Genomic DNA, 57,671 nt, shown 5'->3' with positions numbered 1-57,671 from the left:
ATTTGTATTGGCCGAGAATCTCGCGCATCTCTCTGGTGTAGGCGACTGCGCTGCGGTTGCACCGGATCGGCACGGGTCCGCGGCTACGGCTGCAATCGGGACAGCCCACATGGCGCCCGCAGGTCTGGCAACGGGGACGGCGAATCCATGGAATCCGACTATAGCAACTCAGGCAAATTCCTGGCATATCCGGGGAGGAACGCGCTTGTCGGCCACAGAAAAGACATTGCGGCAGCGCAGGAGCGACCAGCGAACGGGCTTGTTTCACCCATGACATCAGGGGATTCATCATCATCCTCCTTCAAAAGGGAGTGTACTATTAAGATTTAAAATATCCCTGCCTGCGGGCCATGGCATTCATCCTGCGGATCTGGGAGATGGCGGCGCGCTGCGACCGGCTCCACTCTGCCGAGGCGAAGATGACGTTGCCTGCTGGATCGTCTTTGGAACGCCCCGCGCGGCCCGCCATCTGCACCAAAGCCGCTTCATCAAACAGCCCGCTGTCCGCATCCAGAATAAACACATCACTGTGCGGCACTGTAACTCCGCGCTCCAGAATGGTAGTCGTAACCAGCAGGGAAATGGTACCCTCGCGGAATTCCAGCACCTTCCCGGCCCTGGCAGGATCTTTGGATGAGGTGCCCTCTATAGTAAGGTTGGGGTACATCCGCCGCAGAAGCAGCAGCAGTCCATCAATATGGGCGATCCGCGAGACAAAAAGGAAAATCTGCGCCTTGCGGTCAATGGAATGCTGTAAGGCCTGGAGCAGACGTTTAGGGAGCCTACCCTGCTTCAGGCAACGATTGAGCGGCTGCATCTGTACATGACGCGGGACCGGCAAGGGGTAGCCGTGAAAGCGGACAGGCACTCTCGCATGAGGCAGTCTGCCGAAGCGGGCGAGGCGTTGCAGCTCTACAGGTGGCGTTGCCGAGAGATAGATGAATGCCCCCTCGGGCTTACAGACCTGCCTGGCGGCATAAGCCAGCATGGGATCGTTATGATAGGGAAACGCATCAATCTCGTCGATAATGACCAGATCGAAGGCCTGATTGAACCGCAGCAGCTGGTGGGTGGTCGCCAGCGTGATGCGGCTCCGGCTCCAGCGGTCCTCGCTGCCTCCGTACAGCACGGCGGGGACATCCGCCGGGAACGCCTTCGCCAGGCGCGGCGCCAGCTCCAGCACGACGTCGCGCCGCGGCGTCGCAATCAGCGCCCGGCCTCCGGCAGCGAGCGCCGCCTCCAGAAGCGGGAAAGTAATCTCCGTCTTTCCCGCGCCCGTCACCGCCCAGAGCAGGAATCGCTCTGGGCCGCCTGCGGCGGAGCGCTTACGCGGCTCCGCCAGGAACCCCAGCGCAGCGGCGGCGGCTGCCGCCTGCGCTGCGCTAAGCCCCCACCGGCGTGCCGTCACGGTGGGGGCCACACCGGCCGTGCAGCGCACGGCCGGCAGCGGCGCACTGCGCAGCAGCAGCGCGCAAGCCCGGCTGCGCCCGAGTGCGAGGCAGGCCTCGCAATAGGCGCAGCCGGCAAGGCCGCACGCGGCGCAGGCCGTGCGGCCCGTGGGGACGCTGCCGCAGCGCAGGCAGCGCAGCACTTCGCGGCGGCGTAGGCCCAGCGCGGCGCCCGCAGTGCCGCAGACTGCGGCCTCCAGTCGCAGCCGCCCCTGCAGGTAGGCGAGCTGTGCCGCAGCCAGCCAATTGCCCGCCAGCTCCGGGAGCTGCTCGGCCACCAGCGCCTCGGCTTCACCCTGAAGCAAAGAACGCCCGGCGAGCGCCTCCGCCAGTCGGTCTGCACCCGCTGCAAGCTCCTCCCGCCTATCCACTCGCGCATTCGTCCGCTCATTCCCATGCCCATACATCCGCCCGCCCGTCCACTCACTCTCACGCTCATTCCTCCGCCCATTCACTCGTTCATCCGCTTTCTCGCTTATCCGCCTATCCACTCGCGCATTCGTCCGCTCATTCCCATGCTCATTCATCCACTCGCCCGTCCACTCACTCCGCCCATCCCCCCAATCAACACTCCCTTCTTCACCGCCGCCGTACCCCTTCGCCCCCACAAGCCTATACATCTCCACCTCCTCAAAAGGCCAGTCCCTGCCCCGCCCGCCTCCGGCAGCCTGCTCTGCACGAATCTCAGCCTTCAAGAGCGCTGCGGCCCCTCTGCTCCAAGCCGCTTCATCCCAATGCTGCATCTTGCCTGTGAACCGGCAGGCTGTAGCCAGCTTCACCGCCCAGCCCAGCGGCAGCGACCGGGAGAGCAGCACGATCCGGTCAGCAGGCTGTCGGTTCCAGCCCGGCACGTTTGTCTCTCTCCCAGTCCACCATAATTGATCCACAGCCATATTCAGAGAAATTCTGGCCTCCCAGTCCCCACCCTGCTCCACCACATAGACAGCCACCTTCAACCCATCCGCCTCCTGACTTTGATTCGCCTTGAACCTGCGTTTCTTTTGCAGCATATCCTTTCATTGCCGGTTACTTCCCTACCCACAACGCACCACACGACAAAAAAACACACTGCCCCATTCCTGGAGAGTGTGCTTCACCCGTGACTTGCATCTTCAATTGTCATTCGCCTTGCTTCACTCTGCTTCCCGGCAACCGCATGATCCGCAGCGGCAGCAGCGGTTCCTGAACCCGCAGATCCACTGTAACTCCCTGCCCGCGTTCATTCCCGCCCGTAAGACTGTACAGCGGGATAGCCGAAGCGCACTCACACTCAATAGAAGAGCTGTGATAGGCCATCCGTGAGGCTATCGCCAGCGTCCCGTCCTCTGAACCGTCATCCAGCACAGTCACATACAGGGGCCTGCCAATCCAGAGCGCATGAACAGCAAGGACCCGGAGATACCACTCCACCACGGCCTCATGATTACGGGTAATCAGAATATAGTGAAGCCGCTTTCCAGTCCGTGCTGCTGCCCGGGTCTCTTCCCGATGATGCAGGAGTTGAACAAGGGCTGCTGCGGATGCATAAATACACATAATCCAGATTAACTGGGCGATCATGGAGATGCACCTCCCTCTTATACCCACACTATATGCCGGGAATAAAAGGACGGTGACTGCCTATTGTGCTGGAACAAATACCTCCAACCGGAACACTCTCCGCAGGGACACAAATTACACAATCTACTTCGGGTACGTATTTAAATCAGCATTTTGCAAAATTCGAATATAGTGCGGACTGAAACAATACTATGGCTGCAGCATCCGGCTGCAAACAAGTTATGTACCGTTTTACAAGGATCATTAGGATTCTCCAAAACGCTCAGTTAAAAGTTTATGCGGGAAGCTATAATGTTACCCAGCCATATTTGATAGAATTAATTACAGCCTGCGTCCGGTCATCCACTTCCATCTTTTGAAGAATACTGCTGACATGGTTTTTGACCGTCTTCTCACTGATAAAAAGATATTCCCCGATCATCTTGTTGCTCTTGCCCTCTGCCATCAGCCGCAGAACCTCTGCTTCGCGGCGGGTCAGCGGATTGTTGTCGCCTGCGACGAACTTCACGCCCGCTTCCTTCACGGCAGTCTCGGCAATAGCCCCGGTCTCGTTAAGATAAGTCATGCGCCGCAGCTGATTAATCAGCTTGCCGGTCACCTTCGGATGAATGAAGGCATGACCCTCGCATACGGAACGGATCGCATTAATCAACGACTCGGCTTCCATATCCTTAAGCAGATATCCGTTGGCCCCCTTGCGCAGCGTCTCGAATACATAGCTTTCATCATCATGGATCGAGAGGATAATCACTTTGACATCCGGGAACATCTCCCGAAGCTTCTGCGTAGCCTCCACGCCGTTCTCAATGGGCATATTGATATCCATCAGCACGATATCAGGCTTGGTGCCGTTGCAGAATTCAAGCACCTGGATGCCGTCACCGCATTCGCCAATGACCTCGATATCATCCTCCATATTCAAAATACGTTTAAGCCCTTCACGAAACAATTGATGATCATCGGCCAAAAGAACTTTTATGGGCGATTTGCCAGAGTTTTGGTTCTCCATCACATTACTCCTTCCCCTTTTCCACATTCGTCGGAATGTGAATTACGATTGTTGTGCCCTGGTTCTCGGCTGATTGTATTTCCATTCTTCCCTCCAGCAATTCCACGCGTTCACGCATTCCCACCAGACCGAAGCTTTCCCGGTTGGCTTGTTCACTGATCTTCTTTACATTGAAGCCTAATCCATTGTCTTTCACGACGATCTTAATCAATTGGGCCTGATAAGTAATCTCCACGAGTACATAGCTGGGATAAGCATGCTTCGCCGCATTGGACAGAGCTTCCTGCACCAGCCGGTATACCGCCGCTTCCATAGCTGAGGACAAGCGGTGCTCCTTCCCCCTGGTTTCAAAAGAGGTGCGGATCTTCGTCTTCTCCTCATAATCATGCACGTACTTCCGCAGAGTCGGAATCAGCCCCAAATCATCAAGCGCCATCGGACGCAGGTTGAAAATAACCTTACGCATTTCTTCCAGGCTGTATCTTACCTGCCCCTTTAAATCTATTACTTCGGCTTGTACCAGCCCAAATTCCTGCTTTACCAGCATTCTTTCTACAATTTCCGTCCTTAGGACTAGATTCGCCAGCATTTGAGCGGGACCGTCATGAATTTCCCGGGCAATTCTCTTCCGTTCCTCTTCCTGAGCCAGGATTATTTTGAGTCCTATCATCTGCCGGTTCTTCGCGGATTCGACAATTCGCGTCACTTGGCCTAGTTCTCCGGACAGATATTCCAGGACAACGCTCATTTGCGAACCAATCGACTCGGCACGTTCAACAGAATTTTCGACACTGCGAACCCGCATTTGCAGTTCATCGCGTCTGCTCCGCAGATAGACCTCCCTCTCCCTTGTCATCATAAGCTCAAGCTGCAGCTCCGTCGCTTTCTCATAAGCTATCCGGATATCCTTCTCCGTGTAGCGGACGAAATCCCGGCTGACCTCCGTCAGCCGGATCCGGGAGCGGTGGTACTGCTGCTCCAGCTTGTCTACCTTTTGCAATGTTTCATCCGTTTCTTCCATAACCCGCTGCAGTTCTTTGTTGAGTGCAGCAAGCTCATCACGTGCAACCTGCAATATTTCAAAAATCTGATACTTGCTGCTCTCCATCACGTCGATGGTATTTTTAATAACGCGATCTATCGCATCGGCTTGAAATTCCACGGATGCTTGCCCCATTTCTATCGAATCGTATTAAAGGCTTTCCTTTATACTAACATATCACGATTCGATAGTTACGGTCTTAGTGATCTGTTCCCATTTTACAGTGAGTCCAAGCTGTTCTGTCACGAGTCTAAGCGGTACTAAAGTCCTGGCATTCAGAATGATTGGCGCTACTTCAGCACTCTGGCGTTTCCCGTTCAGGATGAATTCCTTCTTGTTCACGGTCAGATCCAGCGCTTTGGCACCGCGAAGGACCATGATTTTCTTGGTCTTCGCATCCCAGACAGCATTGCCGCCAAAAGCATCCAGGACATATTTGATCGGCACATACGTACTGCCATCCTTCACAATAGGTGCTACGTCAATCGGCTGCTTGGTGCCGTTAACTGTCATCGCCTTGCCGCCAATGCTCATCGCTGCTGTTCCTTTAGGCAGTCCTGCCTCACTGGAGAGCGACGGCATTACAAAGGACATATTATCAAAGGCAACGGTCCCCGTCTTGGCCCGCTCATCCTGGCCTTCTTCTACATTTACCACGTACAGCCTCTTAAGGGAAGCCGGGAATTTAATCCCTGAGCCGGACAGATCAATATTCAGCGTCTTCCAGCCATTCCAGTCAATAACCTTGGCCAAATCTATATATGCCGTCGCTCCGTTTGCATCCGTTACCTCGGCACGCAGCCAGTTCAGGCTCATATCCCCCATTACATCCACTGACATTGAGGTGGCTGTTGCCGGAATACTTTTGCCTGCTGTCCCATTGAACTGGGCGTACGCATACATTTTGCCGGTGCCAGCCGTCATGTCATAGCTCAGCGACAATACCTTCGAGCCTGCCCGCTCGGCGCTGCCGGGAACTACTGCTGCTGATCCTGTAACACCTGCCGCATTCGTAGTGAATGCAAACGGATAATTCGTATTCTCAAAATCCTCCCACGCCGTAGCCGCCGTTGCCGACAATACCACAGCCGTACTGAAGCCGTCATAACGGGCAATCGCATACCCGGTAGTTACGCCTGGATCAACGGCCTCAACCTTAAGCTTGCCGTCGCCAACGCTTCCTGTGAAGCCGATGAACTCCCACTTCAGTGCTCCTGCCGGAACCGCTATCGTTGCTCCGCTCTTCGATACTGCACTAACTGGAACAGATACGGAGGCTCCCGCCTGAAGTGGTGCAGAGGTCACACCTGCGACCAGGTTGGACAGATCATCTCCGCCCAGAACGGTCACCTTGGTCTCTGCGCTCGCTGTTCCGCTGGCAGCCTTCAAGTTGACCGTTCCCGGCTTGACCGCGGTTGCTTCACCTGCGTTCACAGTGACACTGCCGCCGCTTGCGCTCCAGACAGGGTTGGATGCAGCTACATCCACCGGATTGTAGTACGTATCATACCCTTTTAGAGAATAAGAGGCCTTTTGTCCGATCAATAATACCGTACTGCCGCTGATCTTGATCCCTTTCACTTCACCTTGCGGAGCAGAAGTATATACACCCACCCCGTTAACGACGCTACGCTGCTCTTTGCCGTATTCTGTATTGAAGGTAAGTGTAGTCGCGGTCTCGGCCAGCGGGCGGTCTACCATCGTTGTAGAGCCCCCTCCGTCCAGATTCATCCCCTTCCACACCCCGATACTCGTCATGAAGGATTGCAGCTCTGTCAGAGACAGTCCGGCACTGTTGCTATTCTTCTCTGCGGCAATGACATATACATATCTTCCATCCTGCGAATACCCCAGCGCTGTACGCGCACGGTACCCGCCAATGCTGTTTGTAGAACGGGAGAACGACGACGCCTTGCCGTTATTCACCAGAATGGTATGTCCCCCGATCATCATCTGCAGCGTGGAAGGATCAAGCTCCTGCTGTGTGGTTTTGGACTTGAGCATATAGGCGCTGCTTAGCTTCTGGCCTACAACCAGATGTGCTTTTACAAATTGGGCAGCCAGCCCGTGAGTCCGCAGAATATAAGCCCCCTTGGGCACCTTTACCGGCAGAGCCGAATCCAGGGAGATCTGGGTAATCACATCATTCTCTACCAGCACCTCTGTCGGTGTAGTAGAGCTGTTCTTAGGCCGCTCGAGTGCTGTCCAAGCATCCGTATAGATATAGGCTGCATTGGCATGGCTGTACGTTGAACTGCCGCCTTCAGGATTGTAGGCCCCTTTGTTCACCCCTGACAACGGAAACTGGGAGCCGTCCTCTGCCGTCAGCATCCCCTCGAACGTATATTCATCAATGACCGGTTTACGGTCTTTGGTTACCGCAAAAGCATACATCCCGTTCAACTGTGAAGGTGTAGATACCACCACGCCGCCAGATACCTGGCCGCCGATCGGCGCCCCTTCTCCGCTGGTATTGAAGTAATCGCCATTAACCCCCGCGACGGCCCCGGTTTCCTTAGCCATACCTCCGGTGCTCTGCTTCGTATTCAGACTACCGGCTTTGCCGCTCATTACATCTACAGAGACATACGGATTATTCAGATCCACACGAATGACGCTTGCCAGCCCTGTGGCAGTTTTACCGGAGCGTACCGTCTTGAATTTATATTTCATCATCATCGCACCGGAAGTAATGACCTCTTCCCCCAGCTTTGTCGCCGAGAAGGATGATGCTGCTTGTGCTACCGGCGCAGAACCGGCACCGAGCCATCCGGCACCTTCACTTCCGACAACCGGCATGATCCAGATTACACCTGCTAACGATGCTGCAATCCATTTTTTAGCAGGCGGCCATTGATTTCCCCGTGTTTGCTCTTTACCCTTTTTCCCCATGACAAGCTCTTTCATTTCAGTGTAACTCTCCCATCTATTTGTACTCTTCTGCCTTGCTATCAAGTTCCCGTTATTAGTTCCTAGTAATAGACTATACCTTTAATAGACTGAATCCGGAGCGAAAAGTTGCGAAAATTGGCGAGAACTAGCAGGTTTTACCGGCTGAGCGGAGCCATCCTGGAGCTGTAACAGCACACCAAAAAGCACCCGGCTCATTGAGCCGGATGCTTCATTAATGGATAAACATTCACTTACAAATAGCCTGCCGTCTTCAGCATCCGCTGAAGCATCACTGCCGCCTGCCCTCTGGTAGCATTGCCTTGCGGCTGGAATTGCGTGGTGCTGACTCCCTGTATAATCCCCGCTTTGACCGCTTTGGCTACAAATTCGATACTCTGACTCAGAATTTTCGACCGGTCCTTGAACGGGCTGAGCGTATCCATCACCGATGCACTCAGTGTTACGGGTTGCCCCGTATACTCCAGGGCCCTCACCATCATAATGGCCATTTGCTCACGTGTGATCTTATCCTCTGCACGGAAGGTCCCGTCTGTGTTTCCTGTGATGATACCGGCTTTGGCTGCTGCCTCTATGAAATCACTGGTTTGGGTAAAAGGACGTACATCTTTGAACTGTGAAGCTCCGCCGCGGACTGCCTGCAGACCCAGTCCCCGGCTAAGCATCACAGCGAACTCGGAACGGGTAACGGACTGGTCAGGCTTAAACGTTGTTCCATAGCTGCTATCAATGATATTTTTGGCGGCCAGTTCTGCTACTGCTGCTTTACTCCAATGGGATGCCATATCTGCAAACGTACGCAAGGATATAAATACCCCTACTGCCTGATTCCCTTTTGTACGGGCGCTAACTACGCTATTACTACCCACTGTAGCCATTTGGGCCGGTAAATGAATAGCATCATTGTAGGTTGAATCTATGCTGGCCGCCATCGTTTGCGTGAAATTCAGGACGGCAGCATTGCGAACGGTATATTCTCCTGCTACATTCAACTCTTTGGCGTTGGAATAGTTATCCTTGATAGAGCCGGTGAGACGTAAATCCATAAGACCTGTCACGTTACGCATGGCCTGGCTTTCAATTTTTTGTTTAAAGGAATAAAAGGTTCCGCCCGGGACATTCTCCATGCGGAGCACAAGTGAGGCTTTATTAATATCTGAACCCAAAGCAGCAACAAGTGCATTCATATCTATATCACTTAGCTTTACGCCAAACATACTGTCACCGAACCGAATGATCAGTTTGGCATTCTTGTTGCCTGCGGCTGCATCCGCTAGTGGTTTTAGAGGCACCGTAACATAGGCTGACTTCTCTGTAGCAGGAACCTCAAATGCCAGCTCGTTCATACCCGCAAGCTTCAGATATTGATAACTGGAGGCCACACGCTCTGCGGTCAGATCATATCTTTTAACAGCCTGTTTATAGACAGACAGATCTGAAACAGCAAGCGCAGAATCACTCTTCAGCAACGGATACTCCTTACCAAATTCACTGGCTGCCAGACTTCCCAGATAGGATGGACGGCTTCCATTCTCGGATGTGCTATTTGTCAGATTCTGAACTGTTAATGAGTTGAACGAGGGAAGTGAATTCCCATTCGTGTCTGTAATCATTCCCGCACCAGACAGGTAAGACAAGTCAACTTTTTGCCCAGCTGTCACTGCTTGTGAGAGATTAATCTTTAAAAGAGTTCCCGACAAGCTGAAATCCTGAACTCCAATGCTGCTTCCATCCGCCTTCACTCCAAACTGATTGACAAATAATTTCGATGAAGATTGCATGCTCTTATTGAAGGTAACATTAAGTTCATTCCCGTTCACCGTTGCTGCGCTAATCTCAGATACTAGCGTGGAAGAAGTAACGGATACCGGCTGAAGATCAACATAAGCTGCACGATTTCCATTTAAATCACTGAGTCCAAGAGTACCTGGAACATAAGATACCGTAACCGCTCCGCTAAGCGGCAAAGCACTTTGAAGTGTCAATGTTGCCTGCGTACCATTAACCGCAACGTTTGTAACATAGTTTGGTTTGCCTCCAACCAGCACTGAGAATTGACTATTCATCGGCAAATTGACTGTTGACAGACCTTCGTTATAATTCAGGATTATCTTATTGCCTGCTCCTGTCGCATTCTGAAACACCGGTGGCACGTTATCCCTAGTGTTGCGGATATTAAAATCATTGAAATTCGCAATATTCTGCCCGAGCGAGCTAACCAGAGGATAAGAACCGGCATAGTACGATACCCGTACCGACTCCGAATTCCCCACCTCAGAACCTACAGTTAAATATAAAGTGTTGCCGCTGGAGCTGATGGAATTGACCCCCAGCGAATAACCGTCAGTCGTAACTACGAACTGATCATACGCATGAGGAGACACCGTTTTGAGTGAGTCATTGAAGGTCAAGGTCACTGTTCTGCCTGTAATTCTGCCTTCTTTGGGCGTAGGAAGAGCCGATTCTATAGTATTCGTTATCTGCTGTCCGGAGAACGTAGCGGCAGCATTCCCGCTCGTATCCTGAATCGTCCGCACACCGCCGGTATAGCTGATTTTCACATTCTGGCCTACAGCAATACCTGTGCTAATTACTACATATACACTGTCTCCTTGAATATAGGCACTTTCAATGTTCCGGGCCTCCTCATTTACGGTTACCCCAAAGCTGGAGGCCAGCAAAGCCACAGAAGCATTAAGCGCTTCATTATACCTCAGGCGGATCGTCCGGTTGTTCTCCAGCCCTGCTCCCGTAAGCGACGGGGCTGTTTTATCTATAGCTACAGTGCGGAAGCTCCAGGATTTGGTGCCGCTTAATCCCTCATATTGCATACTGGGGTCTGCGGCATCCGTGAATGCCCCCTTGGCGACATCTATATAGTAGATCGTATCTGATTCCAATGCTGCGGCAGGTTTAATGATGAATTCCTTGGCAGAGGCACCTTGCTGTACGCTCGCCGTCACCGTTGATCCATTGCTTTTGTATAGAACAACCCCGCTTGTGACAGTGCTGTTATAGACAGCCTCCCGGTTAAAGCTGAGTACAATCGGCCTGGAGATGTCAACCGACTCGCTGCGGTCTGCTGGCGATAATGAAGCTACAGACAGACTTGTTAATGACGCTGTGGTGAACGTCCAGGAATACGGGCCTGATGCCGGAAAAACATGACCATCCTGATCATAAAAAGCCCCCTGTGGGATGGTAACTGTATATAACGTACCGCTTAGTAGCGGTGAAGCTGCGGACGCTGGCAACAATGTAATCGTGGAGCTTCCTCCACCGGTGACGTTCGTTGAGTTGACGTTCAGCCATCTCGTTCTGGAGTCAGCCTGTGTGCCTGGAGATACAGAAATAGCACCGGAGGCCGGACTCATCGGGCGGTCGAAATACAGCTTAAGCGCCCCGCTGGCCGATGCGCCAAAAGATGCGTTAGCCGGGGCTGTGGATGCTGAGATCGTGCCGTTGCCGGTCGTAGAGAAGCTCCAGCCGCTACCGCTTGAGATACCCTGATAGGTCTTATTATTCGCGTCTCTGAACGCATAAGCATCGACTAGTACATAATAATTGCCGCCTGCCGGAAGCTTATTAGCCAGCGTCAGTGTAACGGCTGTGGAGGTGTCGCTGCTCTTCAGTTCTACCTTAGGTTCTCCGTCCCTGATCACAAACTCCTGAATAACAGAGTTATCCGCGGAAGAGAGCAGCTTGACGGAGCCTCCCCCGGCTGTAAGGATACCCGACAGCTGCATACTCAATTGGGTTAACCCTCCGGCTTCTACCCTCGAATTGACTGCAGGCGACATACTGCTTGCTACAATAGCCGGATTAACCTCCGGGGCGGTTGTAAAGCTCCAGCTTGCCGCTGCCGACTCATTGCCTGCACTGTCCTTAAAAAGCCCTTTGGGCACACTTACGTTATATGTTGTATACGGCGCATACTTCAGACTCGCACCTAATTTGAGTTCATAGCTTGTTGAATTTCCGATCAATCCGGCGCTGCCAATTGCAATGTCCGTAAAGACCGTTCCTGCATTCTGGTCTGTAATCGTGATTTTTCCGGTTTGCGGGATTACCTGACGGTCAAAGCTCAGCCCCAGCGAAGCCCCGACATTTACAAAGACAGCCCCATTCGCTGGAGAAAAGGTAATTCCGAACTCCGAAGCGGCGTATACCGCTGATGTATGTATACCGATAGCCGGACTGCCCAGACCAAGCAGCAGATTGCCTGCAATGATTATCGCCGTCCCTATTGTTAATTTCTTTTTCATTCTTAATAAAACTCCTTTCAGCCCTTCCAGCACTTCTTGGATTTGTATACTGTTATATTTCGGCTAAAGGGCTTCCAAAGTTTAGAAGATTGCGTTTGAGTGAACAGGTATGGGCTGCATAACAAAAAAAGCCCACATAACAGCCTCTTCATGAGGACTGCCATACGGGCATACTTTGCTTAGATTATAATAGCTCGTTGCGCTAACATTTTCTTTTTAAACGCCCGCTTGGGCTTTCAACAAATCGGCCTTATCCACGCGTTCCCACGGAAGGTCCACATCTGTACGGCCAAAATGACCATAAGCTGCTGTTTGTCTGTAGATAGGCTTACGCAGATCCAACATGGAGATGATTCCTGCCGGACGCAGATCAAAGTTGTCGCTGATCAGTTGAACCAGCTTCTCCTCACTGATCTTACCCGTTCCATAAGTATCCACATTGATTGATACAGGGGTTGCTACGCCAATGGCATAAGCCAATTGGATCTCGCACTTATCGGCAAGGCCGGCAGCTACCAGATTCTTCGCTACATAACGTGCAGCATAGGCAGCAGAACGGTCAACCTTAGTCGGATCTTTACCAGAGAACGCACCGCCGCCATGCCGGGCATAACCGCCATATGTATCTACAATGATCTTGCGTCCAGTCAGTCCGGCATCACCTTGAGGACCACCAATGACAAAGCGTCCAGTAGGATTAATGAAATATTTAGTGGCTTCATCCAGCAGTTCGGCTGGAACAACCGGAAGAATGACATGCTCTTTGATGTCTGCCTGAATTTGCTCAAGGGTAATTTCTTCGGCATGTTGAGTAGATACTACGATCGTATCCACACGTACCGGCTTCTCATCCTGATACTCAATCGTAACTTGAGTCTTGCCATCCGGACGGAGGTATTTCAGGGTTCCATCTTTACGGACCTCAGCCAAGCGGCGCGCAATCCGATGCGATAAAGCAATGGGAAGCGGCATAAGCTCCGGCGTCTCATTGGTTGCGAAACCAAACATCAGACCTTGGTCACCGGCACCGATGTTAGCCGTCTCTTCTGCTACTAACGCAGGATCACGGTTCTCCAGAGCAGCATTCACACCTTGGGCGATGTCCGCCGATTGCTCATTCAAAGAACTAAGCACAGCGCAGGTATCGCAGTCAAAGCCAAATTTGGCACGGGTATAACCAATTTCCTTAATCGTATTACGTACAATTGCCGGAATATCCACATATTCAGACTTGGTGCTAATTTCCCCGATTACAAGCACGAGACCTGTTGCAACAGCTACCTCACAAGCTACACGGGCATTAGGATCGTTAGCAAGAAAAGCATCTAGTACCGCGTCGGATATCTGATCACAGATTTTATCGGGGTGTCCCTCCGTTACGGACTCAGAAGTAAACAGATGACGCCCTTTGATCGACATATACAACAACCTCCCATATTGTTGAATCTGACACTGTATTCAAGGGGGCTCCCTAGTAGATAACAGGCCAAATATAGTTAGTATAATATAATAGCTGATTGCCTGTTTTATTCAAAAAACGAACCTTTTCCAAAATGGAAAAGGTCTACGGCCTTCCTCAAAGGTCATATTATCTTATTTACCGGGTGCTGTCAATTGAAGACAGGTTATGTGAAAAGAGATTGCTCGGCCTGTTTGATCAACCTCTTTGTAATTTCCCCGCCTACAGATCCATTGTCTCTAGAGCTGAGATGTCCCAGATAAGGAGTTCCTCCAGGTGCTCCAGCTCCACCTATTGTTCCCAGTTCAGACGCAAACTCCGTATCCATCCCACCACCGTAAGAAGCTCCATATAATCCGAATTCAGAAGCAATCTCATATTGCATTTGTTTCAGCATTGCCCGGCTCTCTGGTACCACTGTGCGATTAGTGCGTGCCATGTTACAGCACCTCCTGTGAATTTTTTTAAGATTACAGGTAGTATTGTGTACGGATTCCAGAGGCCTGAGTCGGCTCAATGTTTGTCATCTGTGGGAATGAGTTCCGGTGTATAGGGTGACCCAATCTAGGGCATTCTTTATATAGAAAGAAAAATGTCGATTGAAGTGTACTTATAAACGGGTTGTAGCTTATTTGAGAGTATATGCACCACGGACCATAACAACGATTTTCATCGTTTGACCGTTCTGTACAGCGATTCCACGGCCATCCCGTGGGAAAGATAACAGATGATTCGTAGGCGCAGCTACACCATTCGCCAAATCGACACCATCTGTCAAATCGGCAACCCCATTTGCATCCTGAGAATAAATAACCGCCTTGCCTGCGCGCACAATAAATTCTGCACCCGCCCCGGCAATCAGGGTTTGTCCAGGTTTAACATCAACGATTTCACTGGCATCTCCACTCCCTGTAGCAGTCCCTGGGGTTGGCGCTTTGGTCGGAGCAGTGGTGGCAGCAGGTGCATTAGTGGCAGTCGCACTTGGAGCTTGTGTCGGTGCAGTAATATTCCCGCCCAGAGCTTTCTGAATCTGTTGATCCACATAGCTCTTGGTAACGACCGGGTCTTCGGCAGTCCCTGGCTGTGATCCAACACCGGCGCCTTCGGCCGTAATATTAAGCATGGTGCCTGCCCACAGGCTACCCGCTACTAACACCGCAGAAATCGTGACTTTCCAAGCTGTCTTCAAATGTATCTCCTCCTCATATTGAGATAAATGGCTATAAAAAAAGAATAGCCTCCGAAGAGGCTATTCTTTGCTTCGTTAAGGAAGCTGAATTTATTTACCGTTCAGTTCAGCACCAGTAACGATTGGGTTACCAGTGATATCAACGATCTTAGAACTGTCTTTAACCTTAACAGTAATTTCGTTAATATAGTTAGCGCTCAGGTCAAGTTTACCTGCAGTAGCATCTTTCACATAAGCAACAATGTTGCTACCGTTAGAGTTAATGCTTTCTCCGAAGAAGAGAACATCTGCACCTTGGTATTTGCCTGCTTTAACATTGAAGGTTACATAGAATTTGTTTACATCTGTACCAGATGTATTACGGTTACCAATGCTTACTTCAGAGTCACTAACAAGTACATTGTTAATCTTGAACTCGAAGTTAGAAGCACTCAAAGTTCCAGCATCAGCAGAGTCGGAAACCAAGTTCTTGATTTTTTCAGAGAATTCAAGAATCAGGGATTTACCATCGTTAGCAGCAACTGCAGCTGATTTGAATGTCGGTTTAACTCGGTCAGTCAGACTAACTGGTTTAGTGAAGGCCAATACACCATTGCCAGCTGTGTCAGCAATTCCACTTGCAACAAAGTTGTATTCTTTAGTCTCACTAATTCCGGATCCTGGGAACTCAACTACTGCAACAGCATCAGTAGGAGCAGTATTGGAACCAGACAGAGTCTGAATAGTTACAAACGCACCAGTTGGCAGCGCTTTGCTGTCAAGTGTGTAGCTGTTTACATCTTTCAGAGTTGAAACATTCAGACCGCCAGCATCTTTAGCATATACGTATACTGTTACTGTAGTATCAGCAAGAGTGCTATCTTTATGCGTGATGTTGTAAACTTCTGGAGCCTTTTCATCCGTAGAAGCTGAAGCTCCTGTCAAGGACTGTACAGTCGCAGCCAGTGCATTCTTAGTGAAGGAATCATCTGTTACCAGACCTTCAGGAATACGAATTGTATGTGCACCAGTGAATTCTTTCGACACTTGATAAGTCAAAGTCTTCTTGTCACTGGAAAGCACACCGCTACCGGAAGCGATAGTTGTAGTAACAGCACCAGTAGAATCATTGATCAAGGTCAAAGTTTTACCAGCAGCAGGGGACAGTACCTTCTCGGAGAACTTGATAACAAGACCTCTGTTCGAGTAAGTTACACTACTTACTGTTGGAGCAACTGTATCCTTAGTGAAAGTGATAGCTTGGGATACGGAAGTACCCAGAGTATTACCAAGGGTATCCTTAACACCCGATCCGAACAAGATAGAACCGGTGAATGTGCTAGTGGACAATGAGCCCAGTGGTGATCTCAATGTAACTGTTGCACTGTCAGAAGTATTTTCAATGGAGAATACTCCTTTGCTTTCGCCATTAGCATCCAACAAACGAACGTTACCTACGAGAGAATCGCGGCTAACTTTCTTGTCAAATACTACTTCAACATAACGATCGCCTACTGGAGTTACGCTCTTAATTACAGGAGCATTAACATCAGAAGAAACAGTTACAGATGTCTTAACTGGATTTGGAGTAGCAACATTTCCAGCAAAGTCAGAAACGTTTGTCAGGGACACATCGTATGTTTGGCCACTAGTCAAAGTACCAGTAGTCAGAACGAAAGAATCATAAGTGTCGCGAGTCACGCTTGCGGCAGCACCATTAACATAAGCAATCAGACCAGAAAGCTTAGCAGGTTCACTCATTTTCACATAAACCTTGTTAGTTGTAGACTTAGCAACAGCTGTGACAGAAGTTACAGTTGGAGCAACAACGTCAGCAACATTGATCAGGTCTGTGAATGCAGGAATTTCTTCATTCCCTGTAGTTCTAACATCTTTACTTACAACTACTGTGTATTGACCCTTAAGGTAATTAACTTCGCCTGGAACTGTCAGAGTAGCTTCAGTACCATCTGTGTTAAATACAACTTCAGCATTGTCAACCACATTAGCAGTTGTGGATACTTTAACAACCTTTACAACATCGTCAATCAATTTGCCGTCAGAAGAGATTGAATCAGTAGCAACCTGGCGATTGAACTTCACAACCACTTGCTTCGAGTTTGGAGCTGTTACGGAAACAACCTTAGGAGCCTGCAGAGTTACTTTTGCAGTGTAGTCCTTTTCAAGGTGCTTGAAGTTGATTGTTGTTTCAACGCCTGCTACCAGAGCAGTTGTCAATTCAACGTTTGCAGTTGTTTTGTCAGAGAAAGTTACAACTACTTTGGTTGGGCTTACTGCTTCAGCAGAAGCTACAGTCAATGTAGGAACTTTACCGATTTGGTCAACAGCATAAGCTGTTTCAACTACCAAAGAGCGAGTAGCATTGCCTTTGAAGTTGACGGTTTGAGCGATCAGGCCCTTGTTGATAACTGCTTGTGCATAGCCCTTAGCCCATACAGATGCATTGTTATCAGTTGTAGTTGGTTGTTCCAGCTTCAGAGCGCGGAACAATACTGCCGCAACTTCTTCAACTGTTACTTTACCATTGTAGTTAAAGATACCTTTAACAGTATCTTGACCTTGCATCAGGTTAGCTGCAGTAACAGCTTCGATGTAAGGAACAGCCCAGTTAGTAGCTGTGTAACCTTTATCTTTGTAAGACAACTTGCCAGTTACTTCAGTAAGACCGAACAATTTAGTAACGATCTTAGCGAATTCTGCGCGAGTCAGATCTTTTTCAAGGTGAGCTTTACCATCTGGGTACCCATTGAGAATACCTTTTGCTGCCAAAGCATCAAATGCTTGTTGTGGAGTTGCTTTTGCTGTTTCACCAAATGCTACAGAGGCAAACATCGAGAATGCCATTGCTGTAGATAATGCTACGGATAAAATTTTCTTCATAACCTTTTTTTCTCCTCCTTGGACCTTCATAAACTGGGATTTTTCTTTAGTTGTGTAGCTCATATCACTCATTTCGTCGAGCACCCCCTTTCCCGAGTTGAGCAGATTAAGTATAAATAATGTCTGTGACGGGTATCACAGAAACTTGTAAACAGCTTCAAGGCATAGTAATACTAGATTCCTAATTCTACCTAAGTATTATACAATGTGCCTCTAGTCACGTAAAGCTAATTTTTCCATTTAGCGAAGCGTACTGCCATAAGAGCGAATCCGCTGTTGCCTTGTTCAAGTGACTCTACACCTTAAACGCAATAGTTTTGAAAAAGTTGCGCTTTGGCGGAAAAAACTTTTTTTGCCCTGCAGTATCCCGGCCCCGGTACACTAGAAGATACAATATGTATGTTCTACTAACTATTGTTAATGTTGGGTGGCTACGGGAACCAGTATAGCACGAGACATTCCAGTCGTCATTAAACAATATTTGCTAAGATCATAAACAAATATTTCATAATTACTGTACTTCACTCACATTCTGTAATTGAACCAATAAGTAATTACCCACATTGCAATGAAATTAACACGTTCATCACAACAATATAAAATAAGAAGGCTGCTGATAACCTCAGCAGCCTTCTTATAATCTTTATGTCCAGGACTATCGGATCTTCATGGATAGCAGTATTAACTCCTGGCGCTTCTCAGGACTTGCATTTACATTCTCATACATGGCGTCAATCGCTGCGCGGTTCTCGCGGTAGCTCTTCTCATGTTTGATTGTGCTATGGGACCATTCGATCAGTGCATTCTCAGCAATAACCAGCTCATTATAAGCATCATGGAAGCCTGTCGCTTGTACAAGCTCTTCCATCACTTCCTGAGTGATCTCCTGCACCGCCCGCTTAGCTGCAATTTCCTTTTCCATAACCTTTGCTCTATTCTCAAACATATTCTTTGCTTTCGTGTAATCCAATTGTGCTTTTGATAAAATCGGTTTCATCGATGGCTTTCACCTTTCACGTAAAAATGGTCTCTTTGACATTGTAACGCAAATGGGAGCAGATTACAAAGATGTCCGAATGGTAATTTAACCTCTTTGAGATTTTCCATTTCCTAGCTCAGACTTTTAGGGAAAATACTAGTGCTCTTCTTCAAAAGCTCCACAGCAATTTTACCAGCCTCAGCTCTCGTCATATTAGATTTGGGGTTGAAGTTGTACGAGGCTTTCTTTTGGCCTGGTGTGGTCACTTCAGCCCCATTCATAATCTTAGCCTTGGATACAGCCTGAACAGCGGCCAATGCGTAAGATTCTATCTTGCCGGAATCCAGGAATGACTTAGCTACTGCATCCTTTAATTTCTGATCGTTAACAGGCAGCTTCAGCTTCAGCGCTCTGGCGATCATCACAGCGGCTTGTTCACGCGTAATTGGTTGATCCGGCCCAAACACTCCGTCGGTAAGTCCCGTCACAATTCCTGCTCTTGATGCCGTCTCAATATGTGCGTAGTCCCATGTAACTGAGCCGGCTCCCGGAACCAGATCTGAATAAGTCTTATTATCATCGTAGTTAAGCGGCAGATTCAGACCCTTTACAAGCAGGGTTGCAAACTCTCCTCTTGTTGTTTGATCATCTGTTCCAAATTGTTCAAAACGAAGATTGTTCATGATTCCCTTGGAATACAGAGCATTTAGAATATTTCTAGCCCATTGGTGGTTCGTAATATCGTTATAGCCACGGCTCATCTTCATAACCTTGTAATAACCAAATTCATCAAATGGAACACTAATCGTATGTTTCTTGGTATCAACGGTCCCGCCAATATTAACCCATTCCCGGTTGGAATTATATTGGAATACAGTTACTACTGTCCCTGCATCGTCAACTACATTGGAGTCAAAGGACAGAGTTAACGTTCCCCGTTTGGACGGAGTGATTTTGCGTTCTGCTGGGGTCTGCGGGTCACCGAACAGACCATCAACAGAATAAGGGGCTAGACCATTCGTTGCAGGAATATAACCTGCAGATGCTGCTGTGCCCAGTTCACCAAGGCCTCCGCTAATCCAATACACATCCGAAATTCTCACAAAGTTGCTGCTCTCATACGGAGAACTGAAACGAAGAGAAAATTCGTCAGGAATGATCCAGTTAGGGATGCCGCTCTCCTCAAACGTTATTGGGAAGCCGATGACATTGCCATAATCATTACGGCGCTCCACCACACCCGTTGTCGGCTCTGCAATACCGAAGCGAAGCTTGGTATTTGGATAGAACTTCTTCAGATTGCGCGTATCTGTACTTTGCATTACTGTTCCTTTAGGAAAGTTCAGTTCTAGCTTCTTATTAAATACACTGTATTTGTCTGCTACCTTCGGTGCCATATACTGCGAATCAACCGCTACAGTGCCTGTATAGAATATGGAGATGGTATCTGTACTTGTACTGCTTCCTCTAACGATCTGAATTTTAATACTATTGGCCTTATCCGGTTTCAACCCTACATAATCCAATACGAATCTGCCAGGGCCCAGATCCGTTCTTTTGACTGCCTGTTCTTTATCAATAATTACGCTGGTAGCTCCCTCAGCCTCAATATCGAAATGAACAAAATTCTTATTCACAACATATTGGGTACCTACAGAAGGCTGTGGCGATAGAATACGGTAGGCACTTACTTCCCGGACCAGTTCCAGCTTCTGGCTAGTCTTGGCACCGGTGCTATTGATCAATTCAAGCGTATATATATAAGTTCCCGGTGTATCATTGGTAAGATCCTGAATTCGCATAACGAAGTCTTTTTGACTGCCGGCAAAGCTGGTGGTATAACGTTGATCCGCAAAGACCGGGCTTACTGTGTTCGCGGAACTCGCGTTAGCGGGAATATCAAGCGACAATATATTTTTGGTCCCCAGATTCAGATTAAGCTTGACTGCCCCGCTGCCTCTTAGCACCAAATCATAGGTCTTCAGACTGGTCGTATATTTCGTTTCATTATAAATGAAGTCAGGTGTCAGATTGAACAGCTTCGTCAACAGGACATCTGTTGGCCCAAAATTAGTGTCCGGGAATGCCGATCTCCCTGTACCTAAGGCTGGCTGGAACTTGCTGATTGTCGATACATTCTCATCGAGAATATAGACGCGCAGTTCCTTGCGAACCTCACGAACCTGTCCCTTTTCATCTACCCCTGTACCTGTCAGAACAATTTTGTTCTCCCCAAATACAATGGGTCCTGCACTTGCATCAATTTTTAAATCCACTGTAAAAGTGCCGTCACTGGCGTTCGGAAATTTCTCTGAGCCGATAGGCATGACCTTTGTTCCGTTCACATACATTTCAGCCAAAAAGTATTTACTGGCCAAATTAAAATCAACATATTGTCCCTTGACGTTCAACGATGTACTTTCTTTGGAGTTTATTACATAAGTCTGTCCATCTGTAAGGTTCGATACATAAATATAGCTCTTAGAGGCAAATGAAATATTCACATCCTTGTTGGAGGACGATCCATCAATCTTGAAGCGGACAGTCTGATTTCCGTTCTGGAAATCCGTAATTTTAAAGATGTGTTCTGTAGAGGATACAGACTTGATCCACTGTGGATCTAACCCTCTGGTGGACAAAGGCAAATAGTTTGCCAACAACTTAACTGGTGTAGTCAGTACAGTAGAAACAGCAGCATTGGTTTTGACCAAAATATAAAATTCTCCCGAATCTACCTTGGCCCCATTCAGCGCTACTCCGGCAGGCACCGTCCCGGTTCCGTTATATCCCGCTAAATACTTCATATCCGTGATTACAATATTATTCTTCATATACTGAAATTCAATGGACCGGTTAACGGTCTTGGTTCCATAGGCAACCGAAAGATTGTGCGTCTGCTTTTCTAAACGGTTAGCGGGTGTTGCGTTATCTTTTGTTAACGTCAAAGGAATTTTAAAAGTTACCAGCCTATAAGCGGGCGCATCCTTTACTGGAGAGGGCACCATAATTTCAGTTCCTTTTTTTAATTCTACAGCACCACTACTTCCAAGTGTTAATCCTTCACCAAATTCAATAGCGGGTACTATGCTATCCAGCTTCACAACTGCTGAGCCCTGGAAGGGTACTCCGGCATTGTCTGGAACCATCATCTGAACAAACAGGTCGGCGGTATCGCTGTCTTCTGTCATCACTGGCTGGTCCCCGTACAAAAGGTCCTGCCCCTGTTTTAGCTTATCTCCTAAATACATGGCGACTATAGGGTTCTTCTCATCATAGTAGAAAATTGAATATTGAAAGCTCAGCGTGTCAGAACCATTCTGCACAACCAGCTTAAGGGTATTCACCCCGGGCTTAAGCTCCATTCGCTGGGAAAAGAAGGTTCCATCCTGAAGCAAGGATGTACTTGACGCAGTACCGTCATTAAGAGCAACGGTAACCTTGGTAGCATTCTGCGCCTTACCTTCCAGTGTGATCTCTTTATTGGCTACAACTAACTGTGCGCCTTCATTTAGATTCAGCTTCTCAGATCCACCCAGAACCTGAAGCTTCTCTACATACGGCACCTTATCAAACAGAACATAAAATGCTTCTGATCGTTCATTGCTGCCTTGTGATCCAGTCAGTGTAATCCGGTTCATACCCGGATACAAGGTCAGATTGGCACTGAATCGGTTATCAGGACTGTCAACATCTAATTGGACAACACCTGGAGTTACACGTGTAGGGTCTTCGATCCACTTTTTATTTGTCTGATCCCAGTTCAACAGTTGAACATTGGCTCCAAGTGTAGAACTAGTCACCTTGGTAAAGGTTCCTGTAACGGTCAAGCTCGCATCTGTCACCTGCAATACATTATCTCTTGCAATTTGCGGAGGTAACGTCGGTGAAGATGGCGGCAATAAAGTCAGATCAACCGTATTCCGAAGTTTTTGATTATCCGGTGTGAAGTAACTGGTAGGCTTATCTGCAGCCGCCGCAATATTCATAAGTCCTGGCGGGACTAAGGATACCAATAAAGCGAACAGAAGTGTCCAGATAAATGTTTTTCTCATGCGCTGCATGTCATTAACCTCTCCCTTTTTGTTGATGATAATTATTTTATCGGTCCAGCCGTCCATAAATTGAAGGACTATGTCCAATTTTTCTGTAAACGTCATCCAGATCTGCTACAGTTGACACAATTGGATAGCTCCGTTGAGATTCCGTTTCGTGTGAACGCACTAAAAAAGCGTATCCTGTGACAGGATACGCTTCAACTCAATCTAATTAAATTGGATACAATCTAACACCAAGTGAATGTATCACTTAGTGCCCCGTTCCTGATCCACCTTCATCCGCATTCTCAAAAACAAATCAATAATAGGCCGTTTGGTCTTGCTGATCACGCCTGTGATCTCGGCACCAATCTGCAGGAAGAAGAGCATGACGCAGATGACGACGAAGGTGACCCAGTTGGCCTCGTACAGTGAAGCAGAGGTCTGAATGACAGCCAGGATTCCGAAAAAGGCGGCAATCCCATAGATGATGAGGACGGTCTGGCGGTGGCTGAAGCCCAGTTCACGCAGACAGTGATGGAGATGACCTTTGTCCGGAGCGAAGATTGGCTTCTTCTGCAGCTTGCGCCGTACGATGGCAAAGAACGTATCCGATAACGGAACTCCTATAATCAGGAGAGGTGTGATGAACGATACCACCGCAATCTGTTTGAATCCGAGTAGTGCGAGCAGCGCCAGGCAGAAGCCCAGGAACAGCGATCCCGTATCACCCATGAAGATTTTGGCGGGATGGAAGTTGAAGAACAGGAAGCCCAGGATACTGCCCAGAAGCAGCAGGCAGAGCAGTGCAACCATGGTATTGCCCATCAGAAAGGCCATTACGGCAATGGTGGCAATTGCGATACCGGATACGCCCGCTGCCAGCCCGTCCAGTCCGTCGATCAGGTTCACGGCGTTCGTGACGCCGACAATCCAGAAGATCGTCAGAGGGATAGCAATCCAGCTCTCCAGTGAGGAATAGCTATTATGAAAAGGAATATTTACGAAGTCCACCGTGATGCCAAACCCGAATACTACGATACAGGCAGCGGCAATTTGGCCCAGCAGCTTCACTTTGGCTGACAGCTCGAACCGGTCATCAAGACCGCCAATCAGCACAATCATTCCGCCGCCGCAGAGCAGCGCCTTAATGAAGTTAGCCTCCCGGGGAGTGAAGTCATAAGGAATAATCGGTAATACGGCAAGCAGGCCTAACACAAACGCCAGAAATATGCCGAGTCCGCCAAGGCGGGGCATGATCTTCGTATGCACTTTCCGGGCATTAGGCACATCTGTCGCACCGATCTTAATAGCGAATTTCTTCACGAGCGGCGTCAAAAGCAGTGCAAGCCCCATGCACACAATGAATCCAGCGATGTATATGATTAACATTTGTTCAGTCGACCCCCATTTCTCTACCGCATTGAATTATACGCTGAACCAAAAACAAATTCCAATACTGTTTTTAGGCGGTTACACGGATTTTCTCAGTAAATATCCCCATTTTACTGGGCTTTTGTCACTTTATCTTTCTCTCGCACCACTTTTACTGCGAATTTCGGCAGCGCAAGCATTCTTTTGTACCGCGTGGGTTCCTTGAGCAGCCTATATAACCATTCGGCCCTCAACTTCTGGAACGCAACCGGGGCACGGCGGCTCTTGCCGGAGATCACATCAAAGCTGCCGCCGACTCCCATCATCACCGGAATCTGCAGCCGGGACTTGTATTTGGCGATCCATGGCTCCTGACTGTCTGCGCCTCTGGCAACAAAGAGCAAATCAGGACTCGCCTCGAGGATTCCGCTTACGATCTGTTCGTCCTCATCCGGCCCAAAGTACCCGTCATGGTATCCTGCGATAACAATACCGGGATATCTTGTTTGTAACCGGGAAGCCGTCTCGCGAATCACCTCCGGGGTGGACCCGAGCAAATATACTCTCCAGCTATAGCTTTCGCCTTGGTGCAATAATTCATGTAAAAGATCAAAACCCGCTACACGCTCAGCTACCGGCTCATGACAATAATTCGCCGCCCATACGACTCCAGTCCCGTCAGGAACCACAAGCTCTGCTGATTTCATGATTTCCATATAAGACGGATTCTCCAGCGCTGCCATGACCATAATGGGGTTGGCAGTAATCACCTGATGAGGCTCACGCCGGTGAACCGCATCCGTCAAATACGAAACGGTCGTCTTCATATCTGCCTTGGATACTCGTATGCCAAAAATAGGCACTGTAGGTAATGCGCTATCTGCTTTCACTTGTCACTCATCCTTTATGGCCGAAATATTGGACAATTTGCCGGGCCGGAGCCTCGGCCGCTTCAACCAGCGAAGCAATCAGCGGTTCACGCTCCTGCTTCCAGCTCTCCCCTGACTCCAGCAGCTCCAGGAGCCCGGCAGCCACCTTATCTGCATCCAGTGCAGCTGTAGTACCGACCGGCCGGCAGGCAATCCGTTCAAGAAAATGATCAATCTTCGGATCATAAGAGACGCCCATCAGCGGGGTACGCCTTCCCGCAGCATAGATAAGACTGTGCAGCCGCATACCAATCAGCGCCTGGCACTGCCCTACCTCCCGCAGCATCTGCAGCGGATGCAGCGCATCTTCGCAGATACTCACGGTTCCGCCGTTCTTCTCTATGCCTTGTCCCATCTTCTGCATCACATAACGGGAAGCTTCATTATCTGCAGTGTGATGGAAGGGCAGAAAACGTACATGGAGCGGAAGCTCCGCGGAAGCCTTCACCAGACCCTCTGCCAAGGCATCCAGCTCTTGCCGGGACTGCTCCCAGAACCGTACAGACACACCTACGGTAGATAGAGCATCCTTCAGAACGGACGGGGGCGTATCTCCAATGCCGGACCCCGCTCCTGCAGACTCTCTATGCAGATCCTCCGGCAAAGCCAGACCCATAACCGGGTCAGGAACAACGTCTATCTTGTCCTTATCGAGTCCTATGGACTGAAGCAGCAGGCGGGACTGCTCATCCCGCACGGATACATAAGCACATTTGCGGAACACCGATTTGATCAGCGGATGAAACAGCTTACGGTTCACCGGCCCGATCCCCTGGGCATATATGAAGACCGGCTTGCCCATCCACTGAGCCAGCTTAATGATTCCCAGGTAGTACGGAATGGTCTTGCTGCTTGTTACATCCTGAAGCAGGCTGCCTCCGCCGCTGATCAGTCCGGCACTCTCTGATATGGCCTTCCGTACTTCGCCCAGCTTCATGCGGTGCACCGATTCAACGCCATAAGTAGCGGTGGTCCACTCCGGATCTATGGATAACACGACCGGCTCCAGAGACAGTCCGGCGGCTTGAGACTGCTTGCGCAGAGCGTTAAGAATTGACTGCAGGACGGCCTCGTCTCCACTATTGTGGAAGCCGTAAAAGCCGGAGATTATAATTTTTTGAGCAGCGGCGACCATCGTTTCCAGCACCCTTCCGCAATCTGCCATACTCCAATAGCGATAATACCAATGATCAGACCAAGTCCAAGACCCAGCAGCCCGCGGACCAGCGAGATCAGAATCGGTGAATGAATATGCGCAAAGGTATCCACCATAGACAACTGGCCAATCACTGCAATAATCAACAGGAAGGCTCCACTCCGGTATTTATAGGCCACGAACGCGCCAAGGATAAAGAGCGGATGTGCCAGCAGGAATTCCTTGTTGCGCGGTCTTACACCGACTGTATTCTCCAGGAAGGTCCGCAGGAGCTTCTCCGGTGCGCTTACACTTCCGCTATTGCCGGTCCGGCTCAAATAATACATTCCCACGATGCCCAGAATACCGGCGGCAATCACCATAAACAGCGTAATCGGTGTCCGCAGCAGCTTGCCTGTCTTGTTGAATGCAAACTCTCCACGGTATAAAAGCACATACAGCGCAATAAGTCCGATCGGCGCTAAATGAAGCAGGCTTACACCGCGGAACTGATCAAGCACCAGAGCATAGGTGATATTATTCAGCAGTGCAATAACAAATGGAACTGCACTAAGGGAGATCAGCGCTGTCTTCACATACAGCACCAGACTATGCGTCAACCGGCGGCGCGGACTCATTACGGCAAAGGTTAATGCATTGGCGCGCAATGGAGGCCCCATCTCATTAATCTTGCGGATAGCGAGAATCATAGCCACTGTAGGCGCACTAATGGCGACCGCAAGCGCAAGCGCCTGTTCAAATAACGCCGGCTTCAGCAGCATCAGCCCTGCGCTTCCAATCATCCCCAGCACCCAGGCAGGCAGGGTAAGCCAAGGAATGAAGTAGGAGATCAGGAGGGCAACCATGGCAACCGCTCCGAACACGGCAATCAGCTTAAAATAACGCTGAAAAGAGGAATCCGCCACATCAAATGCGGTGGCTTGTCCAATGGTGAAACCGTTAGACTCGATTTTGGCAACCGCGCCTTCAGGTCCGCTGAGGCTTTCAATCAGATTATCCAGAGTATCTGTAATGGCAGCCTTCTTGGTATCTCTTGATGGAATGGTATTGAGATAAATCATGCGGATATTGCGGTCCTTCGTAGCGAGCGAGAACCGGTCCGCAATCACTTCTGTCTTCAGGTTGGAATCCGCCTCACTGAGGGAATAGAGCCGCGTCACATTGTAGTCCAGCAGATAGGCAAGCTTCGAGAAGCCCTTTTGCTGGACTTTAATATTCTCGATGGCTGCGATTCCCATCCCGTGTTCCTTCAGAAGATCGGCAAACGCCGTAATACTGGCCATATCCGCATCATCCGAGAAGCCTTTGACCGACTCCCCTTCAAAAAGAATCCGCTTGACGCCAAGCTCAGCATAACGGTCCATCAGACGCTTTACGGCCTCCTGATTGTATGCCAGAGAGTCTACCAGCCGGGGCACAATGCTGAAGCCTTTGGCGTGCAGCATCTCCAGCGTAATTGGGTCCGGCTGCAGCGGCTTGAGCGTTGCATTTTCAAGCGGGGTCTTGATGATCAGCCCTTGCTGTCCGCGGTAGTTCCATTCTTCCGTGGTGATATCCAGTCTGCCGAAGGCCTCCCGGATGACCGGAGAGAGCGCTCCACTGTTCTTCGCACTGGTAAAGAGGACATATGTATAGTTCTCATTCTCCGGAATCACAGTATCGGTAAGACTGGCGATATCAGACGCTCCCCAGATCATTAACCGACGCGCCTTGCGGTAATCCTCCAGTGTATTCTCGTAAATGGCCATGCTCTGAACACCGGCAGCCTTCAACCGGTCAAGCTGCTCGGAGATATAATCCTGCGGCTTCTCCCGGTAGCTCGCCACCTCAACCAGATCGCGGTAATCAAAGACAAACTCAACCGTTTTGGCAGATTTCTCGGTCTGAAGACGGTCATATACAACCGGAAGCGCGCCGAGCAGACCCACTACCACAATGACCCATAACCACTTGCGTGAAGCTATATTCCAGCGTTGCCATTTCTGTTGCACCAAAAGTACCTCCTCTTTCACTTTAAAGCTGATTGCCGTACAAGACAGATACCGCTCTTCTTCCCTTGCGGTCAAATTGAAGCGGAAACGGATGTCCCCCACTCTGGAGCATTCTCCGTTTCCGCACGTAAGTTATATATTCTGTATTCTGTATTATTTCCCGTCTACCCGTGCCATAACCTGATTCGTCAATTCAGCGACTTTGTGCTTGGCATGATCCAGTGATTCACCCACAACGGCAAAATACACTTTGATCTTCGGCTCGGTGCCGGAAGGACGCAGGCAGAACCAGGAGCCGTCAGACAGCAGATATTTCAGCACATTCTCTTTAGGCAGGCCATCCAGACCAAGGGAATAGTCAAGCACCTGTGTCACGGAAGCCCCGGCAATTTCATGCGGCGGGCTGGTCCGCCAGTCATTCATAATCCCTTGAATCTGCGCCACTCCATCCTTGCCTTTCAGCGTGCGGGATTCGAGGCTCTCCAGGAAATAGCCAAACTGTCCGTACAGCTCCTGAAGCACATCATACAGGGTCTTGCCCTGGGCTTTGTAATACGCGCCCGCTTCGGCGATCAGCATCGCAGCAAGCACAGCATCCTTATCACGGGCATAGTTGCCGGCCAGATAGCCGTAGCTCTCTTCATATCCGAAAAGATACGTGTATTCGCCGGACTGCTCGAACTGGTTCATCTTCTCGCCGATGTATTTGAATCCGGTCAGGGTGTTGAACACGGTAGCGCCATAATGGCTGGCTACGGCAGCGCCCATCTCGCTGGTTACAATGGTTTTGACCACAGCTCCGTTGCTTGGGAGCTTGCCCTGTTCCTGCAGACGGCTCAGGTAGTAATGAATCATGAGTGCGCCAGACTGATTCCCGGACAACACGACGAACTTGCCTTCATTATCACGAACGACAGCGCCCATCCGGTCAGCATCAGGGTCTGTGCCGATCAGCAGATCCGCATTCAATTCTTCGCCCAGCTTCATCGCCAAGGTGAAGGCTTCACGCTCTTCCGGATTCGGTGATTTGACTGTAGAGAATTCGGAATCCGGCTGTTCCTGTTCAGGAACTACATGCACCTGGGTGAACCCGATCTTCTCCAGTACACGGCGAACCGGCAGATTGCCTGTCCCGTGCAGCGGCGTATAGACAATGGAGAAGCCACGGCCCAGCGAAGCGGCGATCTCTTCCCGGCTGACGCTTACCGCAGCCACCGTATCGGCGAAGGCTTCGTCGGCATCCGCCCCGAGCCAGTGCAGCAGGCCAGCGCTCTCAGCAGCCTCCCGGGACATGCGATTCACCCCGGTAAAGGTGTCCACTTCCAGAATATTAGCAATTACTTGCTCTGCTTCATGAGGCACCAGCTGCCCGCCCTGGGCGTTGTATACCTTGTACCCGTTATATTCGGGCGGATTGTGGCTGGCAGTGATGACTATGCCGCCTGAGGCCTGCAGATGGCGCACGGCAAAGGAGAGCTGCGGGGTGGAACGCAAGGAAGGGAACAGATGGGTCTCAATTCCGTTGCCAGCCAGTACAAGCGCAGCTTCCAGCGTGAATTCCGGTGAGAAGCGCCGGGAATCATGGGCGATCACCACCGAAGGTCTGCCTTCTCCCGCATGTTGTTCCAGAATATAATCAGCGAAGCCTTGGGTCGCTCTTCCTACTGTATACCGGTTCATCCGGTTGCTGCCTGCGCCGATGACCCCGCGCAAGCCGCCTGTACCGAACTCAAGGTCTCTATAGAATCGCTCTTCCAGTTCCTTAGGATCATTAGTAAGAGCCTTCAGCTCTTCTTTGGTGGTCTCGTCGACAGAAGGGTCCTGAAGCCAACGTGTTAGGGTCTCTGAGGCCTTCGGGCTTAATTCAGTCATGCAAATCTCTCCTTCTCCATCTATAATGTATAAGTTTATAACAGGAACTAGCTGAGTGCGAACATAATCTCTCCGGAGGCTACGATCTTGCCGTCCACCTTCGCGGTGGCTTGTCCCTTACCGATGCTGCCTTTGAGCCGGGTAATCTCTACCTCAAGCACAAGGGTATCGCCGGGTACGACCTGTCCGCGGAACCGGAAGCCGTCCAGCCCGGCCAGAAAACCGATTTTGCCCCGGTTGGCTTCCAGGCCTAGAATAGCTACTGCACCCACCTGTGCCAGTGCTTCTGTAATCAGCACACCCGGCATGACCGGATAGCCCGGGAAATGCCCGGTGAAGAACGGTTCATTCACCGTTACATTTTTGATGCCTACAGCCCGTTTGCCCATTTCTATTTCAGTAATTCTGTCCACCAGCAGAAATGGGGGCCGATGGGGGATTATTTCTTGAATTTGATTGATATTCAGCATGATTAGCAAAGCTCCCTTCGGATATAACCGCGTCTATTAACCTCCGCCTACAGCACTTTTGTTTTTTCTTCACCGCCCTGCATAAATATGGGCAGCTTCGGTAAAAACTATAATTATCCTTCACGACCTGCAGCAGTGGAGGTTGAGATAAGGGGCTTTCTCCACCGCACGCGGCAGCATGGCGGAGAGGGCCCTTTTTGGCGCTCTTAGGGCACGCCATCATTATACATTTTTCAGTATAAAAAAGAAAACTCCCCTGCACAACAAGGGAGTCTCCGATATCTGTATTCAGGGTGCGAACACCAGGTCATATACATGTTTCCAGGTACTCCATTGAAGCACATCGCTGAGTTCCTTTTTGCCGAGAATGACATAACCCACGACCATCCCGCCGCCTAGCGCGGCAACCAGCAGCAACGGAATCAGGAACCACTGGATAACGGTCCAGACCGATATTCTTCTCCGCTTCACCGGCTTCTGTTGCTCTTCTGCTGCTTCCTTAACCTTCTCACGACTCATTCCTTCACCTCACGCGCGCATGTTATTAGCCAGGCCCAGCATCTGGTCACTGGAGGACAACGCCCGGGCAGCAAGCTGATAGGTACGCTGAATCTGCATCATCTCCGTCATTTCCCGGCTCAGATCCACATTAGAGGATTCCAGATAGCCTGTACGCACGCCTACTGTCGAAGGCTCCGCAGCACCCTTGAATGCCTGCTGCGTGGTCACCCCGTCAGCCAGTACATAGAAATTCCCATCCACGGCTTGCAGGGCACTCCTACTGAGCGGCTCCACAATCATGAGGGACCCGGCCAGAACAGGCGGCTGTTTCTCATCCGTCTTAGTCCATACCTGGCCGCGCTCATCAATAGCAGCACTTACATTAGCTCCTACGGTAAGCGGGTTCCCGTTGGTATTCAGCACCGGGTTCCCGGTATTGTCTACCAGAATCATTCTGTTCTTATTGGCCGTATCCGGGGTGAAATGGAAATTCCCCTGACGGGTATATGCCGTTGCTCCATTCACCTGAACGCCGAACAACCCATTGCCCTGAAGCGCCAGATCCGTAGGTTTCCCTGTCTCCTGGAGGGTGCCTTCCTCCCAATTGCTTGTAACTGTAGGCACACGCACGCCGAAGCCGATGTTGAAGCCAAGCGGCATACTGCGTCCAGGCTGGTCATAATCCTTGGATTGCTGCTGCACACGGGTGAGCACATCCTCGAAAGAGCCTTCCTTGCTCTTATAGCCGTTTGTGTTCATATTGGCAATGTTGTCCGCTATAATATCGAGCCGCTGCTGCAGACTGGACATAGAGACAGCGGCACCGATTGTCGAGTTGTTCACAGGTCTAACCTCCCACAAGCTTGATAAGAAGAAACTGGCTTACCGTATCCATACTTCATTAATATTGCCTAAGTCCAGCCTATACTCTGCCGACTTCATTCACAGCCTTCTGCAGGCTGCTGTCATAGAACTGGATTACCTTCTGATTCGCTTCATAAGCACGGTAAGCCGCGTTCATATCCACCGTAACCTGAGTGGCATCTACGTTAGAGTTCTCCAGATAGCCCTGGCGCACCTGCAGATTATCGGCTCCTCCGGAGAAGCGGATGTCTGCGGCCTCGGCATCATCGGCATGGAAAACCCCGTTCCCGTCACGTACCAGCTCCTGCGGTCTCGTAATAACGCTGATTCCAATCCGGGTGCCTGACGGCAGTCCTGTATTGTTGTTAATCACGTTGCCCTGCCCGTCCACTTTAAGGTTATCCTGAGGTCCTGTCAATCTCAGCGGATTACCATTACTATCCAGAACCTTGAATCCCCCGGAACTGAGCACTTCCCTTGTAGGAGAGACGGTAAAGCTTCCGTTACGTGTATATAAATTATTGCCTTCATTATCCTGAACTGTAAAGAACGCCTGGGGCCGGTAAGTCACCTCGCCGTCAGGACTGATATATTTACCGGAGCCGTCAAACACAAGATTGGTGCCCGGATTATCCGGGTCCTCTACCTGTAAGTCGGTAGACAGCGCGAAGTCTGTGCTTTTGCCGCTCTCGATGAGGTCGCCCTGCAGGTATTGAGACACGGACTGCTCGGCAAATACTCCTGTATTGATCCGTCCGACAGGCTTCGGAACGCCCCCGCTCATCGCGGAGATCAGCACCTCGGGAAAGGCATGGCTGACGCTGTCAACCTGCTTGTACCCCGTTGTATTCAAATTGGCAATGTTCTGCGTCGCTGTATCATGTCTGCGCTGCTGTGTTACCATTCCTGCTGCGGCCGTATATAGTCCTCTAAGCATGAGGTCAGTCCCTTCTGTGAATCTGAATCTGCTGTTCTCCCTTATTATCGGCAGGCTAGAACTTTTTCTTAACCACCTTGTCCAAATGATCCAGCATAATTCCCGTGCCTTTGACTACGCAGTGCATCGGGTCTTCCGCGACCCAGACGGGAACATGCAGTTGCTCGGAGAGCAGCTCGTCCAGTCCGTTAAGCAGGGCGCCGCCGCCGGTCAATACGACTCCGCGGTCTATAATGTCTGCTGACAGCTCGGGAGGTGTCCGCTCCAGCACCGACTTGGCCGCCGCCACGATGGAAGAGACCGGGTCCCATAGCGCTTCCTTCACCTCGCCGGATGAAATGGTCAGTGTCTGGGGGAGTCCGCTTACCATATCACGCCCGCGGATATCCATCTCTGCCTGCATCCCGCCCGGACGTACCGAACCGATGGTCACTTTGATATCCTCCGCCGTACGTTCACCGATCAGGAGTTTATATTTCTGTTTAATATATCTTAAAATGGCATCGTCGAACTTGTCCCCTGCAATTTTGATAGAGGAGGCGGTAACGACGTCGCCCATGGACAATACGGCTACATCCGTCGTTCCGCCGCCAATATCGACGACCATATTTCCGCTAGGCTGATAAATATCCATCCCTGCGCCGATAGCCGCAGCTTTGGGCTCTGCTTCCATAAATACTTCTTTGGCCCCGCTGCGCTCCGCAGCCTCACGGATGGACTTCTGTTCTACTGAAGTAATATTGGTGGGAGCACAAATCAAAATACGGGGCCGTGAATACCAGGTCCGGCCGCCGACGCTGTCAATAAAGTGCTTGAGCATCATTTCCGTAATGGCAAAATCAGCGATTACCCCGTCCCGGAGCGGACGGATCGTAATTATATTTCCGGGTGTGCGCCCAACCATCCGGCGCGCCTGTTCACCAACCGCAAGGACTCTCTTCGTATCACTTTCAAGTGTGACCACGGAAGGTTCATCCAGAACGACTCCCCTTCCCTTGACATGAATCAGCACATTGGCTGTGCCGAGATCGATTCCGATATCCTTGCTAAGCATAATGAAAGAGCCCCCAAAGTGTTATTTTAAATTGAGATTAGTTAGATAGTACCAAATTTAAAAATACCATACTTTAGGGGGTGTGCACAATGGAATAAAGCTGAATTATGACTCGAAAATCCGAAAATCTTATGGCTTGGAGGCTACGGCAACCTCACGCTTCTTACCTGTTGTTTTCTTATATTTAATTTTTGTGGCTTCTCCCCCCCGAAGATGACGGATGGACTTGTGATATTCGAGAATGTGCTTCACCTGATCAGCCAGATCCGGGTTAATTTCCGGCAGCCGTTCGGTTAAATCTTTATGCACCGTGCTTTTTGAAACGCCAAATTCCTTGGCAATGGTCCGGACCGTGTGCCTGGTTTCCACGATGCAGCGTCCGATTTTAATGGTACGTTCCTTGATGTAATCGTGCACGCTCCCGCCTCCCAACTGTGAATAGTTTGGTACATTATATGAGGGGCGGGCCTATATATTCGCGCTTTCAGGACATGACAAGCTCCGGAAGGCTCATTTAATTTCTCGGACAACCTAATCAGGGGTATTTAACAGCCCTATTGTGTGAATAGAACCTGCCTGACTGTCCATTTCGGGTAGAAAATAAAAAAAACAGGAGGCTTTCGCCCCCTGCGGAAATTTCGGCTTAACGCTGCGGAAGCAGATCCGAAGGATTCACAATCTTGCCGTCCTCATGCACTTCAAAGTGCACATGGTTGCCCAGATCCTTCTCCATCTCATTGCGTCCCGCTGTTGCCAGCGTATCACCCTGCTTCACTTCATCGCCCTGCTTCACTTTGGTTTCGCCAAGGCTTTGATAGACCGTCTTCAGATCGCCTGGTGAGGTAACCTCGATTACCTTGCCGAGTACCGCTACATCTTCCACTCTTGTGACTTCACCGCTGAGCGCCGCCTTCACATCGAACGTCTTGTTATCCTCACGGGCAATATCAATTCCGGTATTGGTGACAAAAGTATTATTGTACTGCACCATCGCCGCAATATGATTCTCTTCCGTGCCATTCTCATCGTAGTACGGTTTCACCACTTCGACTTCACTTGGGCTTGCTACCGGCCATACCAGACTCTCAGCTGAAGCTACGACTTCCAGGGCTTCCGGATCACCGGTCAGGGCTCCGGTTTTGTTACCGGCTGCACCTTCCTGTGATACAACCGCGGCGGTGTCCGGATTCAGCGGCTTCTGGCCGGCATCCTGATAGACCCACACCAAGGTTAGTATAATTGCCGCTGCCGCCGTGTAGACTGCCGGGAATACCCACCGTTTGGATAACAGTCTGGTCCATGAAGAAGGCTTAACGCCTGAATCTCCCTGCTTGTTTTTGAGAGATTCATCATGGTTTGATTTGATTTTGTCTTGTTCATTCATATGGTTATCACCTCAGTAACCAGTGTTACCGGGCGCTTCGCTTTTATACGTATCTTGCAGATTATTTTTTCAAAAGAGTTGAGATTCCCGCGAAAGTGACTCCGCTGTAATAGTGTTTGAGAATCTGGGTCGCTGTCTTCCCCTGCTTCGCCATGCCGTTCGCCCCCCACTGGCTCATGCCAACCCCGTGGCCGTTGCCATAGGTGGTGATCTGCACCTTCCCCGCCTTGCGCTTCCATGTGAACTGGCTGGAACGGAGCCCCAGCTTCTCTCTCACTTCACGCCCCGTGAATACAGTTCCTCCAATAGAGATCTTTTTGACCCGGTGCCCTGCAGTCAGAGAGAGAACTTCTGCGGGCAGTCCGGCGGAGGATAAGTTAGAGGCCGGCAGCGTCTTGCCTGATGCAGCGAGATTCGCCGCTACCGGAAGATCTCTGGCTCTGAGGCCCAGCTTGCTGCGCAGCTCGGGAATGCTGAAGGTGTACGTGGCCGCCAGGTTCGGGGTAATCTCCAGCTCCCAGGGGCTGGCCACACTGCGCAGGTAAGGAACCGCAGCATTCCAGTACTCCTCGGAGTTCTCTGTATACCCTCCGCTGGAGGCGAAGAAGGAAGCCGTAATCGGCTGCCCCTTATAAGTCATAATCATCCCGCGCGTCTCCAGGACCGCGCGCTTCAGCTTGGCCAGTCCGGCGCGCCCCTTGGCGGACGCCCAGTCCCGTTCCAGCGCAGCCTTCGATATGTAAGCCTGATGGCTTACCGTATCGCTCACATCCGCCTCGGGAACGGGCACCCCGCTGTGGTCGCCGGCCAGCAGGCGGCGTGCAATGAACGTGCGGGCCGCTACGGCCTGCGCCTTGAGCGCTTCAAGCTCGAAGTCGGCCGGCATCTCTGCCGCCAATACGCCGCTGACGTATTCCTCCAGCGGCAGGGTCTCTATTTGTCCGCTCTGCGACAAATAGACGGTTACCTCCGGCTGCGGCGCTTCAGCAGCAGCCGGGGCCTGGGGTACAGGCGCGGCCGTGGCCCGTGCCTGGGGCAGCGCCGCCGGAGGCGCTGGCTGGGGCTGGCTGTCCCCGCGCTGCGGGACAACAGCCAGCGGCAGCAGCAGCGCCGCCAGCAGGGGCGCCGCCAGCCACGCGGCGGGGGCCAGCCGCCGGAGCGGGGGCGCACCGCGCCGCGCACGCGCGTAACGGCGCGGACGCTTCAGGATGCGCCGAAGCAATCTTAACTCTTTCATCTCTATGGCTCCTTCCGTAAGCACCGGTGATTCTTATAGATATGAATTTCCGCCACCTGCTAGAACGTGATTTTGAGAGAAAGAGAGTCGCAGCCGGGCGCAGCAAATCCCCACCAAACGGAGCCATAACTTCGATGATTGCTCAGGTACTTTCTGCCGGGAGCCTATGTTAACCCGATAAGTGGGAAACGGCTTTTCCCGTCCTTATAAAAGGCTACATTCTTTTCAGAGAGTGCACTAATGCTCCTCATTTCCTAGTTTGGTCCGTATCCGGTGAGTTCAATTGCACTTCTGCTCCTCATTTCCTAGTTTCTCCAGTATCCGTTGAATTCAAGTGCACTTCTGCTCCTCATTTCCTAGTTTCTCCAGTATCCGTTGTATTCAGGTGCACTTCTGCTCCTCATTTCCTAGTTTCTCCAGTATCCGTTGAATTCAAGTGTACTTCTGCTCCTCAATTCCCACTTCTGGCCCTTATCTGGCGGAATCAGAGGGATTTATCCCTTTCCTTCTCACGTATCGCCCGCTTCCGGCAGTATCAGAGGGATTCATCCCCTTCATTTTCCCGTACCGCCCGCTTCCAGCGGAATCAGAGGGATTTATCCCTTTCATTTTCCCGTATCGCCCGCTTCCGGCGGAATCAGAGGGATTTATCCCTCTCATTTTCCCATAACGCCCGCTTCCGGCGGACCTGAGGGATTCCTGGAGTCTCATAACTTCCCAAACAAAACAAAGAGACCGCCCGCAGGGTGCGGACGGTCTCTTCAGTTAAAAGTGGCTATTATACCCAAGACGGCTGAATCTGAAAACGGGGTCTGACTTCTTCGCCCTTGAAGACTTCGCTTCTTGCCGGTTCCGGCTTGACAGCTTCTTCCTTCGCGGCCGGGACAGCCGATTCTTCCATAGAAATACGCCATATGTCCGCACCAAGTCCTGACAGCTTCTCTGCCAGGTGTACATAACCACGGTCAATATGATGAGTACCGCTAACCTCTGTAGTTCCCTCCGCCACAAGCCCTGCCAGAATAAGTGCCGCACCTGCACGCAGGTCCGTAGCACATACCTTAGCGCCGACCAGACTGGCATTGCCCGTCACAATCGCGGAACGGCCTTCAATCTTAATCTCCGCGTTCATGTTGTGGAATTCATCCACATGCATGAACCGGTTCTCGAATACAGTCTCTGTCACTACGCTGGTTCCTTCTGAGCGGAGCAGCAGCGCCATCATCTGGGACTGCATATCCGTAGGGAATCCCGGGTAAGGTAATGTCTTGAGATCCACAGCCTTCAACGGTTTGTCGCTGATCACACGGACTCCGTTCTCATCCGGGATAATCGTAACTCCCATTTCCTCCATCTTGGCAATAACCGGCCCCAGATGGTCAGCAATCGCGCCTTCAACGTACACATCGCCGCCCGTAATCGCTGCTGCTGCCATGTAGGTTCCAGCTTCGATCCGGTCAGGAATGACATGATGTCTTACGCCGTGCATACGCTCCACGCCTTCAATCCGGATCACTCCGGTTCCGGCTCCGCGGACAATACCACCCATGCCGTTCAGGTAATTGGCAAGGTCAACGATCTCTGGCTCCTTCGCCGCGTTCTCAATTACCGTGGTGCCTTCGGCAAGCGCCGCAGCCATCATTATATTTTCGGTCGCACCTACGCTGGCCACATCCAGATAAATCTTGGCGCCGCGCAGTCTCCCGTTACTTTTCGCATCAATGTAGCCCTGGCCCAGACTAATCTCGGCGCCGAGCGCTTCAAAACCCTTCAAATGCTGGTCAATCGGCCTTGTTCCAATGGCACAACCGCCAGGCAAGGAAATACGTGTATGCCCCATCCGGGACAGCAGTGGACCCATAACCAGGAATGAAGCCCGCATTTTGCGTACCCATTCGTAAGGTGCTTCACAGGAAGTAATACTTCTGGCATCAACCTCAATCACATCGTTCTGGTATGTAATTCCTGCACCCAGAGACTCCAATACCTTGCTAATCGTGATTACATCGTCTAACGGAGGTGCGTCCACAATGACGCTAACTCCTTCTTCTGCCAATAGAGAGGCGGCTATGATCGGTAGTACGGAATTTTTTGCGCCGCTAACTTTCACGCTCCCGGTCAATCTGTTGCCACCGCGGACGATAAATTTGCTCATTTCGGTTTCCCTCCGCGTCCATTATTTCTGAATTTAATTTGTTTTAATTTGTTGAGGTTGAAATTCGTCTGTTAAGATATTGAATATTCCGTCAGCGCGTCTTAGGTGCAGACTTATTGCTTAAACTCAGTGTTGACATAATAAAACCTTATTATTCGACACTTTTTTCTCTTCAGTAGCCTACGACACATATAACCAAACCTGCTGCCATTAAAACATCCGGCCGATAAGTCCGCTCCAGCCCAGGTAATCCAAAAGAAAGCCAGCCACGAAATGGCCCAGAACGATAGCCAGCAGCAAGTGCAGCAGTCTGCCCTGCGGACTCTTGGGATATCTTATGACCAAATCCAGCTTAAGGTTCTGGAGTGCCCACCAGGATAATGCAACACAGACCAAAGAGACAATCATCGAAATCATATTGCTGGTGCCGATCGCACCCGACAACTCAGCGGTTAAACGTGTGTTCATAATTAGCCCCCTGTGTTCGGTACTCGGAAATCGACTCTTATATCATACTTGTGCAGGGGAAAAGAATCCAGTACTTTTACGAATTTTTAAACAATTGGGTCTTTATATGCATAACTCATTACGATTTCTTCATTCTTTGCTAGATTCGCATAAGCAAAAAAGCAGTCAAGCCCGGGGCTTGACCGCTTATCCGCTATTGTTGTCCTTTACCGGTCGAAACTTTGATCCGCGTTACCGCGCGCTGCAGGGCCAGCTCCGCACGGCGGTGATCAATCTCATCCTGCTTGCTTTGCAGCTTAAGACGGCGCTCAGCCCGCTCCTTAGCCGCTTCAGCGCGTTCCACATCAATATCCCGGGGCAGCTCTGCACTTTCAGCCAGCACCGTTACCTTGTCTTTGTGAACTTCAACGAAGCCGCCATGAACAGCGATGGATACCGTAACGCCATCCGCCTTAACGCTAAGCGGAGCAACCTGAAGCGGAGTAACGAGCGGAATATGTCCCGGCAAAATCCCCAGTTCACCATTCACGCCGCGTACCGTCAAGCTGTTCACTTGCTTGGAGTAGACCAGATGCTCCGGAGTGACTATTTCGAGCAAAAAGGTATTCACTTCCATTCCTCCTCAAAGCTTTACAGAATAAAGCCCGATACCCGAGCATAACATGCTTAGGGTTACAACGTTTTCGCTTTTTCCACTGCTTCTTCAATCGTACCTACGAACAGGAACGCCACTTCCGGAAGATCATCGTGCTTGCCTTCCAGGATTTCCTTGAAGCTGCGTACCGTTTCTTTGATAGGCACGTATTTGCCTTTGAAGCCAGTGAACTGCTCTGCTACGTGGAAAGGCTGGGACAGGAAGCGCTCAACCTTACGGGCGCGGGCCACAATAACCTTATCCTCTTCACTCAGTTCATCCATACCCAGGATCGCAATGATATCCTGAAGTTCAGTGTAACGCTGCAGTAGCTGCTTAACGCCTTGTGCCACGTTGTAGTGCTCTTCGCCGACGATCTCCGGTGCCAGCATGCGCGAGCTGGAAGCCAGTGGGTCAACCGCGGGGAAAATCCCTTTTTCGGAGATTTTACGCTCCAGGTTGGTCGTTGCATCCAAGTGGGCAAACGCTGTAGCCGGTGCAGGGTCAGTATAGTCATCCGCAGGCACGTAGATCGCCTGGATGGAAGTAACGGAGCCTTTCTTGGTGGACGTAATCCGTTCCTGCAATTGGCCCATTTCAGTAGCCAGTGTAGGCTGGTAACCTACCGCAGACGGCATACGGCCGAGAAGAGCCGATACTTCGGAACCCGCTTGGGTGAAGCGGAAGATGTTATCAATAAAGAGCAGGGTATCGCGGCCTTCCACATCACGGAAATATTCCGCCATGGTCAGTCCGGTCAGGGCTACACGCAGACGCGCGCCGGGAGGCTCATTCATTTGTCCGAATACCATCGCCGTTTTTTTGATAACGCCGGAATCGGTCATTTCATGATACAAGTCATTCCCCTCACGGGTACGCTCGCCGACACCTGCGAATACAGAGATCCCGCCGTGTTCCTGTGCGATGTTGTTGATCAATTCCTGGATGGTTACAGTCTTACCTACGCCGGCACCGCCGAACAGGCCGATCTTACCGCCCTTGGCATAAGGGGCCAGCAGGTCGATTACCTTAATACCGGTCTCCAGAACCTCTGCCTGAGTAGATAACTCATCAAAGGTAGGAGCCAGACGGTGAATCGGGTTTCTTGCAGCCACCACTTCAGCACCGTTATCAATAGGATTGCCCAGCACGTTAAATACGCGGCCGAGTGTTGCTTCACCGACAGGAACCGAGATCGGCGCTCCTTGGTCAATGGCGTCAATCCCGCGCACCAGTCCATCTGTAGAGGACATGGCAATACAACGCACCAGGTTATCTCCAAGATGGTTGGAAACTTCAAGAGTCAGATCCATGTTGCGGCCATCGCTGAGGCTCGCAACAATTTTGATGGCGTTGAATATCTCGGGCAGCTGGCCGCGTTCAAATTCAATATCGACAACCGGACCCATAATGCTCACAACGCGTCCTTTGTTCATCTTCATTTCCCTCCTCGAAAGCTGTTACATATGGACCTTAAGCCCACTCATATTAAGACTGCGCGTTCGCACCAGCCACGATCTCGGTAATTTCTTGCGTAATGGCCGCCTGACGGGCACGGTTGTACGTAAGTCTAAGTTCTCCGATCATTTTTGACGCGTTCTTCGTTGCACTGCCCATGGCTGTCATTTTGGCACCCAGCTCACTGGCCTTGCCGTTCAGAAGAGCACCGTAGATTAAAGTTTCGGCATATTTGGGAAGCAGAACCTCCAGCACACCTGCAGGGGAAGGCTCGTATTCATAGGCCGCGGATGCCCCATGATGCTCGCCGTCTCCCACACCATCCATAGGAAGAAGTCTGTCAACCGTCGGAATCTGGCTGATCGCATTGACAAACTGGTTGTAGCAAATATACAGCTCGTCGTAGACACCGGTCTCGAACTGGTTCACCGCCGAATAAGCAATCGACTTGATGTCGGCAAACTTCGGCGTATCGGACAGCTCAGTAATTTCCTCAACAATGGGATATTCACGGCGCCGCAAAAAGTCGCGGCCTTTACGGCCGATGACAAACAGCGCGTACTCATCCTTGGACTTATGCCGCTCTGCGATCAGCATGGTTACTTTCCGCAGAATGTTGGCATTGTAGCCGCCGGCAAGACCTCTGTCCGAGGTGATGATCAGATAACCTGTTTTTTTGACAGGACGGCTGACCAGCATCGGATGCTGGAGATCCTGCGTACCGGCCGCAATACTCGAGACCACCTCTTTGAGCTTCTCGGAATAGGGACGGGCAGCCTCCGCTTTCTCCTGCGCCTTGCGCAGCTTGGAGGCAGCGACCATCTCCATCGCTTTGGTGATCTGTCTGGTGTTCTGAACGCTTTTAATTTGACGTTTAATATCGCGCATGCTTCTTGCCATGATTTCACCACCTTAGAGTTTTGACGTATGTCAAAACTAACATCGTAAGCATAAGCTGAGCTTTGGCATAGCCAAAGCTGACTTCGTAAGCATAAACTGGGCAAACTCTATTTATTAGCTTGTAGCAAAGCCTCTTTTGAACTTCTCGATCGTTTCTTTGAGCGCTGCTTCGTTGTCTGCAGTCAGATCCTTGGTATCCGCAATGGACTTCAGGATTTCAGTGGCACTGCTGTCGATAAAGGCCAGGAATTCCTTCTCGAAACGCTTAACGTCTTTGACAGGAATATCATCCAGGTGTCCCTTAACGGCGGTGTACAGACTGAGTACCTGATGCTCAACGGTAAGCGGCTGATTGACGCCCTGCTTCAGAATCTCCATCATACGCGCACCGCGGTTCAGACGGGCTTGAGTAGATTTATCCAGGTCGGACCCGAATTGGGAGAAGGCTTGAAGCTCGCGGTATTGAGCCAGATCCAGACGCAGGGAACCTGCAACCTTCTTCATGGCCTTGATCTGTGCGGAACCCCCTACACGGGATACGGAGATACCGACGTTAATCGCCGGACGCTGTCCGGAGTTGAACAGATCGGATTCAAGGAAGATTTGGCCGTCGGTAATCGAAATTACGTTCGTAGGAATGTAAGCCGATACGTCAGAAGCCTGTGTTTCGATGAAAGGCAGGGCGGTTAATGAACCACCACCAAGTGCATCACTGAGCTTGGCTGCACGTTCCAGCAGACGGGAGTGCAGGTAGAATACGTCACCCGGGAACGCTTCACGGCCCGGTGGACGGCGGAGCAGCAGGGACAATTCGCGGTAAGCCGAAGCCTGCTTGGAAAGGTCATCATAGATTACAAGCACATGCTCGCCCTTGTACATGAAGTATTCGCCCATGGCGCAGCCTGCGTATGGAGCAATATAGAGCAGCGGAGAAGGCTCGGAAGCCGATGCGGTTACAACGATAGTGTAATCCAATGCGCCGTGACGGCGGAGGGTTTCTACTACCTGTGCTACGGTAGATTGCTTTTGTCCGATAGCAACATAGATACATTTCATCCCGTTGCCTTTTTGGTTGATAATCGCATCAATAGCGATCGCAGTCTTACCTGTCTGACGGTCCCCAATGATCAGCTCACGTTGTCCACGGCCGATTGGCACCATGGCATCAATAGCTTTGAGTCCTGTCTGCATCGGTTCGTGTACCGACTTACGGTCGATAACCCCCGGCGCATTATGTTCTACTGGACGGAATTCAGTCGTTGCAATAGGACCTTTGCCGTCAAGCGGCTGGCCCAGTGCGTTAACTACGCGGCCCAGCATGGCTTCGCCAACCGGAACCTGCATGATCTGTCCTGTACGTTTCACTTGATCGCCTTCACGAATCGCTGTGTATTCCCCCAGAATAACAACACCGACGTTGCTTTCTTCCAGGTTAAGCGCCATGCCCACTACACCGTTGGAGAACTCCAGCAGTTCCCCTGCCATCGCGTTTTCCAGACCGTAGACACGGGCGATACCGTCGCCGACTTGAATGACGGTGCCAATTTCGGCCACTTCGATATCGGCTTTATATTGCTCAATTTGACTTTTGATCAAAGTGCTGATCTCTTCAGGTCTGATGCCCAATATCCTCACCCCTATCTTCTTTGCTTATCATTAAAGGATTTCTCGAGACGCTCCAGCTTGCCGGACAGACTGCCGTCATACAGCGTATCGCCGATGACCACTTTCAGTCCTCCGAGCAGGCTCTTATCTACCACATTGGTTACACGAATCTTCCGGCTAGTAAGCTGGCTGAACTCAGCAGCTACAGTATCCTGTTCTTCCTGACTCAGGGAATAGGCGGAGTAGACCGTGGCATCGCCGATGCCGAGGGCGTCCCCTTCTATTTTGATGTACGTAGCTAGGAGTTCTGCGAAAATATCGGTTCTGCCCCGCTCTACCAGCAGTTCTACCATGTTCATTACCGCCTGCGAGACTTTACCTTGCAGCGCCCCGCGCAGCACATTCAGCTTGTCGGACTGCGAGATGCGCGGTGCCAGAATAAACCGTTTCACCTCTGCATCGTAATGAAGCACTTCGACAACCATTTTAAGCTGGGCTTCCACTTCAAGCGTAATGTTCTCATCCACTGCTGCACTGTACAAGGCTTTGGCATAGCGTTTGGCAACTACCGTATCGCGGCTCATGATCGGCCTCCTACCTCTTTGAGGTATTGATCAACGAGCTGCTCCTGTTCACCGTCAGCTTTAACTTCCTTCTCAAGCAGCTTGGAGGCAATGCGGACCGAAGCTGTACCCAGCTCGCTTCGTAGTGCTTCCACTGCCTTGTTCTTCTCGTTCTCGATGTCACGAACCGCTTCGTCTTTGAGACGAATTGCTTCTTCGTGGGCCTGCTCGAGGATCTTGTCAACCTGATTGTTACTGGTAGCCTGGGACTGCTGAATGATAGCCTGTGCCTCTTGGCGTGCCTGCTGCAGAGCCTGCTTCTGTTCCTCTACATAAGCGACCGCCTGCTCTCTGGTCTTAGCTGCTTCATCCATTTGCTGCAGCACCATTTCGCGCCGTGTCTCCATAATCCCGAACAGCTTGCTGAAGGCAAACTTGCTAAGCAGGAAATACAGAATCGCAAAAGCTAGAATTGAAAATACTATATTTGTCCAAACGATATCCACTGAGGTCACTCCCTTCCGTTACCGCGGCTTGCGGACATATACAAAAGTAAGGCGCGGATGGCACTTGCCCTCCCCGCCAAACCGTAAAAACGGTTTATTAAGTAAACATGATCAGGAATGCAATAACTGTAGCGGCCAAAGGAATAACTTCCACGATACCTACACCGATAAACATTGTTGTCTGCAGGGCGTTACGTGCTTCCGGCTGACGAGCGATGGACTCTACTGTTTTGCTGACGATCATACCGTTACCAAGACCTGCGCCCAGTGCGCCTAAACCAACCGCGATTGCTGCTGCTAAAAATTCCATTTGTAAATATCCTCCTTTAATTTCGGTTCTTTTGGTAATTGCTTAATAATATAAAATCTCCCGCGAAGAGGTTACCGGCGGCTGCCGCTATCCTCACGGCAGCTTATTAATGTGCTTCTTCCTCGTGGATCGTCATCTGCGCGATGTAGACCATCGTCAGAATCGTAAAGATAAATGCCTGAAGCGCCCCGACAAAGATACTGAAGCCCTGCCAGACGGCCAAGAACGGAATACTGAGTATTCCCAGCTTCAGAATAACGGTGATCAGAACCTCGCCGGCAAAAATGTTGGCAAATAGACGAATGGCAAGCGCCACCGGCTTCGCCAGGTTCTCAATGATGTTCAGCGGCAGGAAAATTGGAAACGGCTCAATATAGTGCTTGAAATAATGCTTGCCGTTCAGCTTGATGCCTAAGTAGTTCATGAGTACAAATACAACAATTGCCAGCCCTGCTGTCACATTAATATCTGCAGTCGGTGATTTGTACCACAGAATCTCTGCATGATCGCCATGCGCCAGATTTCTGGTTGCTTCGATGACATGTCCGAAGACTGTAACCGGGCCATGGGCTTCTGTAATAACGGAAAACGGCAGACCAAGGAGATTGGAGACGAAGATAAAGAGTATCAGCGTCAACCCCAGTGATATGTAAGGTTTTCCTTTCTTCAAATCCATGGCGCTGCTGATCAGTCCCTGTACAAATTCGACAACCCACTCCATGAAATTCTGAAGCTTTGACGGATTCTCAACAGACAGGTTGCGGACAGACAGCATGACGAGAGTGAACACGATTACCGAACTGATCACCAGCATCAGCACGGCGGACAGGTCAATCGGTATTCCGCCCACATAGATTAAAGGCATTTCGTGCATAGTATCATCCCCCTTTCTCTTTAATAATGGCTACAGCTTATTCTTGATTCCTAAATATATCCCCACGGGAATAGCCAGAAGCTGGGGGATGAACAGGCCGGCAATCGTTGCCTCCAGCGAGAAATGCTCATATTTGACAGAAAACATGGTAACCAGGATAGCAAAGCTGATTCTTGTCGCAAAACCAAGACCGAAGGAACCTCTCTCCTTCTTCGCAACCGCCTCTGTCACCTTTCTTACTTTGAGGGCCAGATAACGGAAGTTAACCAGTCCGCCCAGCAAGCCAAGCGCCATCCCCAGAGTAACCGCACGGGTCTCATGATGAAGAGCCCATCCCATTAACAAGCCTGCCATAATGACTACTGTCACCCTGGTAACGGTATTGATTACGGGAGTCATATTATCCATTTTGCTCCCCCAGAAATTTTTTGATTAGCAAAGCGACATTCACAACCCCGAGAACCATCCCGGCGATTGTGCCGATAGCCAGCCATAACTTAGGTCCGTCCATCAGTCTCTGCAGCCACCTTGCCACAAAAAAGCCTATTACAATGTAAGCGGCAAGCAAGCTGCCTGCACTCCCGAGAACCAGAGCAATACGCCCCAGACCCGGCTCTTTCTTTTGTTCTTTCATAGGCTACAATCCCAACTAATTTTACTGAATATCCAGACTCTTTGTCAATTCACAGAAAATTGCCCAAATTCGCATGAAAATATGAAAATAATCACAGCAAAACACACCAAAACCATATAAACCGTACAGTTTAACTGTATGCTGCTTTTATTAACTTTAGTATATTAGTTGTCGTTACCTAAATTATCATTTGTGAACATTGTGTGAAATTCTTCCGGACGTTCTTCAACGGCTCCGAAATGGTGCAAAATCGCATTGACAATTCTCTGGGAGGCTTTGCCGTCTCCATACGGGTTGGCGGCCCGGCTCATGGACTGATACAGATTCTGATCGGTCAGTAGAGCATGTGTCCGTTGATACACCTTCTCCTCGTCCGTCCCCACCAGTTCCAGTGTTCCGGCCTCGATCCCTTCCGGGCGCTCGGTTGTATCACGCAGCACAAGCACAGGAACTCCGAAGGAGGGAGCTTCCTCCTGCAGGCCGCCGGAATCGGTCAATATCAGGTGGGTATGCGGATAAAAGTTATGCAGGTCAACGACATCCAGCGGATCAATCAGCTTGATTCTAGGGTGTCCGCCGAGGATCTCGTGCGCCGGTTCCTTCACTGCAGGACTCGGGTGTACGGGATACACAATGGCTACATCTTCAAATTCATCAGCGATTCTTTTGACAGCACGGAAAATATGACGGTGCGGTTCGCCTTGGGATTCTCTGCGGTGCGCCGTCATCAAAATAAGTCTTTTTCCTGAAGCAAAATCAAGGACCGGATGCCGGTAGTCCGGCTGTACGGTATATTGAAACACATCAGTTACAGTGTTGCCTGTGATATAAATACTTGATTCTTTTTTGTTCTCGTGTCTCAGGTTGCGGGCTGACCAGTCGGTCGGAGCAAAGTGCAGATCGGCAAGCACGCCCGTCAGCTGGCGGTTCATTTCCTCAGGATAAGGAGAAAGCTTGTTCCATGTCCGAAGACCTGCTTCTACATGCCCAACCTGAATTTGCTGCAGGAAAGACGCATAGCTGGCCAGGAAGGTCGTCAAGGTATCCCCGTGCACAAGCACCAGGTCCGGCTTCACCTCGCGGAGCACCGGCTCCAGTCCCTCCAGTACGCGGATGGTGATCTCGTTAAGTGTCTGGCGGTCCTTCATAACGTCCAGATCATAATCCGGCGTAATCTTGAAGACCTCCAGCACCTGATCCAGCAGCTCACGGTGCTGCGCAGTTACACACACAATAGATTCAATCTGCTCAGGGTGCTTGTTCAACTCCAGAACCAGAGGCGCCATCTTGATCGCCTCGGGGCGCACTCCGAAAATCGTCATTACTTTAATTTTGGACATAACCCCTAACCCTCTCTTCTGAATACTACAGTCAATGTTGTTTGTTCTATTATTACTTGGTATTACTTGGTTCCGTACAGCCTGTCCCCTGCATCTCCGAGTCCTGGAATAATATATCCATGCTCATTCAGATGATCATCAAGCGCAGCGACATAGATATCCACATCAGGGTGGGCAGCTTGTACAGCAGCAACACCTTCCGGGGCAGCAATCAGGTTCATCATCTTGATCTGGGTGCATCCACGGTTCTTAAGCGAGGTAATCGCTGCAATCGCCGAGCCGCCTGTCGCCAGCATAGGATCAATTACGATCAGTTCACGCTCCTGCACATCTGTAGGAAGCTTGATATAGTATTCTACCGGCTGCAGTGTGTCCGGATCGCGGAACAGCCCCACATGTCCTACCTTCGCTGCAGGAAGCAGCTTGAGGACACCCTCCAGCATACCGAGGCCGGCGCGCAGAATCGGAATCAGTCCCAGCATTCTTCCCGAAATCACCTTGCCCTCAGTTTCGGCTACCGGTGTCTGAACCGTAATGGTCTCCAGCGGAATGTTACGCGTAATCTCATAAGCCATAAGTGTTGCTACTTCATCGACATGCTCCCTGAACTCTTTTGTGTTGGTCCGCACATCGCGAATGAATGTCAATTTGTGCTGAATCAATGGATGATCGCAAATCACCAATTTTCCCATGTTGTCCCTCCGGTAATTGTAAGTCTTATTTATAGCCAGAGTAAGCGCTTTGCTCCCCGCGTGGCTAAATCCTGTCTATTATATCATCACCCGCATTGCTTTTCACCTACAGAACGGCAAAACTGCCTGCCCCGTCAACTTCTTCAGTATTCCCTGCCCATGGAAGCTTAAGGAAGAACGTCCACCCTTCTGGATATAAAACAAAACATAGTTTGTTCCATTTCGTTCTTTTAATACTATTCACAGTTTTTTCACTACTTTTATTGAAAGTTTCATGAACTTTCATGATATTTTCAGTATGATTCATTCTGTTTCCCCGTTATAAGATGTGAACATTATGCAACAGCGACTGCTGCAACTTATTGCAGATGCTTACGCAGCAAGTGGAGCCTGGGGGCAAAAGGAAGGGTACAAAGGTGACAGCGAGGGAGAACGCGTGATAGTCAGGGGGATCGAGGACAGTACGAACGAGCGGTACGAGGAGGGGGAACGACAAAGAGGGAACGAAGGCGGGGCGCGCGAAGGCGGTACGGAGGGGCGCGAAGGCGGTACTAGTAACATTGTGGACATTCGGGGGAATTCGAGGAGGTAGCGTCTCTTACGGCAAGCAAGTGGATAAAGGGCACTTAATTCTTTGATTTCCAGGGAATGTAAGTGAATAAGTGGAAAAACAACATCTGCTGGGGTGCATTTAAGCTAATCAGGGTGAAAAGGAGTCATTTAAGTGCTGTTTATCCACCTGCTGTGTCAGCAGCGCCCATTCGTTCAACAGGAAGTGGAGGAAATCCAACTGCTATCCCCCCCCTGTAACATGATGTAACAGCGAGGTGCTGTAGCGGCAGCGAGAAAGCTTAGATACAAGCAGAAACGGCTTCACCGTCCTCTTAAAGGACGGCGTTCGTTTCAGCGAGAAATAGAAGGATAAGTTATCGGGTGCAACATATAATTTCTTATATTTCCAAAAAACCCTTGCAGCATCCGGGGGCACCGGAGCCGCAAGGGCAGATCAGACAGCTATGATTTAGTACTGCAATCCTGGATAGATCGGATATTGCTCTGTAAGCGCCGCTACCTCGCGTGCCGCCTGGGTCAGGGTCGCTTCATCCTTCGGATTCTTCAGCACACTCGCAATAATCCGGCCGATCGTAACCATTGCCTGCTCGTCCATACCGCGCGAAGTAACGGCTGGCGTACCGATGCGGATACCGCTGGTTACAAACGGGCTGGTAGGATCGAACGGAATCGCATTTTTGTTGACTGTAATCCCGATGGAATCCAGCACCTTCTCCGCATCCTTGCCGGTAATGCTCAGATTGCGGGTATCGAGCAGCATCAGGTGGTTATCCGTACCACCGGATACAATATTCACGCCTTCACCGACCAGAGTTTCGGCCAGCACCTTAGCATTCTTGACCACATTCTCGGCATACGTCTTGAATGACGGCTGCAGCGCTTCACCGAACGATACCGCTTTGGAAGCAATCACATGCATCAGAGGTCCGCCTTGGGAACCCGGGAAGACAGCTTTATCAATAGCGGCAGCCCACGGCTGTCTGCACAGAATCATACCGCCACGGGGGCCGCGCAAGGTTTTGTGCGTAGTTGTAGTCACGAAGTGGGCATGTGGAACCGGACTCGGGTGAATACCGGCAGCAACCAATCCGGCAATATGAGCCATATCGACCATGAACAGGGCACCCACATCATTCGCAATCGAACCGAGTGCGGCAAAATCAATCGTTCGCGGATATGCGCTCGCACCGGCAACGATCATTTTGGGACGGTGCTTGAAGGCGGCCTTGCGCACTTCATCATAATCAATCAGGAAGGAATCCTCCTGAACACCATAGGCCACAAAGTTATACAGAATACCGGAGGCATTCACCGGACTGCCGTGGGTCAAATGGCCGCCATGGGCCAGATTCATCCCGAGGACAGTGTCGCCAGGGCTAAGTGCGGCAAGGTATACGGCCATGTTGGCCTGAGCGCCGGAATGCGGCTGCACGTTGACATGCTCGGCACCAAACAGCTCCTTGGCACGGTCACGGGCCAGGTTCTCCACGATATCTACATCTTCACAGCCGCCATAATAACGTTTGCCGGGATAGCCTTCAGCGTATTTGTTCGTAAGTACGGAGCCCATAGCCTCCATTACAGCCTCACTTACAATATTCTCTGATGCAATAAGTTCAATGTTCGCACGCTGACGGCTCAGTTCGAGGCCCATCGCTTCCAGTACTGCCGGGTCACTTTTACGCAATTGTTCCATGTTTCTTATTTCCTCCCTGTAACTCTAATTTATGTGGTATTAAGACGAAACCAAACAGATCAATTACTCTCAATCACAACTCGCGGAACCGCTCGTCTCCGGCGCGCGGTACACTGCCCGTTCGCCGCCGATCAGCGGAGGTCGGCTCCATGCAGCATTCACCCGGGCTGCCCCGATATAGCGCAGGCTTGGCCGGAAGGGTACTGCTACGCGGCGCAGGTGCATCCCGATCAGCGTCTCTCCAATGTCGATGCCGGCGTGGGCCTCAATGGTCTCCGCCAGCACTGGGTCTATCATGGACTGGTAAGCCGCAGCGGCCATGGAGCCTCCGGCCCCCGGAACCGGCACCGCTGATACCTCCCGGAGCCCGAGCGACTCCAGTAAGGAGCGTTCCATCACCAGCGAACGGTTCAAATGCTCGCAGCATTGATACACGGGGGTAAATCCAAAGTCTGCGGCAACCTCCGTAATCCCCTGCAGCAATTGCCGGGCCACCTCCAGTGCGCCGCCGGTACCGATCCGTACACCGGCCACTTCACTGGTGCTGGCCCCGACGACAAGGATTCGACCTGGACCAAGCTTACCTGCTTCCGCCAGTTCGCGCGTTACCGCAGCAGTGGATGCAGCCAAAGAAATTCCATCGCCGGGCTGCTGTGCCTCTGCATGTGCTATACCGGATACAAGGTTGTCACCCGTGTCCTGTCTCAGGACCTCATCCATTGTACAAGCCTCCTTCGAGCGTAAATCCTTCTATATTTAAAGAAAAAAGAGCAGTCCGCAGCTAATCTGCGGATGTGCTCTTTTGCCCAGGCGACCGGCCGTTTATTCCAGGTGCTCCATCGTGGTTTCATCCACACTCGTCGCCAGTTACACCGGAACCGGATCATATTTATTTCATCTTAAGGGATAGACGGCGAAAAATCAACCACCTTCAGAGCCGCCGCAAAGATTCAAGCTTATCCAGCAGACCGTAGAGCGCCGTGCGGATCTCCGCAGCCGCCAGCTCATAATCTTCACGGGAGCCGCCGAACGGATCACTGATATCAAAGCTCGGAATACGCTGGCGGATCTCAATCATCCGCTGCATCCCGGCTGCATCCGGCTCTGTGCCCAGCGCCAGGTTCAGTTCCGCCTCTGCATACAGACTATCCAGCTCCCGGATATCAGCATCGACAGATTCCTGGGTCTGCACATATTCCTTAAGGGTATAGGTCTTAGTAACGGCTTCAGGAAAATAGTGCAGCAGATGCCGCTTATGCGCTCCTGTCAGCGTAAGGACCAGATCAGCCCAGGCGACAGCCTCACCGCTTAGCTGGGAGGAGACAATGCGGTCATGAATCCCTTCATCCTGCAGAATTCCTGCAGCATGTCTGGACATGGAAGTACCTGGAACAGCAGAAACTCCGGCAGACCGCACCTCCACATCCATTCCCCGCTCCTTCGCAAGCTTCCGCAGAAGCCCTTCGGCCATGGGACTGCGGCAGGTATTTCCTGTGCAGACGAATAAAATATGCAGCATACTTTCCACCTCCGGTAAGAATAGAATTTAAGGGTATTACGGTTGTTCTGAAGAACACCGCAAATCATAGGAATCCGTAATTTACGGTGCACGAATAAGGAAATGTGCTATTTATTTGTATTGCCGTTATTGTATCAGAAGATGAACAGCAAGCCAAACGCCAAAAGAATAGCTCCGCCCAGCGCTTCCCCGTAGTCTCCGAGGCCGCGGCTCACCCTTCTGCCCAGCAGCAGCCCGGTTATGGACATCATGCCGCCGCAGAGGCCAAAGGCCAGCACGGTTAAGATTATACTATTCACAAACATCCCCAGGGAAACCCCGACCGAGAAGGAATCTACACTGACACTAAGCGAGATCAGCAGCATGCCCCATACCGACCGGTGATCCATCTGCCGGCTGGAGCCTTCCTCCTGGCGGAAGGAATTGAATACCATATGTCCGCCCAGCAGGACAAGCAAGCCTCCGGCGGCATAGGTAGTGACCTGACCCAGCAAATGGCCGACATAGCTGCCTGTGAACAAGCCCAGCAGCGGCATCAGCACATGAAAAAAAGCAATAAGCAGGCTGAGCTGCAGCACATGCAGCAGACGGATGCCCTTCATTCCGATTCCCACGCCGAGTGAGAACGCATCCATCCCCAGCGCAACAGCCATAATGGTAACTGTTACGAGCTGGCCCCAGCCCTCATATATTCCGCCTAAGCCCATGAATATACCCCCACCCAGAGTCCGTAAGTTCTTGTACAACAACGATATGCGGACAAGATGGCATTCATGACTGCGGGGTGGACGCCGGGGCGATTAGCCGGCGTCGATTACGGTCTCACCGGCGGCCTTCATCAGCCGGTTCATAATGGCTGCGCCGAGGCCGGTGACCGGGCAGGCCTCGGCCAGAATGTAGGTGGCTCCCGCTTCATCACAACGCCGCAAGGCGGCATACAGGAAGCGGGCTGCCTCCTCCGGCGAGGCCAGCGAGCCGAGAGACACCACGCAGGCGGCCGGGTCGGCGGGATAGAGGGCCCTATGCTCCTCGAAGAGGAGCAGGCCCGTGACCGCGCCGTCCCGCTGCGCCGCCTGCAGCAGCTTCGCGGCGGTCTCCGCTACGCGCTGCGCGGAGGAGCCGCGTACTATGCCGAGCGCGCCGCGCGGGGCATAGTGCGTGTACTTCATGCCCGGCGCGCGCGGCGCCGGGCTGCTGCCTGCGGCCGCCTGCGCAGCAGCGCCGGCGCCGCCCATGCCGCCGGGCACCGCTGCCGGCGGCACAGGCACGGACCCGCCGCCGGACGGGGCGGCGCTTGGGGCGGCCGGCTCCGCGCCGGCCGCGGCAGTGCCGGTCACCGCCGCGAGCTGCTCGGCGGTGATGCCGCCGGGACGGAGCACCGCTACCGTCCCGTCCGGCTGCACCTGCACCACGGTCGACTCCAGGCCGACCCCGGCTGCGCCCCCGTCCAGAACCCCGCCGATATACCCGGCGAGGTCTTCCAGCACATGGGCGGCCAGCGTCGGACTCGGCCTCCCGGAGCGGTTGGCGCTGGGCGCGGCAACCGGACAATCGGCTGCGCGCAGCAGCGCCAGCGCCACCGGATGATCCGGCATACGCACGCCGACCGTATCCAGACCGGCCGTAACCAGCGGCGAGAGGACGCCGGGGCGGACCGGCAGCACCAGTGTCAGCGGACCGGGCCAGAAGGCGCCGATCAGTGCCGAGGCTACCGGATGCACCTCCGTGACCAGGGCCTCCAGATCACTCCGCCGGGCAATATGCACGATCAGCGGGTTATCGGAGGGACGGCCTTTGGCTGCGAATACCGCTTCCACCGCCGCGGTATTCCGGGCATCTGCGCCCAGCCCGTACACAGTCTCCGTCGGAAAGGCCACCGTCTCCCCGCTTCGCAGCATCGCTGCCGCTTCTGCTATGATTTCGGAGTCACTACCGTTAAGCGGACCGATAGCCTTGCCGTCAGCGAACACACGGCGCGTGACCCCTCCCTGCCCCTTGTTCTCCCCCTTACGGGCCGAACTCAGGCTCCAGTACAGGGTTGACTCTATAGAACCGCTCCGGCGCTGGGCCGCGAACGGAGAATACTTATCTTCTGTCATCTGACATCACTAGCTTTCCTGTAGGATTCTTACGCAAGCCAAAAGCGGCCCCACCAGGTGGAGCCGCAGCCACTTCCGCTCAAGTTCTGCAGTAATCGTACCATATCCGGCGCCAAAACTGTAGAATCCAAAATGCGCCTACGCCATCATTTCACAGGATATTCAGGCAAACAGCCCGCAGATCCAACTCCATACATTCTTCAGCAGCTCCCAGAGGAAGAACTTAACCTTCGGGGCTTCCGCACCATCCTCCGCATTTCCTCCCCCGTTAGCTGAAGCGGTAAGACTGGCAGCAGCCTGATTGGCTGTTCCATCTGCGGCTTTTACCTTCGCCCCGTCTCCCGAAGTCTTCGCAGCTCCAGCCGGTGCCGCAGCCGCAGCATCCCCGGTTCCCGCATCAATGAAGCACAGCGGCGGAAACAGCACGCACCACCAGTTCTGCCCTTTGCCCGCTCCGAGTGTAACCCGCACCGCTTCATATTCCCCGGCAGGATAGACCCGGCCGCCATACATTTTGGTCGGAAAAGGAACGGTACCCAGCTCAACCTGATAGCTGTATTCAATGCCCCGCTGCTTCAGCTCTCTGCCCACCAGATCATTCAGCTCCGGCAGATGATTCTGAATCAGGGCACGGGCCTGCTCCAGACTCTGGGGATCTTCCAGCCCGGCCACCCACTGGTTAATCTGCTCCACCACCTGGTCGCGGATCTGGCGCTTGACCAGCTGATCCCCGGGTCCATCCGAATTCGCCAGAATGCGCAGCCGGATCGACTCCTGCGGGATCGAGACCTCCGCTACAGCGGCATCGCTTTTCTGCCCTTCCCAGGCCATCATGAGAATCATAAAAAAACAAATTAAAATGGCAGTATACTTGAAGGTAATCCGCAAGGAATCACTTTTACCCGGCTTATAATCTTCCATCTTCCGCAGCCCCTCTCCCTCTGAACCTCTTATGTTCCCAGTATGTCCAGGAATGAGAGACTGCAAACCTAGTAATCTATGATTTTAGCGGAAGCGGCTGCGGCAGATCATCCTCCACATCCTGCCCGTACAGCCGCACACTCATGGCAATGCCCATACAGGCCATATTAATCAGCAGCGAGGTCCCGCCGTAGCTGATGAACGGGAGCGTAATGCCCGTCAGCGGCATCAGCCCGATCATGGCCCCGATATTCTCCAGAATCTGATACAGCAGCATCGCTACGATTCCGACAATCAGGAAAGGGCCGCCGCGGTCTCTGCATTCCAGAGCAATCAGAATTAACCGGTGAATCAGGATGAAGAAGAGCATCAGCAGCACCGCTGTACCCAGGAAGCCGAATTCCTCGCCGATCTGTACAAAAATTGACTCCGAATACAAATACGGCACGCGGTTGCCCTGCACTGATCCGCCCTGCAAATAACCCTCACCGCTGAGGCCGCCCGAGGCAATCGCCGTCTTGGCATTTTTGGTCTGATAGCTTGCAGTACTGCTTGCCAGCTCCGGCACCAGCCAGGGATCAAAGCGGCTGACGAAATGATCCTTGCCCAGACCCTTCTCGATGAAGTTCACCATCTGCTCATGATAGTTAATATAGCTCAGAATGAAGCCCAGAATCATTCCGCCCGCGATAATCATCCCGATCAGCGCATGTGAGAATTTAAGATTCCCGATCCATAAGATCCCCAGCAGGATTACAATATAACTGAGCGCATTGCCCAGGTCGTTCTGGAGGATTACCATTGCGAACGGCACAAAGGCGATCAGGCTGAGCGGCACGACATCACGCCAGAAGCGCAGCGGATTTCTATTTTTGCGGACAAGTACGGTGGTCAGAAAAAGAATCAGGATCAGCTTAAACAGCTCCGCCGGCTGAATGCTTAAATCCCCGATGCCGATCCAGCCCTGGGCACCATTCTTCACCTTGCCGAAAAAGCTTACGAGCAGCAGAATGCCGATCCCCAGTACATATATGTACAGTCCATACCGGACCAGCAGGCGGTAATCGAACAGGGTAAGCATGGCAAACGCGATAAAGCCCATCACATAATACTGGAGCATATTGATATGCATGCCATCCAGGCGGTCTCTTCCATGGGTCACGCTGTAAATGGAGAATATACTGATTCCCATCAGCAATAACAAAATAAGCACAATGCTGCCATCTATTCTTTTGATTCTCTGCAACATAAGGATGTACCCCTTAACCTATTCGGATTCGGAATCCGCCCGCTGCAACAGTCCCGGACGCAATCCACTAATTTCCATTGTAATGCAAAGGGGCACCTGAATACAAAAAATACCGGAACCTTCATAAATAAAATGAAGAATCCCGGTACTGTACGATAGGATTAGACTTTTTTGGCAGAGGGAGAATACAGGGCGGGACTTGGCAGATCCTCTTCCACCTCTTGACCATGCAGGCGCACGCTCATCACAAGCCCTATGCTCGCCATGTTGATCAGCAGTGAGGTCCCCCCGAAGCTGATGAACGGCAGCGTGATCCCGGTCAGCGGCATCAGGCCCAGGAAGGCCCCGATGTTCTCGAAGATCTGATACAGCAGCATCGCCACCACCCCGACTATCAGGAACGGCCCGCCCCTGTCCTTACATTCCAGTGCAATGAGAATCATCCTGTGAATGAGGATAAAGTACAGCAGCAGCACCAGCGCCGACCCGACAAAGCCGTATTCCTCAGCAATCTGGACAAAGATGGAGTCAGAGTAGGTGTAGGGCACCCGGTCCGTCTGCACCGAGGTTCCTGCCATATAGCCTTCACCGCTCATTCCGCCAGATGCTATGGCCATCTTTGCGTTTTTGGTGTGATAGATGGCCTTGGCCGTCGCCTTATCCGGTACCAGCCACGGATCGAAGCGCTCAATCCAGTGGGAGCGTTTGATATCTGTCAGGAAATCCTTAATTTCATCATGGTAATGAATATAGCTCATAATTCCGGCTGCCGCTGTGCCGCCAATAATTAACAGTCCGATCAGCGCGTGGGTGAATTTGATATTGCCGATCCATAGGAGCCCTACCAGAATAACGATATAAGAGAGTGCGTTCCCCAGGTCATTCTGGCTGATTACGATGATGAACGGCAGCAGGCTTAAGAGCCCCAGCG

Annotated in this window: 50 protein-coding genes and 1 riboswitch (2 of these 51 only partly in view); of the genes, 1 reads left to right on the top strand and 49 read right to left on the bottom strand. The window is 51.3% G+C overall.

From position 1 onward, the window contains the following. From HQN87_RS17785 to HQN87_RS17585, 41 genes are all read right to left on the bottom strand, one after another. Positions 1-73, bottom strand: partial view of a ComF family protein gene (locus HQN87_RS17785; protein WP_254075538.1) — the 5' portion only. The gene continues 590 nt to the left of window position 1, outside the view; only the first 73 of its 663 coding nucleotides appear in the window; the start codon lies at positions 71-73; its stop codon lies off the left edge, out of view. A 246-nt stretch (positions 74-319) separates the two neighbouring features. Further along, entirely contained in the window at positions 320-2,458 is a 2,139-nt protein-coding gene (locus HQN87_RS17780; protein WP_173136149.1) for a helicase-related protein, read from the bottom strand. A 109-nt stretch (positions 2,459-2,567) separates the two neighbouring features. Next, complete coding sequence (locus HQN87_RS17775) at positions 2,568-3,008, bottom strand: hypothetical protein (RefSeq protein ID WP_173136147.1); 441 nt, start codon at positions 3,006-3,008, stop codon at positions 2,568-2,570. A gap of 286 nt (positions 3,009-3,294) precedes the next feature. Beyond that, the gene (locus HQN87_RS17770; RefSeq protein WP_173136145.1) at positions 3,295-4,017 is read right to left on the bottom strand and encodes a response regulator; all 723 of its coding nucleotides are present in this window, start codon (positions 4,015-4,017) and stop codon (positions 3,295-3,297) included. A 4-nt stretch (positions 4,018-4,021) separates the two neighbouring features. Beyond that, the gene (locus HQN87_RS17765; protein ID WP_173136388.1) at positions 4,022-5,179 is read right to left on the bottom strand and encodes a sensor histidine kinase; all 1,158 of its coding nucleotides are present in this window, start codon (positions 5,177-5,179) and stop codon (positions 4,022-4,024) included. A 57-nt stretch (positions 5,180-5,236) separates the two neighbouring features. Continuing rightward, on the bottom strand, positions 5,237-7,966 hold the full coding sequence (locus HQN87_RS17760; RefSeq protein ID WP_173136143.1) for a stalk domain-containing protein: 2,730 nt from the start codon (positions 7,964-7,966) through the stop codon (positions 5,237-5,239). A gap of 236 nt (positions 7,967-8,202) precedes the next feature. Further along, complete coding sequence (locus tag HQN87_RS17755) at positions 8,203-12,234, bottom strand: Ig-like domain-containing protein (protein WP_173136141.1); 4,032 nt, start codon at positions 12,232-12,234, stop codon at positions 8,203-8,205. A gap of 216 nt (positions 12,235-12,450) precedes the next feature. After that, positions 12,451-13,653, bottom strand: a complete 1,203-nt coding sequence (gene metK / locus HQN87_RS17750; protein WP_173136139.1) for a methionine adenosyltransferase — start codon at positions 13,651-13,653, stop codon at positions 12,451-12,453. A gap of 206 nt (positions 13,654-13,859) precedes the next feature. Then, positions 13,860-14,132, bottom strand: coding sequence for an alpha/beta-type small acid-soluble spore protein (locus HQN87_RS17745; protein WP_173136137.1), 273 nt, complete (start codon positions 14,130-14,132; stop codon positions 13,860-13,862). 189 nt (positions 14,133-14,321) lie between these two features. Further along, positions 14,322-14,882 (bottom strand): hypothetical protein, encoded by a 561-nt coding sequence (locus HQN87_RS17740; protein WP_173136135.1) that lies wholly within the window; start codon positions 14,880-14,882, stop codon positions 14,322-14,324. Between the two features lie 90 nt (positions 14,883-14,972). Further along, positions 14,973-17,834: an S-layer homology domain-containing protein gene (locus HQN87_RS17735; RefSeq protein WP_173136134.1), complete on the bottom strand. Its 2,862-nt coding sequence runs from the start codon at positions 17,832-17,834 to the stop codon at positions 14,973-14,975. Between the two features lie 583 nt (positions 17,835-18,417). Continuing rightward, a complete protein-coding gene (locus HQN87_RS17730) occupies positions 18,418-18,684 on the bottom strand; it encodes a hypothetical protein (RefSeq protein WP_343221849.1) in 267 nt (88 codons plus the stop codon). 188 nt (positions 18,685-18,872) lie between these two features. Continuing rightward, entirely contained in the window at positions 18,873-22,898 is a 4,026-nt protein-coding gene (locus HQN87_RS17725) for an S-layer homology domain-containing protein (RefSeq protein ID WP_173136129.1), read from the bottom strand. A 144-nt stretch (positions 22,899-23,042) separates the two neighbouring features. Next, positions 23,043-24,167 carry a glycosyltransferase family 4 protein gene (locus HQN87_RS17720; RefSeq protein ID WP_173136127.1) on the bottom strand — a complete coding sequence of 375 codons (1,125 nt, stop codon included), beginning with the start codon at positions 24,165-24,167 and terminating at the stop codon, positions 23,043-23,045. Between the two features lie 113 nt (positions 24,168-24,280). Beyond that, the gene (locus tag HQN87_RS17715; protein WP_367272744.1) at positions 24,281-25,039 is read right to left on the bottom strand and encodes a WecB/TagA/CpsF family glycosyltransferase; all 759 of its coding nucleotides are present in this window, start codon (positions 25,037-25,039) and stop codon (positions 24,281-24,283) included. Positions 25,040-25,046: 7 nt separating this feature from the next. Further along, positions 25,047-26,213 carry a polysaccharide pyruvyl transferase CsaB gene (csaB, locus tag HQN87_RS17710; RefSeq protein ID WP_173136385.1) on the bottom strand — a complete coding sequence of 389 codons (1,167 nt, stop codon included), beginning with the start codon at positions 26,211-26,213 and terminating at the stop codon, positions 25,047-25,049. After that, positions 26,186-28,225 carry a DUF5693 family protein gene (locus HQN87_RS17705; protein WP_173136125.1) on the bottom strand — a complete coding sequence of 680 codons (2,040 nt, stop codon included), beginning with the start codon at positions 28,223-28,225 and terminating at the stop codon, positions 26,186-26,188. Before HQN87_RS17705 ends, csaB begins: the two co-directional genes overlap by 28 nt. Positions 28,226-28,378: 153 nt before the next feature. Further along, on the bottom strand, positions 28,379-30,097 hold the full coding sequence (locus tag HQN87_RS17700) for a phospho-sugar mutase (protein ID WP_173136123.1): 1,719 nt from the start codon (positions 30,095-30,097) through the stop codon (positions 28,379-28,381). A 47-nt stretch (positions 30,098-30,144) separates the two neighbouring features. After that, positions 30,145-30,567, bottom strand: a complete 423-nt coding sequence (gene fabZ / locus HQN87_RS17695) for a 3-hydroxyacyl-ACP dehydratase FabZ (protein ID WP_173136121.1) — start codon at positions 30,565-30,567, stop codon at positions 30,145-30,147. Positions 30,568-30,855: 288 nt separating this feature from the next. Continuing rightward, a complete protein-coding gene (locus tag HQN87_RS17690) occupies positions 30,856-31,086 on the bottom strand; it encodes a DNA-directed RNA polymerase subunit beta (RefSeq protein ID WP_173136119.1) in 231 nt (76 codons plus the stop codon). Positions 31,087-31,095: 9 nt separating this feature from the next. Next, positions 31,096-31,911 (bottom strand): flagellar hook-basal body protein, encoded by an 816-nt coding sequence (locus tag HQN87_RS17685; protein ID WP_173136117.1) that lies wholly within the window; start codon positions 31,909-31,911, stop codon positions 31,096-31,098. 79 nt (positions 31,912-31,990) lie between these two features. Continuing rightward, a complete protein-coding gene (locus tag HQN87_RS17680; protein ID WP_173136115.1) occupies positions 31,991-32,869 on the bottom strand; it encodes a flagellar hook-basal body protein in 879 nt (292 codons plus the stop codon). A gap of 55 nt (positions 32,870-32,924) precedes the next feature. Then, positions 32,925-33,923, bottom strand: coding sequence for a rod shape-determining protein (locus tag HQN87_RS17675; RefSeq protein WP_173136113.1), 999 nt, complete (start codon positions 33,921-33,923; stop codon positions 32,925-32,927). A 129-nt stretch (positions 33,924-34,052) separates the two neighbouring features. Further along, complete coding sequence (gene spoIIID, locus HQN87_RS17670) at positions 34,053-34,340, bottom strand: sporulation transcriptional regulator SpoIIID (RefSeq protein ID WP_019915029.1); 288 nt, start codon at positions 34,338-34,340, stop codon at positions 34,053-34,055. 226 nt (positions 34,341-34,566) lie between these two features. After that, positions 34,567-35,307 carry a M23 family metallopeptidase gene (locus tag HQN87_RS17665; RefSeq protein WP_173136111.1) on the bottom strand — a complete coding sequence of 247 codons (741 nt, stop codon included), beginning with the start codon at positions 35,305-35,307 and terminating at the stop codon, positions 34,567-34,569. Positions 35,308-35,368: 61 nt separating this feature from the next. Continuing rightward, positions 35,369-36,544 (bottom strand): stage II sporulation protein D, encoded by a 1,176-nt coding sequence (gene spoIID / locus HQN87_RS17660; protein WP_173136109.1) that lies wholly within the window; start codon positions 36,542-36,544, stop codon positions 35,369-35,371. Between the two features lie 778 nt (positions 36,545-37,322). Further along, complete coding sequence (gene murA / locus HQN87_RS17655; RefSeq protein ID WP_173136107.1) at positions 37,323-38,699, bottom strand: UDP-N-acetylglucosamine 1-carboxyvinyltransferase; 1,377 nt, start codon at positions 38,697-38,699, stop codon at positions 37,323-37,325. A gap of 210 nt (positions 38,700-38,909) precedes the next feature. Next, positions 38,910-39,167 (bottom strand): DUF1146 family protein, encoded by a 258-nt coding sequence (locus HQN87_RS17650; protein WP_173136105.1) that lies wholly within the window; start codon positions 39,165-39,167, stop codon positions 38,910-38,912. A 193-nt stretch (positions 39,168-39,360) separates the two neighbouring features. Next, positions 39,361-39,777: a F0F1 ATP synthase subunit epsilon gene (locus HQN87_RS17645; protein WP_036699230.1), complete on the bottom strand. Its 417-nt coding sequence runs from the start codon at positions 39,775-39,777 to the stop codon at positions 39,361-39,363. A gap of 62 nt (positions 39,778-39,839) precedes the next feature. Continuing rightward, positions 39,840-41,237: a F0F1 ATP synthase subunit beta gene (gene atpD / locus HQN87_RS17640; protein WP_173136102.1), complete on the bottom strand. Its 1,398-nt coding sequence runs from the start codon at positions 41,235-41,237 to the stop codon at positions 39,840-39,842. A 52-nt stretch (positions 41,238-41,289) separates the two neighbouring features. Then, the gene (gene atpG / locus HQN87_RS17635; RefSeq protein ID WP_173136100.1) at positions 41,290-42,159 is read right to left on the bottom strand and encodes an ATP synthase F1 subunit gamma; all 870 of its coding nucleotides are present in this window, start codon (positions 42,157-42,159) and stop codon (positions 41,290-41,292) included. A gap of 114 nt (positions 42,160-42,273) precedes the next feature. Beyond that, positions 42,274-43,785, bottom strand: a complete 1,512-nt coding sequence (atpA, locus tag HQN87_RS17630; protein ID WP_173136098.1) for a F0F1 ATP synthase subunit alpha — start codon at positions 43,783-43,785, stop codon at positions 42,274-42,276. An 11-nt stretch (positions 43,786-43,796) separates the two neighbouring features. Next, the gene (locus HQN87_RS17625; protein ID WP_173136096.1) at positions 43,797-44,348 is read right to left on the bottom strand and encodes a F0F1 ATP synthase subunit delta; all 552 of its coding nucleotides are present in this window, start codon (positions 44,346-44,348) and stop codon (positions 43,797-43,799) included. After that, positions 44,345-44,833, bottom strand: coding sequence for a F0F1 ATP synthase subunit B (gene atpF, locus HQN87_RS17620; RefSeq protein ID WP_173136094.1), 489 nt, complete (start codon positions 44,831-44,833; stop codon positions 44,345-44,347). Before atpF ends, HQN87_RS17625 begins: the two co-directional genes overlap by 4 nt. A gap of 97 nt (positions 44,834-44,930) precedes the next feature. Continuing rightward, positions 44,931-45,143 (bottom strand): F0F1 ATP synthase subunit C, encoded by a 213-nt coding sequence (atpE, locus tag HQN87_RS17615; RefSeq protein ID WP_036699216.1) that lies wholly within the window; start codon positions 45,141-45,143, stop codon positions 44,931-44,933. Positions 45,144-45,249: 106 nt separating this feature from the next. Beyond that, entirely contained in the window at positions 45,250-46,017 is a 768-nt protein-coding gene (gene atpB / locus HQN87_RS17610) for a F0F1 ATP synthase subunit A (protein ID WP_173136092.1), read from the bottom strand. Positions 46,018-46,047: 30 nt separating this feature from the next. Then, positions 46,048-46,425, bottom strand: a complete 378-nt coding sequence (locus HQN87_RS17605) for an ATP synthase subunit I (protein ID WP_173136090.1) — start codon at positions 46,423-46,425, stop codon at positions 46,048-46,050. Next, positions 46,418-46,651 (bottom strand): AtpZ/AtpI family protein, encoded by a 234-nt coding sequence (locus tag HQN87_RS17600; RefSeq protein ID WP_173136088.1) that lies wholly within the window; start codon positions 46,649-46,651, stop codon positions 46,418-46,420. The genes HQN87_RS17605 and HQN87_RS17600 overlap by 8 nt, the downstream gene beginning before the upstream one ends. Before the next feature lie 164 nt (positions 46,652-46,815). Further along, positions 46,816-47,991, bottom strand: a complete 1,176-nt coding sequence (wecB, locus tag HQN87_RS17595; protein ID WP_173136086.1) for a non-hydrolyzing UDP-N-acetylglucosamine 2-epimerase — start codon at positions 47,989-47,991, stop codon at positions 46,816-46,818. Between the two features lie 62 nt (positions 47,992-48,053). Further along, positions 48,054-48,683, bottom strand: a complete 630-nt coding sequence (upp, locus tag HQN87_RS17590; protein ID WP_173136084.1) for a uracil phosphoribosyltransferase — start codon at positions 48,681-48,683, stop codon at positions 48,054-48,056. Between the two features lie 106 nt (positions 48,684-48,789). Beyond that, positions 48,790-48,990, bottom strand: coding sequence for a hypothetical protein (locus tag HQN87_RS17585; RefSeq protein WP_173136082.1), 201 nt, complete (start codon positions 48,988-48,990; stop codon positions 48,790-48,792). A gap of 30 nt (positions 48,991-49,020) precedes the next feature. Between HQN87_RS17585 and HQN87_RS17580 the strand changes: the two genes are divergently transcribed. Then, positions 49,021-49,275 (top strand): hypothetical protein, encoded by a 255-nt coding sequence (locus HQN87_RS17580; protein ID WP_173136080.1) that lies wholly within the window; start codon positions 49,021-49,023, stop codon positions 49,273-49,275. Between the two features lie 429 nt (positions 49,276-49,704). Here HQN87_RS17580 and glyA read toward each other — a convergent pair whose 3' ends face one another. The 8 genes from glyA to HQN87_RS17540 form a co-directional block, all read right to left on the bottom strand. Continuing rightward, positions 49,705-50,952, bottom strand: coding sequence for a serine hydroxymethyltransferase (gene glyA / locus HQN87_RS17575; protein WP_173136078.1), 1,248 nt, complete (start codon positions 50,950-50,952; stop codon positions 49,705-49,707). A gap of 69 nt (positions 50,953-51,021) precedes the next feature. Further along, positions 51,022-51,672, bottom strand: coding sequence for a TIGR01440 family protein (locus tag HQN87_RS17570; RefSeq protein WP_173136076.1), 651 nt, complete (start codon positions 51,670-51,672; stop codon positions 51,022-51,024). A 77-nt stretch (positions 51,673-51,749) separates the two neighbouring features. Continuing rightward, a riboswitch (ZMP/ZTP riboswitch) is annotated at positions 51,750-51,833 on the bottom strand. Positions 51,834-51,883: 50 nt separating this feature from the next. Continuing rightward, positions 51,884-52,471: a low molecular weight protein arginine phosphatase gene (locus HQN87_RS17565; protein WP_173136075.1), complete on the bottom strand. Its 588-nt coding sequence runs from the start codon at positions 52,469-52,471 to the stop codon at positions 51,884-51,886. A 134-nt stretch (positions 52,472-52,605) separates the two neighbouring features. Further along, entirely contained in the window at positions 52,606-53,178 is a 573-nt protein-coding gene (locus HQN87_RS17560) for a manganese efflux pump MntP (RefSeq protein ID WP_173136074.1), read from the bottom strand. Positions 53,179-53,271: 93 nt separating this feature from the next. Then, positions 53,272-54,570, bottom strand: coding sequence for an L-threonylcarbamoyladenylate synthase (locus HQN87_RS17555; RefSeq protein WP_173136072.1), 1,299 nt, complete (start codon positions 54,568-54,570; stop codon positions 53,272-53,274). A gap of 162 nt (positions 54,571-54,732) precedes the next feature. After that, on the bottom strand, positions 54,733-55,491 hold the full coding sequence (gene spoIIR, locus HQN87_RS17550; RefSeq protein ID WP_173136069.1) for a stage II sporulation protein R: 759 nt from the start codon (positions 55,489-55,491) through the stop codon (positions 54,733-54,735). A 76-nt stretch (positions 55,492-55,567) separates the two neighbouring features. Further along, on the bottom strand, positions 55,568-56,740 hold the full coding sequence (locus tag HQN87_RS17545) for an FtsW/RodA/SpoVE family cell cycle protein (protein ID WP_173136067.1): 1,173 nt from the start codon (positions 56,738-56,740) through the stop codon (positions 55,568-55,570). Between the two features lie 161 nt (positions 56,741-56,901). After that, positions 56,902-57,671, bottom strand: the 3' portion of a protein-coding gene (locus HQN87_RS17540; RefSeq protein ID WP_173136065.1) for an FtsW/RodA/SpoVE family cell cycle protein. Its footprint extends 415 nt past the window's final position; 770 of the gene's 1,185 nt are visible here — the last part of the coding sequence; its start codon lies off the right edge, out of view; the stop codon is at positions 56,902-56,904.

This window comes from Paenibacillus tritici (assembly GCF_013204885.1).
GTDB classification, from domain to species: domain Bacteria; phylum Bacillota; class Bacilli; order Paenibacillales; family Paenibacillaceae; genus Paenibacillus_AQ; species Paenibacillus_AQ tritici.
This window is presented reverse-complemented; position numbering and strand designations above follow the sequence as displayed.

Coding starts and splice junctions, on each gene's coding strand:
- HQN87_RS17555 (WP_173136072.1), bottom strand. CDS start 54,570: ATGACAGAAGATAAGTATTCTCCGTTCGCGGCCCAGCGCCGGAGCGGT.
- HQN87_RS17735 (WP_173136134.1), bottom strand. CDS start 17,834: ATGAGTGATATGAGCTACACAACTAAAGAAAAATCCCAGTTTATGAAG.
- HQN87_RS17560 (WP_173136074.1), bottom strand. CDS start 53,178: ATGGGCTTAGGCGGAATATATGAGGGCTGGGGCCAGCTCGTAACAGTT.
- HQN87_RS17665 (WP_173136111.1), bottom strand. CDS start 35,307: ATGAATGAACAAGACAAAATCAAATCAAACCATGATGAATCTCTCAAA.
- glyA (WP_173136078.1), bottom strand. CDS start 50,952: ATGGAACAATTGCGTAAAAGTGACCCGGCAGTACTGGAAGCGATGGGC.
- HQN87_RS17605 (WP_173136090.1), bottom strand. CDS start 46,425: ATGGATAATATGACTCCCGTAATCAATACCGTTACCAGGGTGACAGTA.
- spoIIR (WP_173136069.1), bottom strand. CDS start 55,491: ATGGAAGATTATAAGCCGGGTAAAAGTGATTCCTTGCGGATTACCTTC.
- murA (WP_173136107.1), bottom strand. CDS start 38,699: ATGAGCAAATTTATCGTCCGCGGTGGCAACAGATTGACCGGGAGCGTG.
- upp (WP_173136084.1), bottom strand. CDS start 48,683: ATGGGAAAATTGGTGATTTGCGATCATCCATTGATTCAGCACAAATTG.
- metK (WP_173136139.1), bottom strand. CDS start 13,653: ATGTCGATCAAAGGGCGTCATCTGTTTACTTCTGAGTCCGTAACGGAG.
- HQN87_RS17650 (WP_173136105.1), bottom strand. CDS start 39,167: ATGAACACACGTTTAACCGCTGAGTTGTCGGGTGCGATCGGCACCAGC.
- atpE (WP_036699216.1), bottom strand. CDS start 45,143: ATGGAATTTTTAGCAGCAGCAATCGCGGTTGGTTTAGGCGCACTGGGC.
- atpB (WP_173136092.1), bottom strand. CDS start 46,017: ATGCACGAAATGCCTTTAATCTATGTGGGCGGAATACCGATTGACCTG.
- HQN87_RS17730 (WP_343221849.1), bottom strand. CDS start 18,684: ATGGAAAAGGAAATTGCAGCTAAGCGGGCGGTGCAGGAGATCACTCAG.
- atpD (WP_173136102.1), bottom strand. CDS start 41,237: ATGAACAAAGGACGCGTTGTGAGCATTATGGGTCCGGTTGTCGATATT.
- spoIID (WP_173136109.1), bottom strand. CDS start 36,544: ATGAAAGAGTTAAGATTGCTTCGGCGCATCCTGAAGCGTCCGCGCCGT.
- wecB (WP_173136086.1), bottom strand. CDS start 47,991: ATGTCCAAAATTAAAGTAATGACGATTTTCGGAGTGCGCCCCGAGGCG.
- HQN87_RS17770 (WP_173136145.1), bottom strand. CDS start 4,017: ATGGAGAACCAAAACTCTGGCAAATCGCCCATAAAAGTTCTTTTGGCC.
- HQN87_RS17780 (WP_173136149.1), bottom strand. CDS start 2,458: ATGCTGCAAAAGAAACGCAGGTTCAAGGCGAATCAAAGTCAGGAGGCG.
- HQN87_RS17625 (WP_173136096.1), bottom strand. CDS start 44,348: ATGAGCCGCGATACGGTAGTTGCCAAACGCTATGCCAAAGCCTTGTAC.
- HQN87_RS17545 (WP_173136067.1), bottom strand. CDS start 56,740: ATGTTGCAGAGAATCAAAAGAATAGATGGCAGCATTGTGCTTATTTTG.
- HQN87_RS17680 (WP_173136115.1), bottom strand. CDS start 32,869: ATGCTTAGAGGACTATATACGGCCGCAGCAGGAATGGTAACACAGCAG.
- HQN87_RS17690 (WP_173136119.1), bottom strand. CDS start 31,086: ATGAGTCGTGAGAAGGTTAAGGAAGCAGCAGAAGAGCAACAGAAGCCG.
- HQN87_RS17700 (WP_173136123.1), bottom strand. CDS start 30,097: ATGACTGAATTAAGCCCGAAGGCCTCAGAGACCCTAACACGTTGGCTT.
- HQN87_RS17755 (WP_173136141.1), bottom strand. CDS start 12,234: ATGAAAAAGAAATTAACAATAGGGACGGCGATAATCATTGCAGGCAAT.
- HQN87_RS17775 (WP_173136147.1), bottom strand. CDS start 3,008: ATGATCGCCCAGTTAATCTGGATTATGTGTATTTATGCATCCGCAGCA.
- HQN87_RS17725 (WP_173136129.1), bottom strand. CDS start 22,898: ATGACGTTTACAGAAAAATTGGACATAGTCCTTCAATTTATGGACGGC.
- HQN87_RS17565 (WP_173136075.1), bottom strand. CDS start 52,471: ATGCTGCATATTTTATTCGTCTGCACAGGAAATACCTGCCGCAGTCCC.
- HQN87_RS17600 (WP_173136088.1), bottom strand. CDS start 46,651: ATGAAAGAACAAAAGAAAGAGCCGGGTCTGGGGCGTATTGCTCTGGTT.
- csaB (WP_173136385.1), bottom strand. CDS start 26,213: ATGGTCGCCGCTGCTCAAAAAATTATAATCTCCGGCTTTTACGGCTTC.
- atpG (WP_173136100.1), bottom strand. CDS start 42,159: ATGGCAAGAAGCATGCGCGATATTAAACGTCAAATTAAAAGCGTTCAG.
- HQN87_RS17570 (WP_173136076.1), bottom strand. CDS start 51,672: ATGGATGAGGTCCTGAGACAGGACACGGGTGACAACCTTGTATCCGGT.
- HQN87_RS17745 (WP_173136137.1), bottom strand. CDS start 14,132: ATGGCACGCACTAATCGCACAGTGGTACCAGAGAGCCGGGCAATGCTG.
- HQN87_RS17580 (WP_173136080.1), top strand. CDS start 49,021: ATGCAACAGCGACTGCTGCAACTTATTGCAGATGCTTACGCAGCAAGT.
- HQN87_RS17760 (WP_173136143.1), bottom strand. CDS start 7,966: ATGAAAGAGCTTGTCATGGGGAAAAAGGGTAAAGAGCAAACACGGGGA.
- fabZ (WP_173136121.1), bottom strand. CDS start 30,567: ATGCTGAATATCAATCAAATTCAAGAAATAATCCCCCATCGGCCCCCA.
- HQN87_RS17720 (WP_173136127.1), bottom strand. CDS start 24,167: ATGTTAATCATATACATCGCTGGATTCATTGTGTGCATGGGGCTTGCA.
- HQN87_RS17585 (WP_173136082.1), bottom strand. CDS start 48,990: ATGAATCATACTGAAAATATCATGAAAGTTCATGAAACTTTCAATAAA.
- HQN87_RS17675 (WP_173136113.1), bottom strand. CDS start 33,923: ATGCTTAGCAAGGATATCGGAATCGATCTCGGCACAGCCAATGTGCTG.